The 42,319-nt window shown below is 71.4% G+C and carries 32 protein-coding genes (1 of these 32 running past the window's edge); 13 read left to right on the top strand and 19 right to left on the bottom strand.

Annotated elements, in window-relative coordinates:
* Positions 1-253 precede the first annotated feature (253 nt).
* A complete protein-coding gene (locus BXA11_RS15870; protein WP_076435182.1) occupies positions 254-2,989 on the bottom strand; it encodes a M14 family metallopeptidase in 2,736 nt (911 codons plus the stop codon).
* A 229-nt stretch (positions 2,990-3,218) separates the two neighbouring features.
* Complete coding sequence (locus BXA11_RS15865) at positions 3,219-3,878, bottom strand: NAD(P)H-binding protein (protein ID WP_076435180.1); 660 nt, start codon at positions 3,876-3,878, stop codon at positions 3,219-3,221.
* Positions 3,879-4,026: 148 nt separating this feature from the next.
* Here BXA11_RS15865 and BXA11_RS15860 point away from each other — a divergent pair, with 148 nt between their 5' ends.
* Complete coding sequence (locus tag BXA11_RS15860; protein WP_076435178.1) at positions 4,027-4,794, top strand: bestrophin-like domain; 768 nt, start codon at positions 4,027-4,029, stop codon at positions 4,792-4,794.
* Between the two features lies 1 nt (position 4,795).
* A complete protein-coding gene (locus BXA11_RS45355; RefSeq protein ID WP_076435176.1) occupies positions 4,796-5,419 on the top strand; it encodes a hypothetical protein in 624 nt (207 codons plus the stop codon).
* Between the two features lie 87 nt (positions 5,420-5,506).
* On the opposite strand, the gene BXA11_RS15850 is transcribed toward BXA11_RS45355, so the two are convergent.
* Positions 5,507-6,553 carry an aldo/keto reductase gene (locus tag BXA11_RS15850; protein ID WP_076435174.1) on the bottom strand — a complete coding sequence of 349 codons (1,047 nt, stop codon included), beginning with the start codon at positions 6,551-6,553 and terminating at the stop codon, positions 5,507-5,509.
* 122 nt (positions 6,554-6,675) lie between these two features.
* Here BXA11_RS15850 and BXA11_RS15845 point away from each other — a divergent pair, with 122 nt between their 5' ends.
* The gene (locus BXA11_RS15845; protein WP_083744277.1) at positions 6,676-7,347 is read left to right on the top strand and encodes a TetR/AcrR family transcriptional regulator; all 672 of its coding nucleotides are present in this window, start codon (positions 6,676-6,678) and stop codon (positions 7,345-7,347) included.
* A 49-nt stretch (positions 7,348-7,396) separates the two neighbouring features.
* On the opposite strand, the gene BXA11_RS15840 is transcribed toward BXA11_RS15845, so the two are convergent.
* The 5 genes from BXA11_RS15840 to BXA11_RS15820 form a co-directional block, all read right to left on the bottom strand.
* Positions 7,397-10,993 (bottom strand): ATP-binding protein, encoded by a 3,597-nt coding sequence (locus BXA11_RS15840; protein ID WP_239105331.1) that lies wholly within the window; start codon positions 10,991-10,993, stop codon positions 7,397-7,399.
* Entirely contained in the window at positions 10,990-11,721 is a 732-nt protein-coding gene (locus tag BXA11_RS15835) for a hypothetical protein (protein ID WP_076435170.1), read from the bottom strand. The genes BXA11_RS15840 and BXA11_RS15835 overlap by 4 nt, the downstream gene beginning before the upstream one ends.
* A complete protein-coding gene (locus BXA11_RS15830) occupies positions 11,714-12,838 on the bottom strand; it encodes a DUF559 domain-containing protein (protein ID WP_143734293.1) in 1,125 nt (374 codons plus the stop codon). Before BXA11_RS15830 ends, BXA11_RS15835 begins: the two co-directional genes overlap by 8 nt.
* Positions 12,839-13,012: 174 nt before the next feature.
* Positions 13,013-13,756 carry a hypothetical protein gene (locus BXA11_RS15825; protein WP_076435168.1) on the bottom strand — a complete coding sequence of 248 codons (744 nt, stop codon included), beginning with the start codon at positions 13,754-13,756 and terminating at the stop codon, positions 13,013-13,015.
* Between the two features lie 155 nt (positions 13,757-13,911).
* Positions 13,912-15,681, bottom strand: coding sequence for a 5'-nucleotidase C-terminal domain-containing protein (locus tag BXA11_RS15820; RefSeq protein ID WP_076435166.1), 1,770 nt, complete (start codon positions 15,679-15,681; stop codon positions 13,912-13,914).
* 121 nt (positions 15,682-15,802) lie between these two features.
* Here BXA11_RS15820 and BXA11_RS15815 point away from each other — a divergent pair, with 121 nt between their 5' ends.
* Positions 15,803-16,819: a DNA polymerase ligase N-terminal domain-containing protein gene (locus tag BXA11_RS15815; RefSeq protein ID WP_076435164.1), complete on the top strand. Its 1,017-nt coding sequence runs from the start codon at positions 15,803-15,805 to the stop codon at positions 16,817-16,819.
* A gap of 24 nt (positions 16,820-16,843) precedes the next feature.
* Entirely contained in the window at positions 16,844-17,212 is a 369-nt protein-coding gene (locus BXA11_RS15810) for a hypothetical protein (protein ID WP_076435162.1), read from the top strand.
* A 25-nt stretch (positions 17,213-17,237) separates the two neighbouring features.
* On the opposite strand, the gene BXA11_RS15805 is transcribed toward BXA11_RS15810, so the two are convergent.
* On the bottom strand, positions 17,238-17,873 hold the full coding sequence (locus BXA11_RS15805; RefSeq protein ID WP_036408878.1) for a sigma-70 family RNA polymerase sigma factor: 636 nt from the start codon (positions 17,871-17,873) through the stop codon (positions 17,238-17,240).
* 206 nt (positions 17,874-18,079) lie between these two features.
* Here BXA11_RS15805 and BXA11_RS43135 point away from each other — a divergent pair, with 206 nt between their 5' ends.
* Positions 18,080-18,250 (top strand): hypothetical protein, encoded by a 171-nt coding sequence (locus BXA11_RS43135; RefSeq protein WP_156081211.1) that lies wholly within the window; start codon positions 18,080-18,082, stop codon positions 18,248-18,250.
* An 18-nt stretch (positions 18,251-18,268) separates the two neighbouring features.
* On the opposite strand, the gene BXA11_RS15800 is transcribed toward BXA11_RS43135, so the two are convergent.
* On the bottom strand, positions 18,269-19,561 hold the full coding sequence (locus tag BXA11_RS15800; RefSeq protein WP_076435160.1) for a site-2 protease family protein: 1,293 nt from the start codon (positions 19,559-19,561) through the stop codon (positions 18,269-18,271).
* Positions 19,562-19,812: 251 nt separating this feature from the next.
* On the opposite strand from BXA11_RS15800, the gene BXA11_RS15795 reads away from it, so the two are divergent.
* Positions 19,813-20,256 carry an ester cyclase gene (locus BXA11_RS15795; RefSeq protein WP_076435158.1) on the top strand — a complete coding sequence of 148 codons (444 nt, stop codon included), beginning with the start codon at positions 19,813-19,815 and terminating at the stop codon, positions 20,254-20,256.
* Positions 20,257-20,374: 118 nt separating this feature from the next.
* On the opposite strand, the gene BXA11_RS15790 is transcribed toward BXA11_RS15795, so the two are convergent.
* Positions 20,375-22,693 carry a rhamnogalacturonan lyase family protein gene (locus tag BXA11_RS15790; RefSeq protein WP_076435231.1) on the bottom strand — a complete coding sequence of 773 codons (2,319 nt, stop codon included), beginning with the start codon at positions 22,691-22,693 and terminating at the stop codon, positions 20,375-20,377.
* 479 nt (positions 22,694-23,172) lie between these two features.
* Here BXA11_RS15790 and BXA11_RS15785 point away from each other — a divergent pair, with 479 nt between their 5' ends.
* Positions 23,173-24,474, top strand: coding sequence for an FAD-dependent oxidoreductase (locus BXA11_RS15785; RefSeq protein ID WP_076435156.1), 1,302 nt, complete (start codon positions 23,173-23,175; stop codon positions 24,472-24,474).
* Positions 24,475-24,485: 11 nt separating this feature from the next.
* Here BXA11_RS15785 and BXA11_RS15780 read toward each other — a convergent pair whose 3' ends face one another.
* Together BXA11_RS15780 and BXA11_RS15775 are read right to left on the bottom strand one after the other, a co-directional pair.
* The gene (locus tag BXA11_RS15780; RefSeq protein WP_244303585.1) at positions 24,486-28,856 is read right to left on the bottom strand and encodes a HAMP domain-containing protein; all 4,371 of its coding nucleotides are present in this window, start codon (positions 28,854-28,856) and stop codon (positions 24,486-24,488) included.
* A 190-nt stretch (positions 28,857-29,046) separates the two neighbouring features.
* Positions 29,047-29,469, bottom strand: coding sequence for a DUF6098 family protein (locus BXA11_RS15775; protein WP_076435154.1), 423 nt, complete (start codon positions 29,467-29,469; stop codon positions 29,047-29,049).
* Between the two features lie 230 nt (positions 29,470-29,699).
* Between BXA11_RS15775 and BXA11_RS45350 the strand changes: the two genes are divergently transcribed.
* Positions 29,700-29,831 (top strand): hypothetical protein, encoded by a 132-nt coding sequence (locus tag BXA11_RS45350; protein ID WP_275409758.1) that lies wholly within the window; start codon positions 29,700-29,702, stop codon positions 29,829-29,831.
* 9 nt (positions 29,832-29,840) lie between these two features.
* Here the strand turns inward: BXA11_RS45350 and BXA11_RS15770 are convergent, their stop codons facing one another.
* The 4 genes from BXA11_RS15770 to BXA11_RS15755 form a co-directional block, all read right to left on the bottom strand.
* The gene (locus BXA11_RS15770; RefSeq protein ID WP_076435152.1) at positions 29,841-31,229 is read right to left on the bottom strand and encodes a M1 family metallopeptidase; all 1,389 of its coding nucleotides are present in this window, start codon (positions 31,227-31,229) and stop codon (positions 29,841-29,843) included.
* A 90-nt stretch (positions 31,230-31,319) separates the two neighbouring features.
* Positions 31,320-32,048: a BPL-N domain-containing protein gene (locus BXA11_RS15765; RefSeq protein WP_143734291.1), complete on the bottom strand. Its 729-nt coding sequence runs from the start codon at positions 32,046-32,048 to the stop codon at positions 31,320-31,322.
* A gap of 19 nt (positions 32,049-32,067) precedes the next feature.
* Complete coding sequence (locus BXA11_RS15760; protein ID WP_083744275.1) at positions 32,068-36,120, bottom strand: Pls/PosA family non-ribosomal peptide synthetase; 4,053 nt, start codon at positions 36,118-36,120, stop codon at positions 32,068-32,070.
* Between the two features lie 235 nt (positions 36,121-36,355).
* The gene (locus tag BXA11_RS15755) at positions 36,356-36,997 is read right to left on the bottom strand and encodes a helix-turn-helix domain-containing protein (protein WP_076435150.1); all 642 of its coding nucleotides are present in this window, start codon (positions 36,995-36,997) and stop codon (positions 36,356-36,358) included.
* 98 nt (positions 36,998-37,095) lie between these two features.
* Between BXA11_RS15755 and BXA11_RS15750 the strand changes: the two genes are divergently transcribed.
* The 4 genes from BXA11_RS15750 to BXA11_RS15735 all read left to right on the top strand — a co-directional run bounded on the left by BXA11_RS15750 (position 37,096) and on the right by BXA11_RS15735 (position 41,258).
* On the top strand, positions 37,096-38,334 hold the full coding sequence (locus BXA11_RS15750; RefSeq protein ID WP_076435149.1) for an acyl-CoA dehydrogenase family protein: 1,239 nt from the start codon (positions 37,096-37,098) through the stop codon (positions 38,332-38,334).
* Complete coding sequence (locus BXA11_RS15745) at positions 38,331-39,074, top strand: SDR family NAD(P)-dependent oxidoreductase (protein ID WP_076435147.1); 744 nt, start codon at positions 38,331-38,333, stop codon at positions 39,072-39,074. Before BXA11_RS15750 ends, BXA11_RS15745 begins: the two co-directional genes overlap by 4 nt.
* Positions 39,075-39,156: 82 nt before the next feature.
* The gene (locus BXA11_RS15740) at positions 39,157-40,317 is read left to right on the top strand and encodes a lactate 2-monooxygenase (protein ID WP_076435146.1); all 1,161 of its coding nucleotides are present in this window, start codon (positions 39,157-39,159) and stop codon (positions 40,315-40,317) included.
* A 179-nt stretch (positions 40,318-40,496) separates the two neighbouring features.
* Entirely contained in the window at positions 40,497-41,258 is a 762-nt protein-coding gene (locus BXA11_RS15735) for a GAF and ANTAR domain-containing protein (protein WP_204053968.1), read from the top strand.
* Positions 41,259-41,273: 15 nt separating this feature from the next.
* On the opposite strand, the gene BXA11_RS15730 is transcribed toward BXA11_RS15735, so the two are convergent.
* Both BXA11_RS15730 and BXA11_RS15725 read right to left on the bottom strand, forming a co-directional pair.
* A complete protein-coding gene (locus BXA11_RS15730; RefSeq protein ID WP_076435143.1) occupies positions 41,274-41,591 on the bottom strand; it encodes an STAS domain-containing protein in 318 nt (105 codons plus the stop codon).
* 247 nt (positions 41,592-41,838) lie between these two features.
* On the bottom strand, positions 41,839-42,319 hold the end of the coding sequence (locus BXA11_RS15725) for an MFS transporter (protein WP_076435141.1). It continues 797 nt past the right edge of the window; only the last 481 of its 1,278 coding nucleotides appear in the window; the start codon falls outside the window, past its right edge — the gene reads right to left on this strand; the stop codon is at positions 41,839-41,841.

Here is a 42,319-nt window from a genome sequence, read left to right as displayed (position 1 = left end):
TGTCGGCCACGGTCATCGACAGCTGGCCGGGGGTGGTGGTGGGCTGGATGTTCACCGACACATCCACGCCGCCGGTGGCGGGGTCGTCGTCGGCCATGGCGGGGGTGGCCGCGCCGGCGAGGGCCAGGCCGAGCACCGACGCGGCGAGTATCCGGGTGGTCATTCTCATGGGAATCGCTCCATCTATGGGGGGCGGGGCCGGCCTGCTGGTCGGCCGGCCGGCCCCGGGTTGTGCTACGGCGGTGTATGCGGCTCAGCCGCAGCTGGACGCGCCGTGGGCGGCGTCGTAGGACGAGGTGACCTGCTTGCCGCCGATCGTGGCGGTCGCCTTCACGGTGACCGTGCCGGCGTCGACCTGCCCGGCCCGGGTGTTGAAGGACTGGTAGGCCTGCTTGCCCGGAGCGACGTCGGCCACGGTCTTCTTGCCGAACGCGGTGTTCAGCTCCACGGTCGCCGGCACGTCACCGGCGTTGACGGCCGTCACGGCGACGTACGCCAAGGTGCCCGTGCAGCGGGACGAGGCGGTCACGGTCAGCGGCACCACGGGAGCCTTGTCGACCGTGACGGTCTCGTTGTTGTAGTTCTTGCCGTTGCCGTCCGGCTTGTAGTTCTTCTCGATGTTGCCCGCGAGGTCCATGGCGAACCAGTGCACCTCGGTGGTCTTGTCGACCGTGATCTTCGCGGCGCCCTCACGCATGCCCGACGAGGTCAGCTTGGGCGAGCTCAGCGTCGGCCGGCTGCCGTCGAGGGTGTAGTAGACGTTCGCCGGCTCGTCCACGCTGAAGGTGAACGTGGCCGAGGTGTCGGTCCTGTCGGTCACCACGAGCTTCGACTCGGGCCTCTGCTTGTCCTTCTGGTACATCTGGGCGACTTCGAGGATGCCGATCTGGCCGTTGGAGAACTCCATCGCCTCCTCGTGGCCCTCATCGAACGGGGGCTGGAAGCCGACCGCGTTGTACCTGTTGGTCGCCGGGTCGTAGACGTCGGCCCCGACCTCGAAGTCCCAGCCGATGATGCCCTTGTTGTACCAGAACTCGTCGGCGCTGTTGCCGGCCGCCGAGTAGAGCACGTCGATCACCGGGCCGGTGCGCCCCGGCCAGATGGCCGTGCCGCGCCAGCCCTGCACGGCCGACAGGATGTGGGTGGAGGCGTTCCAGAAGTACTCCTCCGTGCCCAGGTCCGGCCGCGGCAGCGTCTCCCGCCCGGCGGTCTTGTACGCCCCCGGAGGCCACATGAAGTAGCCGCCGTAGGAGTGGGTGTTCATCGCGAACTTGATGTTCGGGAACTTCTCCGTGAGCCACACCTCGTTGCGCGTCTCCGGCTCCGACAGCTCCGACGGCCCGGCGTAGGTGTCGCCGGTGCAGGTGGTCGAGCCGCCGTTGTATCCGTCGTAGACGCTGCCCACCGAGAAGTTGCGGTTGAGGTCGACGCCCCAGGAGTTGCGCCGCCCGGGGTCCGACCCGTCGGCGGCGCAGTAGTTGACCATGTTCCTGCGCTGCATGTTGTAGTCGTACATCGAGTAGTGGGCGCCGTCGGGGTTCATCGTCGGCACGATGAAGATGTCGAGGTTGTTCACCAGCTTCTTGGTGTCCGCGTCGAGCGCGTAGTTGCGCAGCAGCCGCTCGGCGGTCTCCACACAGGTCAGCGGGGTCACCCACTCGCGGGCGTGCTCCTGGCAGTAGAGGAACACCCCGGTCTTCGAGCCGTCCCGGCTCTTGCCGATGCGCAGTGCCTTCATCTGGAACGGCTGACGCGAGACGGTCGCCGGCGCCTTGAGGTTGTCGGTCAGCTTCGTCGCCGGGGCCGCCGCCACCACACCGGCGCCCGTGCTGGTCCGGTAGAGGGCGGCGGTCAGCAGCGCCGAAGCGGCGGAGTCGCCGTTGAGCGCGGCGACCACCTGGGCGGCCGTGCTGGTGACCGCGCCGGAGGCGTCAGTGGCCAGGTTCACCACGACGTCCTTGCCGTTGACGGCGACGGAGAGCGGGGCCGAGGCGGTCCCGGGGTTCGCCAGCGCCACGCTGACGTCGTTGCCGCCCTCGCTGCCGTACGCCTTCGACGTCACGTAGAACGTGCTCGCCAGCGCGCTTCCCGAGCCCGTGCCGAACTGCGCCTGCGCCTGGCGGCGGTAGCCGTTCGTCTTGTTCGGGAGGTCGACGATCTCCGAGATGTTCGGGAACTGCTTGGCCAGCGCGACGATCCGGCCGGTGACCTCGGTGGGGTCCATGTAGTGGTCGACGAAGTCCTGCACGTAGTGCTTGCTCGGCGCCTTGCGCGGCTCGCCCAGCCACTTGGTGACCGGCACGGTGACCGAGCCGCCCCGGCTGCTGGTGATCGTGACCTGGGTGGGGGTCTCCGTGATCGGCAGCGGCGAGTTGAACCGGTGGTACATGTACTGCCCCGCGTCGGTGAAGCGGGACATCGTCGTCGAGCCGCCGGAGTCGGGGGCCGTGCCGGGGCCGCTGTCCCAGGTGGCGGTGAGCACGGTCTGGGCGTCGGTCGCGCTCGTCTTCACCTCCACCGACAGGAAACGCTGGTTGTCGAGGCTGGTGAACCACTCGGCGCGCAGCGGGGTCAGCGTGTCGGTCTCCGCCGCGTCGGCCGACGCGGCGGCGAGGGCCTGCCGCCGTTCCGCCAGGTTCGCGGTGTAGTCGCTCTGGTCGGAGATGGCGTCGCGGACGTCGAAGCCCTGGTCGCGCAGACTCCGCGCCTCCTCGGGGCTGAGCACGGCGTGCACCTCGATGCCGCCGTCGACGGGCTTGCTGTATTCGGCCAGGTCGACGCCCAGGGCGAGCAGCCTGTCCACGCCCGACTGGTCGGCGACGACGACGCGCATCAGCGCGACGCCGTTCTGTGCGGTGCTGGACGCCCGATCGGGCGGGACCGGATCCGTAGAGGGATCGGCGAGCGCCGGGAGGGCGTTCAGAGTGATCGCCAGGGGGAGTGCGAGCGCGGCGGCATAGCGACGCGCTCTCCGGGGAGAGCTACTCATCGAGTTTCCTCCATATGGCGTGCCTTTCCGGGGAGGGGGGTCAGCCCGGAGTGGATCACGCGAAGTCGAGGGAAGTCTTCGTCACCCCGAAAAGCACGTCAAGGCACATGAACCCCACAAATTCGGGATTTTTCCGTAACGAGACGATCTAGTGCCCGATTGGGTATTTAGTGCCTCTTGCTATCCGGGTCGGTATGGGTAACGGTCCCGGAACACCTCGGTACGGTGATCACATCAGCACGAGGCGTACGGCCTCGGTGACGGGCACGCCCCCGCCGATGAGTTCGAGGACGCGATGCCGCGTCTCCGGAGCGTCGATCAGCGCGGCGATCACGGCGGCCACGTCGTCGCGCGGCACGGCTCCGGAGGGAAGCGGCGGGTCGGCGAGCGTCACCAGACCAGTCCCCGGCCCGTCGGTGAGCCGCCCCGGCCGCAGGACCGTCCAGTCGAGCGGGCGGGCCCGCAGATCCTCTTCCGCCGCCGTCTTCGCGGTGATGTAGGCCGCCCAGACCTCGTCGCTCCCCGGCGCGGGCGGCGATCCCGCGCCCATCGAGGAGATCTGGATGAAGCGGGACACGCCTGCCCGTTCGGCCGCGTCGGCGAGCAGCACCGAGGCACCCTGGTCCACGGTGAACTTGCGCGCGACGCCGCTGCCGGGTCCCGCCCCGGCGGCGAAGACGACGGCTCCCGCCCCCAGCAGGATCTCGGCCACCTTCTCCGGCGTGGTCCGCTCCAGGTCGCACACCGCCGCCTCGGCGCCGGCCGCCTCCACGTCCGCGACCTGATCCGGGTTGCGGATCAGTCCCACGGGCGCGTCGCCCCGCCCGCTCAGCAGGCGTGCCAGCCGAAGGGCGATTTTCCCGTGTCCGCCCGCGATCACCACGCGCATGCGCTCACCTCCGCGCCGATCCTGCCATGACCTCTCCCGGCGGGTGGCGCAGGCCGCGCCGTCACTTGCCCGTCTTCGCTGGTCAATGGTTACTTCTTGTGATACTCATGTCACTGCAAGTAATCGGCAAAGTGTCTGTGGAGATGTCATGCTCTTGGGCGTACTCGCGGTCGCGGCGGCCGTCGGGCTGGTGGCCGTGGCGGCCCTTCTCTTCCGCGCGCTGGGCCGGGGCACCGACGACCGCGATCCCGGCGGCGCGTCCGCCGGTCACGCCGGGTCGATGCTCTCCTCGCTGTTCCTGCTCGTGTTCGCCATCGCGATCGTCGTGCCGTGGACCACGGCCGACTCCGCACGGCAGAACACCTACTCCGAGACCCAGGCGCTCGTGGAGGCCTACTGGGCCGCCGCGCCGCTCCCGGCCCCCGACGCCGCCCAGGTGCGCGAGGGACTCCGCGAGTACGCGAGATACGTCGTCGAGGACGAGTGGCCGCAGATGACGACCGGACACCTCGGCACCGAGGGGACGTCGCGGCTGGAGGCGCTGCGTGCCCACGTGACCGAACTGCCGGCCACAACCGAGGCGGCGCACGACGCCAGGGACGCCGTGCTGGAGCGGATGGCGGACCTGTTCGCCGCCCGGCGGCAGCGCGCCGCCGACGCGGGCACCGAGCCGCCCCCCGGCGTCATGCTGCTGACGGTGCTCACGGGCGTCCTCGTCGTGGTCTTCCCGTTCCTGGCCGGGGCACGGCCCCGGGGGCTCACGCTCGTGCCGGTGCTGGCGATGGCGGTCCTGCTCGGCGTCGGCGTCTATCTCGCCTGGAACATCTCCCGCCCCTTCAGCGGCGGCCTGGCGGTGAAGCCCGAGGCGTTCGTGAGCGCCCTGCACGAGTTCCAGCGGATCCCCGAGGGCCGCTGACATGGGCAGGACGGCGGGCCCGCGCGTGGCCGTCGCGGTCGCGGCCGTTTCCGCCTGTGCCGCGCTGACCTGCGCCACGCTGACCGCCGCGGCACCCGCCCCGGTCCGGGCCGAGCGGCAGGACGCGGGCACGGCCGGCAGTACGGCGGGGAGCACGGTGACCGGGGGGGTGGTGCGGGCAGCCGCCGGTGCGTCCCTCGCGGCAGACGATCCGAACGGACCGGGCCTGCGGGTCGGCGTCTGCCTCGACGTCGACGTGATCGTCGACCTGCACGCCGAGGTCGGCATCGGAAGGCCGGGCTGCACGCCGCCGACACCCGTGCCACCGCCGACCCCTGAGCCGCCGCCCGCGCCGAAGCCTCTGGTGCCGGCGCCCGAGAAGCCCGCACCGGCACCCCGGCACTCCCCGCATCGGGTGGCGGCCGCGCCCCGGCCCGCGGCGGCGCCGTCCCCGAGCCCTCGTCCGACGCCGCGGCCCACTCCGTCGCCGTCACCGGTCTACCGGGTGCCGGCCATGCGCGCGATCGCACCCGTACGGCACCGCAACCCCCTGGGGACGCTCACCGTTGTCATCGTCCTGTCGGTGGCGATCGCCGCCGCCGGTGCCGCCGCCTTCCGCCGGTAGGGAAACCGGTAGGAGGGTGCGGTCGCGGTCGCGCCGGGGGAGCAGGCAGTTCCTCGACGGAGCGGGCAGCAGGAGCTGAGGCGGCCCTCATCGCCGGAATGTGCCGGAAGGGGGGTCGGTGAGCGCGGCGCCGAACACCCACGGCGAGGTCTGGGCGATGAAGTCGCCGGGAAATCCGAGGGTGAACTCGGTGGCCTGTTCCAGGCGCGTGCGCACTTCAGGGGGGAGGGCGAGGCCGGCGGCGGCGAGATTGTCACGTAGCTGGTCGGCGGAACGTGCCCCGACGATCGGATGGACGGCGGGAGAGCGGCTCATCGTCCACGCGATCGCGACCTGCGCCGGGGTCGCGCCGAGGTCGTCGGCGGCCTCCTGCACGGCCCGGGCGACGGCGTGGTCGCGGGCCGAGAGCGACTCGGCCTTCAGCCGTCCCGTGGGCACGGCCCCGTCCTGGGGGGTGTGTACGCGGGGCAGTGTGTACTTGCCGGACAGCACCCCGCCGCCGAGCGGGCTCCATGCCGTGACGGCGAGTCCGAGGGACTCGGCCATGGGGAGCAGTTCCCGTTCGACGTCACGTTGCAGCAGGCTGTACGGCACCTGCAGGCCGATGAAGGGACTCCAGCCGCGCCACTCGGCGAGGGTGTTGGCGCGGGCCACCACCCAGGCGGGGGCGTCGGAGATCCCCACGTAGAGCACCTTGCCGGCCTGGACGGCGTCGTCCAGTGCGCGCATGGTCTCCTCGATGGGCGTGTCACGGTCCCACATGTGCACCCAGTAGAGGTCGAGATAGTCCGTACGCAGCCGGCGCAGGCTGGTCTCCAGGGAAGCCCGGAGGTTCTTCCTGTGGTTCCCCGCGGCGTTCGGGTCGGAGCGGTCGCGAGAGACGGTGTACTTCGTGCCGAGGACGAACGACTCGCGCCTGCCCTCGAGCAGCTCGCCGAGGATCTCCTCGCTGGCTCCGTCGCGGTAGTTGACGGCCGTGTCGATCATGTTGCCGCCGGCCTCGGCGTACAGGTCGAGCATCCGCCGGCACTCGGCCGGCGGCGCGCCCACCCCGCCCTGCTCTCCGAAGGTCATCGCGCCAAGGATCAGTTCGGACACCCGAAGACCGCTCGTGCCCAAGGTGCGGTACCTCATGCCGATGGCTGAATGTGTCATGGGAGAACCATACACGGTGTATGGACGATATGTCTGTACATGACGTCTGTACATGGCGTTCATACATGGCGTCCGTACAGCACGTCGGTATCCTGAGGGGCATGTCTTCGAAGCCCGGTGCGCGGCCGGCCCGTAGATCGGCCGCGGAGCCGGCGTCCACCGGGTTGCGGGAGCGGATCCTGTCCGCGACCCGCGAGCTGCTGCGGGAGCGCCGCTTCGACACCCTCAGCGTCGCCGACATCCTCACCGCCGCGGAGGTCTCCCGGGCGAGCTTCTACTTCTACTTCCCGAGCAAGCAGGCCGTGCTCGGCGAACTGGTGCGCGACGCCGTCGCGCAGGGACAGCAGGCCGCCGACCCCTGGATCGGCGGGTCGCAGGACCCCGTCGCCGCGCTGCGTGCGGGGGTGCGGGACGGCGCCCGGCTGTGGCGCGACAACGCGGGCATCCTCATGGCGATCGTGGAGAGCCAGGGCTCGGACGAGGGGCTGCGAGCTCTCTGGCTGGAACAGATGGACCTGTTCACCGACGCCGCCGCGGCCCGTATCGAGTCCGACCCGCAGGTCCGCGGGCGGCTCGGGGACATGGACGTGCGCGCGGTCGCCGCGTCGCTGACCTGGATGGGTGAACGGCTCTACTATCTGGCCGCGGCCGGTGTCCCCCCGTTCGACGACGAGAGGGTCCTCGTCGACGTCCTCACCAACGCCTGGGCATCGATCCTCTACGGCCGGCCGGTCGCCCCGCCCAACCCGACTCCCAGGGCGGAGCAGGTGTAGCGGAGCCGGCGTCGCCTCCGAGGACGGCGCCGGCTCCGCGCGCTCTCATTCAGGACCGGTTCGCCCGGGCCACGACCTCCTCGCTCGTCAGCGGGCTGCTCGGGTGGTGGCTCAGGCACAGCGGCGTACGGACCTTCGTGAACGACCCGCCCTCGAAGGCCGCGTAGAACTGGCCGGACCGCAGCCGTGCCACGTCGGGGACGTCGCCGCCCTTGGCCCTGGCCAGCTCCCGCGCCGCCGTGATCTGGGCCGGCGCGTTGAGCAGGCCGAAGAACTGGGTGGCGGCGTTGCCCGTGATCCGGTTGTGCAGGCCCTTCGGCGCCTGGGTGGCGAACACCAGCCCGAGTCCGTACTTGCGGGCCTGCGCGGCGAGGGCGAGCGTGCTCTGGGTGCACACGGTCGCCGTCCCGGACGGCGCGAACGTCTGGGCCTCGTCCATCACGAACAGCCCGCCGAGCGGCCGGTCTCCGGCGGGATGCCGCTTGATCCAGGAGAACAGCGCCATCTGCAGCTGGTTGACGAAGCCCTGCCGCTGAGCGTCGGAGGCCAAGCCGGTGAGGCTGATCACCGACACGCGGGCCCGCTTGCCTTCCGGCGGCGTCAGCAGGACGCCCGGATCGACGGGCGTCCCGGTCCCCGCGAACAGCGGATCGCTGATCGTCTCCGCCCTCAGGTGCTGGGCCATCTCGGTCGCGAGCCTGGCCGCGCCTTCGAGAGTGCTCACGCCGTCCGGCAGGTCGTCGAGCAGGGCGATCAGGCCGGCGAGGCTCGTGCCGCCGCGCCGTCCGTAGTGGGCGACGGCCTCGCGGAGCACCGCCTGGCCGAGATGCGCCTTGGCCGTCTTGGCCTCCAGCTTCGCCCGGGGCACGAGCGCGGCGAGGGCGGCGTCCACCGCCTCGCCGAACTCGTCCGGGTCGTCGGCGACGCTGCCGAAGTCGGGCAGCGGCTGGAAGCTCAGCGGCCGTCCCGACTCCTTGCGCGGCGTCCAGATCACCACGTCGGTGTTCGCCAGGTAGTCGTCGGCCCTGGCCGCGTCGCCCTCGCCCCACTCCGCGGGTGGCTCCGGCCACCGGTCGCCGAGCCGCGCGAGGTCGTTGTTCGCGTCGAGGACGATCGCCGAGACTCCCTGAAGGGCGCACTCCTCAACGAGGCGGCGGATCAGCACCGTCTTGCCGGAGCCCGAGCCGGCGAAGATCGCCATGTGCTTGCGCAGGGTCTCCAGCTGGACGCGCACCGGCCGGCCGTCCGATGTCGCCGCCCCGATCGTCAGGTTGGGAGCCTCAGGGCCCTCGTCCGACGACAGCGGCCGTCGCGGGCGGGGAACGGCCGCCACCTCCGCCGCCGGTATCTCGACGGCCGGTGTCTCGACGGCCGGCGTCTCCGCGACCGGTGTCTCCACGGCCGCCACCTCGACGGCCGGTAGCTCCGTGTCCGGTGCATTGGCCGGTGCTTCGGCCGGTGACGCCACAGCGAGGTCCGAGGCGGCGGGCAGCGGCGGCCAGACCTGCAGATCGGGAACGGCCGGACCGAGGGTGACGCCGGAAACCGCGGCGCTCGCACCGACAGGTTCCGGCACACCGCCGGAGGCCGGGGACGCCGCGATGTCGAAGGCCGGGGACTGCGCGGTACCGGAAGCCGCGGCAGATGTGTCGGCGGCAGGCGTGTCACCGGAGGGCAGCGGCGGCGCGTCGGCCACCGGCAGCGTCGTGAGTCCTGGCACCCTCTCCAGACGGAGCAGACGCCGTTCGGGATTGGCGGTGCGCCGGGGGCGGTCCTGCGACCGGCTCGGCCGGGCGGACAGTCCGGTGCCGGACACGCGGGGAACGGCCGCGTCGCTCAGCGCCTCGGCGAACAGCTTCACTTCGCTCGTCGGCTTACGCGAGACGAGCCACGCCCGGAGGTCCGGCGAGTTTTCCGTCAGCAGGGTGCGAAGCGCGGAGAAGATCCTCAAGTCATCCTCTTCGACCTGGAGCACTCGGCCGCCCGCCTGCTCGAAGGCGGCCAGGGCCTGCTGGGTGGCCGGTCCCTTGGCCCAGCTCTGGTTCCTGAGCACGAACAGCTTGCGCGCGGGGATCCGCTCGTCGAGCCCGGCCGCCGTTGACGCGGTCTTCAGCCGGTTGAGCGCGGCGGTGTGATGGGATGCCGAGATGGCGCGGAAGCACCAGTGGGCCTCGTTCTCCGTCTCCTCGTCCAGCGTCCGTCGCAGGCGGGCGTGCAGGGGCGGCTTCGTGCTCGGGGGCGGGTCCTGGGTGAACAGGCGCCCGTCCTCGCCCTGCTCGGCGATCCAGGCGGACAGCCCGGCCGACAGCAGGCCCGGCATCACGACGTCCTCGGTGATCGGGTCCAGTGCCTCCACCACGTCCGCCCGCTGCCGCAGCTCCGCGAACCGCCTGTCGAGCGCGCCGAAGTCGGGTTCCGGCTTCGGGCGCGGCTGGATAGGAACGACCTTGTCCGGTAGGGAGCCGGTCAGCCGTTCCAACTCCGTGACCTGCCCGCTCGCCAGGCATGACCGGACGTGCTGGTCGATCCGGATGAGCAACTGGCGGGGCGTGTACTGGTTCGCCTCCTCGAACGCCTCCGGCTTCACCGGCCACGTCGGATACGGCGGCGTGAACCCCACCGCGCCGTACTGCGCGCTGAACCGCTTCGCGACCAGCGCACGGCCCGTTTCCGCGTCCGGGATCGTCCCCAGCGGCAGGGTCATCCGGAAGCGGTCCTGGACGGTGTCCGTGGCATGTTCTTCGATCAACGTCCACGTGAGGGGGAGGCAGGACAGGACCGTCAGCGTGCGGCGGGTCATCTCGCGAAGGGTCATCAGGCCGCCCGCGACGCGTTCGACCGTCCGGCGGTGCTCGGGGTCCTCTGCCGATCCGCCCCCGGTGCGGGTCGCGGACTGGGCGATCAGCGTGTCGACCTGGTCTACGGCGATGACGGAGGGACCGGTCAGCGCGAGAAGCATGGACAGGTCGTGGACGATCTCCTGCGGTGTCTTCCCGACTGTCCGGAACCCCCACTCCGCGCGCTCGCCGGGCTCACTCTGCGGCGCCGAGATGAGGTAGGCGTCACCGATGTCCTGCGCGGCCAGGTCGTGCGAGGCCCGCAGGGTGAGGGCCCGTGCGGTGTCCTGCACATCGCGGCCGACGTGCGGGTCGTATCGACGCAGGGCGTTGATGAAGGCGTCCAGGTCGGCACGGGACAGGGGGACGTCGCCGATGATCGGGCCGCGTGCCGCCTGTGGCACCTCGGCGAGCACGCAGAGACGCCACAGGAGTTCCCTCAGTTGACTGCCGTCCCCGGCCATCGGCCGGGAGAGGCTGTCGAGCATGGAGAGCAGCACGCTCTCCCAGAAGTCCTTCGCGTCGAGCAGGCTGACGAGGAAGAAGTAGGCGTCCTCTTCGTGCACTTTCTGGCGGACCCAGCCAAGGAGATGTGTTTTGCCCGTTCCCCGCTGGCCCTGTATCGCGACGCCGATCGGGCTGGCGGCGACGCTCTCCTCCGCCTCCAGCAGGCCGTCCAGGATGACCTGCGCGGCGTTCCGGTGTATCCCCTCGACATGGAACGGCAACGGGCGCCACACGTCGTCGGCGACCCGCGTGTAGTTGAATCGCAGGGTCCGAAGGGCGTCGAGTTCGTCGCTCGTCATCATGCTCCGATCAGGATGAGGTGCTTGGCCTGGTCCCCGATCACGACAGCCGCGCCCCTGTCCTCGTCGGTGAGCATCTTCTGGTTGGACTCGGGCACGAGACGTACGTCCGGAAGGCCGATCATGTGACGGAGGGCGGCGTCGACCACGTTCCTGGGGGCGTCGCCCAGGAGGGGACGTAGCCGGGTCAGGCTGACCCAGGCGTTCGGCCTGTCGGCGAGCTGCGCGTACGCCTTCCGGATCAAGGTCTCGACGTCCTCGGACGCGGGCACCCTCTCGATCGGCGGCGGCGCGATCGATTGCTGCGCGATCGGTTCTGCCGTCGTCTCCTCCGTCGTCTCTGGCATCGACGACTCGTGCACCCCGGAAACGGGGCCCTCCACCCGGCCGAAGATCTCGGCGAGGCTGGTCTCGCTCCGGTCGATGTGCCGCTGGAGGTTGCCGACGAGGGCCTTGACCGCAGCCGCGGCGAAGCCGGTGCCCGGCGCGCTGATGCCGTCCCGGACGAGCTCCGACGCGTGGTGCCAGCCCTTGTCGGTCAGCACGTGGCTGAAAGAGCGCCCCGTTCTCCGGCTGGTGACGAATCCGCCGTCGTTGAGGGCGGTCCGCTCCTTGCCCGTGACGGTGACGCCGTACTTCTCCTTGAGCTCGGGATTGGACACCTCCCGGTCCTCTGCCATCAGGATCAGTAGGGCGCAGGTCGCGGAGAAGGACAGGGGTTTGTCAGGCATGGGGTGACCCTTCGAACGTTCCATTGCGGCACTGGTGGAGGAAGCGTTCCAACTCGGCGAGCACGGTGCTGACACGTTTCAGCACCTGCTCGTTGGTGAATCGGCGGACGGCGTAGCCGTCCCGGCGCAGGCGCTGGTCGCGCAGTCCGTCGGCGGCGCGGCGGAGCGGACCGAGATGCTCGGGACCGTCGATTTCGACCACGCATCGTTCGGTACGCCAGAGCAGGTCGACGCGGATCGGGTTGCTGAGCGGCCCTGAGGCGTGGAGCTGGTTCCACTCGCGGCCCGCCGCCCAGTCGCACGGCGACAGTGCCGCCTCCAACCGCCGTTCGGCGGCGCTGCCCGGGTGCGGCAGCCCGGCGAGAGGCGGATAGGTGAGCGCCGGCAGCGGAGACTCCTCGGCGCCGCCCGGCTCGATCTCGCGGACGAGCGTCGCCACATCCTCGGGGATCGGGGCGGCCACGGACTCGATCCGGTCGACGGAGCGCGGCGGCGGCCCGGTGAGCCAGACGCCGAACCCGCCGTGGTGGGCGAGCCATTCGCAGGCCGCGACCAGCACCTCCTCGGCGGCGGGCGGGAGCCCGGAGGGAACCCGCACGAGGATCGCGGCCTCCGGCCGCCGGTAGCCCGAGCGGAGCACCCGGGCCAGCCCCGCGGCGCGGATCTCGGGCGGGAACGTCCCGGCCCGGCCCGCCGTACGGCCTTCGGCCACGGCCCCGCGCGTGACCCCGCCCAGGGCGGCCCGCTCGTGCAGGGCCCGTGCGGCGAGGTGGGCGAGGAAGGGCGCGAAGTGCCTTGTGCCGGAGCCCGTGCGCAGGGCGAGGGCACGGACGGCGGCGACGGCCGCGCCGCCGGTTCCGGTGATGCCGCCGGCCTCGGGCAGCCAGGCGGGGAACATCGCGAGCGCGGCGGACTCCAGCTCGCGCAGCACGTCGGCGACCACGTCCGCAGGGGTCGGGGCCGGGCGGGGGACGTAGGTGACCAGCGCGGGCGCGTCGTCGGGCAGGGGGTCGACCGCCAGCGTGACGGCGTCCGGGTCGCCGTGCAGGTGCACGTCTTGTCCCGCGTGCAGATACACGACCCGGCCCGTGGGTAGCTCCCTCCACGAGCGCGCCACGCCGTCCCCGCCCTGTTGTTGAAGATCCGACAATCTTGACCCGGCAGAGGGTATCGGGCACTGAGGGGACCGTCCACAAAATCGGGAATTTCCGGTTTTGCGCTGCTGGGAGCCGGGGCCGCCGCCGCGGCGGACACGGCCGCCGCACCCGCGAGCAGCGGGGAGGCGCGCGGACTACGCCGTCTCGGATCTGATCAGGCGGAGGAACGCCTTGATGCCCGACAGGACCTCCTGGTTGTCGGTGAGACGGCTGAGGGAGTCCTCGAACGTCCTGCCCATGGCGTCGAGCCGGCGGTCGAGGTCGTCCGCGCGCACCGTGGCCGCGCGGAACCCGGCGCGGGTCTCCGAGGTGAGGGCGTCGAGGCGCTCGGCCAGTTCGGCGGCGCGGGCCTCGGACTCCTCGGCCCGTCTCTCCAGCGCCTCGACCCGCCCGGCGAGCGTGACGACGTCCTCACGCGGAAATCGGACCTCCTCCAGCATGGTGGCCATCCGGCTGCGCAGGTGCGAGAACCAGGCTCCGGCGGGCCTGAAGAAGGTGGCGACCAGGTAGAAGACGGCGAAGTAGTAGCCGACGGTCTCACCGGAGAAGTAGGTGACGACCGCGAGCAGGGCGGCCGACAGCAGGTGGGCGGCGACGGCCGCCCGGCGCATGCGCACGGCGATGCGGAGGGCCTCCGTCTCGCGCTCCGGCGAGACCTCCACTCCACGCTCGCGGCTGACCCGTATCTCGTGGATCAGGGAACGGGCCTGGAAGTACAGGTTCCACGGCACGGTCAGGAGCACTGTCAGCCAGAGCAGGCACAGCGCTCCGAACCCGAGCGAGACGACCACCGGCAGCGGCACGTCCACCACGTAGACCAGGACGATTCCGGCGATCGTGGAGACGATCGCGAGAAGGACGATCCCGCTTCTGCTCACGGCCACTCTTTCTCTCGGCGTTCCGACACGTCAGCGTCGCCGCCGGACCGGCGCGCGGGCATGAGCGCAATCACCCGGATCGACCTGAGTACGACCGCTCAACGGAGAAGGGGGTGGCCCGGAACGGGCCACCCCCAGTCGTCACTCCGTGCAGGTCACTCCGAGAAGACCGGGACTCCGTCGCGGACGAGCTTCCAGTTCGGCTCGGCGAACGAGGCCGGGTCGATGGTGCCGGTCGCGGCGGCGTACTCGATCAGCGCCTGGCGGATCTCCACCTGGGCGTTGTAGACCACCGGGGCGGTCGAGACGTGCGGGAAGCCGCCGCCGCCCGACTGGCGGTAGTTGTTGATGGCCACGACGAACTGCTGGTCGGCGGTGACGGGCTTGCCCTGGTAGGACAGGCCGACGACGCGCTGGCCGACCGGCTTGGAGATGTCGATGTCGTACGTCACGCCGGAGAGCTGGTCGTAGTTGTAGTCGGGCGTGCCGCCGGCGTTGGTGAGCGTGGCGAGGTCGATCGGCGCGCCCGGGGCGACCTGGGCGAAGTACTTCGCCGAATACTCCAGGAAGTCCTTGATCTGTGTGCCGTTGAGCTTGATGCCGAGCAGGGTGTTGTCGTAGACGTACAGCCCGGCCATGTCGCGGACGCTGACCGGCCCGGCCGGGAACACGGCGGTGCGGCTGAACGGCGCGGCGATCGACAGCACGGGCAGCGAGGCGTCGGCGGTGCCGGCGAGGGCCTTGCTGACGAGGTCGGTCTGGACCTTCTGGATGTAGTCGAGGATCGGCGTGTCCTTGTACGGCGACTCGGCCGCCGACAGCTCCTGGGTGGACTGGGCGATGACCTTGTTGACGTAGCCGACGGTCTTGTCGTGCGCGTCCTTCATCAGCGCGACAATCTTCGGGTCCTCGGCCACCGTGTTGGTGTTGAGCGTGGTGGACGACTTGCCGGTCACCGTCCACTTCCCGCGCTCCTTGGCGAGCGTGAAGTCGACGACGCTGAGGCGCTGGCCCCACTTGCTGGGCTCGGTCAGCAGCACCTGCTGCCCGGTGACCTTGTTGGTGACGAAGCGCTGGGGCACCTCGTTGTGCGCGTGGCCGAACAGCACGGCGTCGATGCCCGGCACCTGCTCGGCGACCATGGCGGCGGCGTTCTCCACCGGCAGGTCGGAGCCGTAGGACGACAGGCCGTCGTCGCCCGCGTGGGCGGTGACCAGCACCACGTCGGCGCCGCGGTCGCGGATGACCGGCACCCACTTCTTGGCGGTCGCGACGAGGTCGAGGAACTTCAGTTTGCCGTCGACGTTCGCCTTGTCCCAGATCGCGACGCCGGGGTTGGTGAGGCCGAGCACGCCCACCTTGATCGGCTTCTCGCCCTTGACCTTCATGGTCTTGATGACGTACGGCTCGTAGGCCGGCTGGCCGGTCGTGGCCGAGACGGCGTTGGCGCCGAGGACCGGCGCCTTCATCTGCTTGACCCATGCGCCGAGCAGCGGCAGGCCGTAGTTGAACTCGTGGTTGCCCAGCGTCACGGCGTCGTACCCGATGGCGTTCATGGCCTTGGCCATGGGGTGGATCGCGCCGGTCGAGGTGATCGGCTCGATCTTCGCGTAGTAGTAGTCCAGCGGCGTGCCCTGGAGGGTGTCACCGGAGTCGAACAGCATGGTGTGGTCGGCGCCGCGGTCGGCCCTGATCTTCGACACCATCGTCGAGATCTTCGCCAGGCCCACGTCGTTGTGCGCGCTGTCGTCGTACTCCGCGTTCTTGTAGTAGTCCCAGTTGAGCGCGTTTCCGTGGATGTCGGAGCTGGCCATGACGGTGATCTTGACCGTGTGGCTCGGGGCCGCTGTGGCGGGGGTGCCGGGCAGGAGGAGACCGAGGGCCACGACGCCGGCGCCCGCGGTCAGCCTGATCGCTGAACTCATGCTGCGTGACGATAGTGACTCGCCATTACCAAGTGGTCACGAAGTCCTTAACCGGACATGTCGCTACAAGGTGACACGCTTGTCACCCAGGGCGAGTCACGCCGTGGGTAGGACGAGTGGGATGGCGGACAAACTCGAGACCTACCGGGCCAAGCGCGACGCGACGCGTACCCGCGAGCCGATCCCCACCGAAGGACCGCTGCCGCGGGGCGAGGACGACACGTTCGTCATCCAGGAGCACCACGCCCGGTCGCTGCACTGGGACCTGCGCCTGGAGCGGGGCGGCGTGCTGGTCTCCTGGGCGATTCCCAAGGGCCTGCCGCCCGACCCCGCGACCAACCACCTCGCCGTCCACACCGAGGACCACCCCATGGAGTACGCCCGGTTCGAGGGCGAGATCCCCAAGGGCGAGTACGGCGGCGGCACGATGACGATCTGGGACCGCGGCCACTACGCGACCGAGAAGTGGAGCGACCGCGAGGTCAAGATCGTGCTGAGCGGCTCCCGGGTCGCGGGCCGCTACGTGCTGTTCCAGACCCGGGGGCGCAACTGGATGATCCGCCGGATGGACCCGCCCAGCGGGCGGTGGGAGCCTCCGCCCGCCTCGCTCGCGCCGATGACGCCGGTGACCCGCGCCCGCGTGCCGCGCGACCCCGAGGCGTACGCCTGGGAGTTCTGGTGGGGCGGCACGCGAGCGCTCGCCTACGTGGAGGGCGGCCGGCTCGCGCTGCGCGACGCGGCCGGCGCGGACGTCACCGGCGAGCACCGCTGGCTGCGCCCGCTGGCCGAGTCGTTCGGCAGCAGGGCCGTCGTGCTGGACGGCGAGGTCGTCACGTTCGCGGGCACCCCCGTCTACGTCGCCTACGACCTGCTCTACGACGACGGCCGGTCGTTGCTCGGCGAGCCGTTCGAGCGCCGCCGCGCGGGGCTGGAGGACCTCGCGGTGAACGGGCCGCGCTGGCAGACGGCGCCGTCCTGGCCCGGGGAGGCCGACGCGGTGCGGCGGGCGGCGGCCGAGCAGGGCATGCCCGGTGTCGTGGGCAAGCGCCTCGACTCCGCGTACGCGCCGGGGGAGGAGTCCCCCGCCTGGGTGCGGCCGCCCGGGAAGGCCCAGGGTAAGGCCGGTGGTGCGGGGTAGGGAGGACGAGGGGGAGGTGGCGAGATGTCCGAGCAGCACCACCCGGTCACCGGCGAGCACAAGTACGAGCAGGAGATCTCCTCTTCCGAGGAGCACGAGGAGCGCCCCGGACGCAGCCTGATCACGACCGACCACGAGGTCATCAGGCGTTGGGCCGAGGAACGGGACGCCAGACCCGTCACCGTTACCGGCACAGAGCATGAGGGCCGTCCCGGCGTCCTCCGGTTCGACTTCCAGGGCTACGGCGGCGAAGACCTGAAGGAGATCTCCTGGGACGAGTGGTTCACGACGTTCGAGGAGCGCAACCTCAACTTCATCTACCAGGAGCACCGCAAGGACGGCAGCCCGAGCAACTTCTTCCGGCTGGAGAACCCCGAGCGCGAGGACGCCTGAGCCCCTTCCGCCCAGCCGTCCTGTGTTAGTGCGTGCCGCCGTCCCGGGTTCGCTCGCCGTCCTGTGCGGCGGGGCCGGCCGACCGGAGCAGGCCGAGCTCGGCGGCGTAGTCCTCCAGCTTGGTCCGCAGCTGCCGGCGTCCCCGGTGCAGCCGCGACATGACCGTGCCGATGGGGACGTCCGTGATCTGGGCGATCTCCTTGTAGGCGAAGCCCTCCACGTCGGCGAGGTAGACCGCCAGCCGGAAGTCCTCGGGCAGCTCCTGCAGCGCATGCTTCACCCGCGAGTCGGGCAGCCCGTCCAGGGCCTCCACCTCGGCGGACCTGAGTCCCGACGAGGTGTGCGAGGCCGCCTCGGCGAGCTGCCAGTCCTCGACGTCCTCGGCCGCAGACCGCTGCGGCTGCCGCTGCTGCCTGCGGTAGGTGTTGATGTAGGTGTTGGTCAGGATGCGGTACAGCCAGGCCCGCAGGTTCGTGCCCTCGCGGAACTGATGGAAGTTGCTGAAGGCCCGCATGTAGACGTCCTGCACCAGGTCTTCGGCGTCGGCGGGGTTTCGGGCGAGCCGTAGGGCGCCGGCGTAGATCTGGTCGATGTACGGCAGCGCGTCCCGCTCGAACCGCAGCCGCCGTCGTTCGACCGCCGTGTCGTCGACGATCGTCATGTCCCCACCTCCTTGAGAGCCTTCCTCTATCAGTTACGACCGCTTTGTCCGGTCCGGTCGCACGGTTCGCCTACCCCTGGTCTCCCTTTCAACACGGTTCGCCGGTCTGTTTTCGGCTATCGCGCCCGCTCCTCGCGGCCTGACCGAATGCCCGCGCCGCCCGAGGGTACGCGAAGACGGAGAGGCAGCAGCCCGAGGAGGAGGCCATGCCGAAGGACAACGCGGGGCCGGAGCACGTGATCCCGGAGCGGCTGCCGCCGCTGGCGCAGTCACCCGACGTGGAGCCCGGGACGGACCTGGACGGAGGCGCGTCCGGCGACTGGCACGCCCCCGGCGCCGACTCGCCCGACGACGTCGAGGAACCCGCCGACGAGTGACCCGTGTCGGACGAGCGTTCAGGCGGCGTCGCGGCGACCGGCCGGCGGGACCCTGCCACCGGGAGCAGGGCCTCCCGGAGCAGGGCCTCCCGGAGCAGGGCCGCCGGGCGTGGGGCCTCCGGGCTTACGGTCTCCGGGAGGCGGCGGGGCGAGGTCGGCGCCACGTGGCGTCCGGTACGGCTCGCGCGCCCGCAGGTCCACTGTCTGGATGGTCCGGCTGATGTCGGTGGGCGTGACCAGGCCGACGAGGTGACCGTCGTCGTCGAGCACCACGGCCCGGCCGTCCGCGCCGCCGCTCATCCGCTGGAGCAACTCGGTGAGCAGGTCGCCGGGGTGCGCGGTGGGCACCTCCGACGGCGGGCACGCGACGTCCCGCAGCCGGGTGGTCGGCCGGTCGCCGGGCGGCACCCGCCGGACGCGGCCCAGGGTCACCAGCCCCGCGAAGCGGCCGTCGTCGTCCAGCAGCGGATAGGTGGACAGGTGGCGGCGCAGCACGAGCCGGTCGACCAACCCGGCCACGGTCTCGTCAGGATGGGCGACGACCGGGTCGCGCGACATCACCTCGCCCACTGTGATCCCGTGCAGAGCGGCGTCGATCTGCGTCTGCTGCTCCTCCGCGGTGGCCGCGTTCACCAGGAACAGGCCGATCAGGGCCAGCCAGAATCCCTGGAGGCCGAGGCCGGAGACGAGGTTGAGGAAGCCGAGCGCGATCAGGATGTAGCCGAAGATTCGGCCCGCCCGCGCGGCGGCCACGGCGGCCCGCATGCGGTCGTGCCAGCGGGCCCACAGGAAGGCGCGCAGCACCCGGCCGCCGTCCAGCGGCGCGGCGGGCACCAGATTGAACACGGCGAGCAGCACGTTCACCGCGGCCAGATAGGCGAACATGCCGCTGACCAGCGGCGGCGCCGCGATGGCCGAGACTCCCCAGGACACGAGGGCGAAGAGGCCGCCGAGCACGACGCTGGTCAACGGCCCCACCCCGGCGATCTTGAGGTCGGCGCCGGGGGAGCGGGGCTCGCCGCGCAGTTCGGCCACCCCGCCGAGCAGCCAGAGCGTGATGCCGTTGACCTCCACTCCGTGCCGCCTGGCGACGATCGCGTGGGCCAGCTCGTGCGCGAGCAGTGAGGCCAGGAAGAGCAGGGCCGACACCACCGCGGCCAGCACGTACGCCGCCATGGGCAGACCGGGAAAGGCGATGGGGAAGCGCCCGAAGGCCAGCCCGATGACCAGGATCACGACGATCACGATGACACTGATGTTGAGCCCGACCGGGACCCCGCCCACTCGGCCGAGACTGATCGACGATCGCATCCTGCCACCCCCCTCCGCTGTGACTGGCCTACCCACAAAGGTGCAGGTCACGCGAGGGTCGGCGACCTGGCGACCCTTGACGAACGGTCAGCGGGGCCGCCGCCGGGATCGCCGTGCGGAAATTGCGCAACTCTGTAAGAAACGGGACCCTCTCGTGGCGTTCCGGCGGCGTAACCGTGGGCGACGTCTGACCGGACTCTGGCTAATGTTGTTGCACTGCGTTGCATACCGACCGTCGAAGGACTGTCGTCATGTCGGATCCATGGGCTGTGAAACGCCAGCTGGCCGACGCGCTGAACGAACACGACCTGGAGGCCCTGCTCGATACCTTCAGCCCGGACGCCGTCCTCGTCTCGCCTTTCGGAGTGGCGGAGGGACATGAGCAGATCGGGTGGATGTACGAGCAGATTTTCAAGAGCTTTCCCGACTTCCAGCTGATCGTGTGGTACGAGGCCGTCGGCTGTGAAGCGCCCCTGATGGTGGAGTGGACGGCCACGGGGACGCACCTCGGGCCGATCCTGCTGCCGGACGGGGGCGAGCTGGAGGGGACCGGTCGCCCGGTCACCTTCCGGGGCACCTGCGCGTCCTTCATTGAGGACGGCAAGATCAAAACGCATCGGGAGTACTTCGACCAGTTGGAGCTGTACACCCAGCTCGGTCTGTGCCTCACGCAAGCCACGGAAGCCTCCGGCTGAGCGCTTCGGGCGCATGGAGCGCGGGGCGCCGGCCGCCCCGGTAGCGCCCCGGTAGCGCCCCGGTAGCGCGGCGGCGGCCGCGGACCTCGCCAGGTAGTCCGCGACCGCCGCCGGCGGATCACCTCAGATAGATGTTCGGCCTGACCGGGGCGGACATGCCGTCGCCCAGGAAGAAGCCAGTGTGCGGCGGCTGGTTGTAGGCGGTGTTCTGCCAGGCGACCGCCAGGCGGTATGTGGGGTCGTGCATCAGCGTGTAGACCTGGCGGTTCGTCGCCGTGGTCGTGCTGTAGATCCGCAGGGCGGTGTTGTCGCTCGTCGGCCAGACGACCTCCTCGCGCCAGTCGCCGAACAGGTCGGCCGACAGCGACGGGGTGGACTTGGTGCCGTTGTTGGAGTGGACGCCGCTGGCGGTCAGCAGTCTCGTGTCGCCGCCGGTGCCGTACTTGTCGATGTGGGTGCCGTCGAGCAGTTCCCTGACCGGGTCGGCGTCCCACCAGGCGAGGAAGTTCGCCGAACCCGGCTTGCGCCCGAGGTTCTGCCCCCTGGTGTTGAAGATGCCGCTGACGCCGGACGACCACGACTCGGCGCCCGGGCTGCCGGACCAGACGTCGTCGGAGACGCCGCGGCCGTTGTCGCAGCCGCAGGAGGCGTTGCTCCAGATGATCGAGCCGGTGCGGGCGTCGGCCATCCACGCCGCGGCCTTGCTGGTGTCCTCGTCCACCTTGAACACCTCCAGCCCGGCGCGCGACGGGTCGAGGTCGCCGACGTGCAAGGCGTCGCCGTGGCCGTTGCGGGTGTTCCACAGCGCCGAGCCGTTGTCGTTGATCGCCATCGCGCCGAAGACGATCTCGTCCCTGCCGTCGGCGTCCACGTCGGCGACGGCCAGGTTGTGGTTGCCCTGGCCGGTGTACTGGCTGCCGGCGGAGTCGGAGTCGAACTTCCACCGCTCGACCAGGGAGCCGTTGCGGAAGTCCCAGGCCGCGATGACCGTACGGGTGTAGTAGCCGCGCGACATGACCAGCGACGGGCGGGCGCCGTCGAGGTAGGCGGTGGCCGCGAGGAACCGGTCCACCCGGTTGCCGTACGAGTCGCCCCACGAGGAGACCGTCCCGCGCGGCGGGTCGTAGTTCACCGTGGACATGGCCGCGCCGGTCTGGCCGTTGAACATGGTCAGATATTCGGGACCGGACAGGACGTAGCCGGAGGAGTTGCGGTAGTCGGCCGAGGAACTGCCGATGACCCTCCCGGCGCCGTCCCTGGTGCCGTCGGCGGTCTTCATCGCCACCTCGGCCTTGCCGTCGCCGTCGTAGTCGTACACCTGGAACTGCGTGTAGTGGGCGCCGGCGCGGATGTTGCGGCCGAGGTCGATGCGCCACATCCGGGTGCCGTTCAGCTTGTACGCGTCGACGAACACGTCGCCGGTGTAGCCGGACTGGGAGTTGTCCTTGGCGTTGGACGGGTCCCACTTCAGCACGAACTCGTACTGCCCGTCGCCGTCGAGGTCGCCGACGCTCGCGTCGTTGGCGCTGTAGGAGTAGCCGACTCCGTCGGGTGTGGTGCCGCCGGACGGCGGCTGGATGGGCACGTCGAGGTGGTCGCCGCCGGTGAAACGCAGCGACGTCTCAGACGCCGCCTGCTCCGCGCCGTTCACCACGGCCCGCACCGTGTACGCGGCGTCGGCGGCGGCCCCGGAGTCGAAGTAGTTCGTGGAGTTGGTGATCGGCGAGGAGTTCAGCTTCGTCGAGCCCCGGTAGACGTTGAACCCGGTGCCGATGCTCTCGGTGCCGAGCAGGCGCCAGGAGACCAGGTTGCCGCTGCCCGACCGCACGCTGATCAGGCCGCGGTCGAGGTCCTCCATCTGCCGCGCGCCCGCCGGGATGCTCGTGGGGCTGGGGGAGGGACTGGGCGTGGGGCTGGGCGTGGGGCTGGGCGTCGGGCTCGCCGAAGGGCTTGCGGAAGGGCTCGCGGAGGGCGACCGGGTCGGGCTCGCGCTGGGACTCGCGGAGGGGCTGCTCGTGACCCCGCCGGTGCAGGTGGTGCCGTTCAGCGCGAAGCTCGCGGGCACGGGGTTGGACGAGTCGTTCCATGAGCCGTTGAAGCCGAACGACGTCGTGCCGCCGGTGGGGATCGAGGCGTTGTAGCCGGCGTCCTTGGCGCTGACCTGCGCACCGCTCTGGGTGACCGTGGCGTTCCACGCCTGCGTGACGGCCTGGCCCGCCGTGAACGACCAGGTGAGCGTCCAGCCGTTGACGGCGTCGCCGAGATTGGTGATCGCGACGTTGGCTCCGAATCCGCCCTGCCACTGGTTGGTCACCTGGTAGTCCACCCGGCAGCCCGCCGCCGCCGAGGCGGGCAGGGCCTGCAGGACCCCGGTCCCGGCGAGCGCGGCGGCCGAGGCCACGGCGGCGACCAGAGCGGATCTTCGTCGTGTGGTCATCTGGAACTCCATGAGGGGGTGCCGACGGGGGCGCGGGGTTCGGCCGTGCGGGCGCCGGAGGCGTGGGAGTGATCGCGACTCTCCGATGCGGGACCTCCGTGGTCGGGCCGGGCCCCGGCGGGTACGGTCGCGGGTGCGGTGCGACGGGATAGCGCCGGGTGCGTCATCACAACGCGAAACCGGCGGGGTGGTCAATCAGCCCGGTTCACCGATGTGAACGCAATCATCCGAGGCATCCAGGAATCGGCGATCTGCGGCTGGTAGGAGCCGCTGCGGGCGTGTCACCTGCACATCGACGCCGGGCGCCGATCATTGTAACTTTCAGCGACGCCGGCTTTCCGGGACTGTGAACGATCACAGATCTGACCTCTCGCCCACCGCTTCGAGGCTCGTACGGAGCCGCTGCATCCGCCCCGCCGTTCCGGTTCGAAATCCCAGAAGGGAGCCGTCGCGTGTCCGGCCGGGGAGGAGATCCGCTCATGCCACAGCCCGCCACGGTGATCGTCGTCGGCGCGGGGCTCGCGGGCCTCGCCTGCGCCTGGCACCTGCGTCAGGAGGGGGTGCCGGTGCGCGTCCTGGAGGCGTCCGACGGAGTGGGCGGCCGGATCCGCACCGACGTGGTGGACGGCTTCCGGCTCGCCTGGGGCTACCAGATCTTCAACACCAGCTACCCCGAGGCCCGCCGGGTCCTCGACATCGCCGCGCTGGACCTGCGGCGGTTCACCAACGGAGCGATGATCTTCAAGGACGGCCGGCGCGAGCGGGTCGCGCTGCCCTGGCGGCATCCCCGGCACGCGCTCAGCGGCCTGCTCGCCCCGGTGGGCACGCCGTTCGACAAGGCGGTGCTCGCCGCGGTGACCGCCCGCGACCTGCTGCTCCCCGACTTCCTCGTACGGCGGCGCGGCAGCGCCGGGCGCACCACCCTGGCCGAGCTGCGGCGCTGGGGCGCGTCCCCCGAGATCGTCGAGAACCTGTTCCGCCCCCTCCTCGCGGGAGTCGTGCTGGAACGGGAGCTGGAGACCTCCGGCCGGATCTTCCACCTCCTGTGGCGGTCGTTCTCCCGCGGCAGGATCGGCGTGCCGGCCCTCGGCATGGAGCGGATTCCCGCGCAGCTCGCCGCCCGCCTGCCGGAGGACGCGATCTCTCTGGAGACGCCGGTGAGCGCGCTGACGGCCGACGGCGTGGCCCTCGCGGGCGGGGGCGAGATCGCGGGCGCGGCCGTGGTGGTGGCGGTGGATCCGCCCACCGCGGCGCGGCTGGTGCCCGGTCTGCCGGTGCCCGCGATGCGGCCGGTCACGACCTTCTACCACGCCGCCCCCGCCTCGCCCCTCGGCGAGCCCACGCTGGTCGTGGACGTGGAGGGGATCGTCACCGACACGATCGTGATCACCGACGCCGCGCCCGGGTACTCCGCGGACGGCCGCGCGCTGATCGCCACCTCGGTCCTCGGCGTACACGGGGACCGGGACGAGCCGCGGGTGCGGACCCGGCTCACCGAGATCTACGGCGACACCTCGTCGTGGGAGCACGTCGCGACCTACGCGATCGAGGCGGCCCTGCCCGCAATGCCGCCCCCGATGCCGTTGCGCCGCCCGGTTCGTCTTGAGGCGGTGGGGCTGGGCGCCGGGCGCTACGTGTGCGGCGACCACCGGGACACCGGCTCCCACCAGGGCGCGCTGGTCTCCGGACGGCGGGCCGCCCGGGCGGTGCTTGAGGACCTGCGCCGGGCGGCGCGGGTGCGGCGCCGTCGCGCCGCCCCGGCCCCGGCCCGTCAGCCCTGAGCCCGCCGCGCCTACCCGTCGCCGTTGCCGGGCAGGTCGAGCCAGCGCTGCATGCGGACGATGAGCTCCTCGGCGTCCACCGGCTTGGTGACGTAGTCGCTCGCGCCCGACGACAGCGTCTTCTCCCGGTCGCCGTGCATGGCCTTGGCGGTGACCGCGATGATCGGCAGCCGGGCGAAGCGCGGCATGGAGCGGATGGCGGTGGTGGCGGCGTAGCCGTCCATCTCCGGCATCATGACGTCCATCAGCACCAGGTCCACGTCGTCGTTGCGCATCAGCATCTCGATGCCCTTGCGGCCGTTCTCCGCGTACAGCACCTGCATGCCGTGCAGTTCGAGGATCGTGGTGAGCGCGAAGACGTTGCGCACGTCGTCGTCCACGACCAGCACCTTGCGGCCCACGAGCGCGCTGTCGACCTCCCCGAGCTCCTGCGCCCCCTCCTCCGAGGCCGGCTGCACGAGCGGCAGGACGCTGCCGGGCTCCTCGGCGGACAGGTGCAGGGCGATCCGCTCGCGCAGCTCGTCGAGGCTGGGCAGGCGCTCCAGCGGCTGGTTGCGGGAGCGCACCTGCAGCAGGTCCTCCTGCGGGCGCGACAGCTTGCGCGAGTGGTGCGCGAGCACGGGCAGCGCGCGCAGCGCGGGATCGGCGTCGAGCCCCTTGAGGAAGTCGGCCGCGGCGTCGTGCGGCATGCCGAGGTCGAGCACGACGCAGTGCACGCTCTCCTGACGCAGCATCGACAGCGCGGACTGGGCGTGGCTCGCGGTCGACACCTGGACCGGCCCGTGGGTGTCGTGCAGGTCGGCCGCGACGCTCTGGGCGAGCATGGACAGCAGGCCGCCGGGCTTGGCCTCGACGACCAGCAGGCGGCGTCCCGCCCTGCCGTTCCTGCCGCCCGAGGTCTGCGCCGCCGCGGGCCCATCGTGCGCGGTGACGAAGTGCCCTGCGACAGAGTCCCCCGCGACAGGGTGCTCGGTGAAGGAGTACCCGGTGAGGGAGTGCTCGGTGACGGAGGGAGAGGCGATCAGCCGCGGCTCGTCCTCCCGCGTCTCGGGTTCGTCCCGCTGCCTGCCGTCGAAGTGGGCCAGCGGGAGGTAGAGCGTGAACGTGCTGCCCTCACCCAGCGTGCTGGCCGCGCGGATCTCGCCGCCGAGCAGGGTCGCGATCTCGCGGCTGATCGACAGGCCGAGGCCGGTGCCGCCGTACTTGCGGCTGGTGGTGCCGTCGGCCTGCTGGAAGGCGTCGAAGATCTGCGAGAGGTTCTCCGCGGCGATGCCGATGCCGGTGTCGATCACATGGCAGGCCAGGATCTCCTGGCCGGCGGCGCCCGGCAGGTCCACGTCGGCCGCTCGTTCGATGCGCAGCTCGACCGAGCCCGACTCGGTGAACTTGACCGCGTTCGACAGCAGGTTGCGCAGCACCTGCCGCAGCCGCTGCTCGTCGGTGAGCAGCTGGGCCGGCACGTCGGAGGCCACCGTCACCTCGAACCGCAGCCCCTTCTGGGTGGTCAGCGGGCGGAAGTTGGCGTCCACGTAGTCGAGCAGCTGACGCAGGCTGACCGGCTCCGGCGTGACGTCCATCTTGCCGGCCTCGATCTTGGACAGGTCGAGGATGTCGTTGATGAGCTGGAGCAGGTCGGTACCGGCCGAGTGGATGACGTTGGCGTATTCCACCTGCTTGGGGGTGAGATTGCGGGTGGGGTTCTGGGAGAGGAGCTGCGCCAGGATGAGCAGCGAGTTGAGCGGGGTGCGCAGCTCGTGGCTCATGTTGGCGAGGAACTCGCTCTTGTACTTGGACGCGAGCGCGAGCTGCTGGGCCCGGTCCTCCAGCTCCTGGCGCGCCTGCTCGATCTCGCTGTTCTTGGTCTCGATGTCGCGGTTCTGCTGGGCCAGCAGCTCCGCCTTCTCCTCCAGCTCGGCGTTCGAGCGCTGCAGCTCCTCCTGCCGCACCTGCAGCTCGGTGGCGAGCCGCTGCGACTCGGCCAGCAGCGCGTCGGTTCGGGCGTTGGCCACGATCGTGTTGACGTTGACGCCGATCGTCTCGACGAGCTGCTCGAGGAAGGCGCGGTGGATGCTGGCGAAGCGCCCCAGGCTGGCCAGCTCGATCACGCCGAGCACCTGGTCCTCGACCACGATCGGCAGCACGACGAGGGTGACCGGTGCGGCCTCGCCGAGACTGGACGACACGCTCAGGTAGCCCGGCGGGATGTCCTCCACCAGGATCGTCCGCCTGGACTGCGCGGCCTGGCCGACAAGCGACTCACCGAACGCGTAGCGGCGCGAGGTGTCGCGGTGGCCGTAGCAGCCGACCACCCGCAGCTCCGCGCCCGCCGGGGTCTCCTCGGCCAGCAGGAACGTGCCCTGCTGCGCGTTGACCAGCGGGGCCAGCTCGTTCATGACCAGCTCGGCGACCGCCGACAGGTCGCGGTGGCCCTGCATCAGCCCGGAGATGCGGGCGAGGTTGGTCTTGAGCCAGTCCTGCTCCTGGTTGGCCATGGTCGACTCGCGCAGGGACTCCACCATGGAGTTGACGTTGTCCTTGAGGTCGGCCAGCTCGCCCTCGGCGTCCACGGTGATCGACCGGGTCAGGTCGCCGGAGGTGACCGCGCTGGTTACCTCGGCGATCGCGCGCACCTGGCGGGTGAGGTTGCCGGCCAGCTCGTTGACGTTCTCGGTCAGGCGCTTCCAGGTGCCGGACACGCCCTCGACCTCGGCCTGGCCGCCCAGCCGGCCCTCGCTGCCCACCTCGCGGGCCACGCGGGTGACCTCGGCGGCGAACGAGGACAGCTGGTCGACCATCGTGTTGATGGTCGTCTTCAGCGCGAGGATCTCACCCCGGGCGACGACGTCGATCTTCTTGGTCAGGTCGCCCTGGGCGACGGCCGTGGTCACCAGGGCGATCGCGCGCACCTGGTTGGTGAGGTTGTCGGCCATCGAGTTGACGTTGTCGGTGAGGTCCTTCCAGGTGCCCGCCACGTTGGGCACCCGGGCCTGGCCGCCGAGCTGGCCCTCGGTGCCCACCTCGCGGGCGACGCGGGTGACCTCGTCGGCGAACGCGCTCAGCGTGTCGACCATGGTGTTGATGGTCTGGGCGAGCGCGGCGACCTCGCCCTTGGCCTCGACGGTGATCTTCTGCGACAGGTCGCCCTTGGCGACCGCCGTGGCGACCTGGGCGATCGAGCGCACCTGACTGGTGAGGTTGGACGCCATCACGTTGACGGAGTCGGTCAGGTCCTTCCAGGTGCCCGACACGCCGCGTACGGTGGCCTGGCCGCCCAGCCGGCCCTCCGTGCCCACCTCGCGGGCGACGCGGGTGACCTCGTCGGCGAAGGAGGACAGCTGGTCGACCATCGTGTTGATGGTCTCCTTCAACTCCAGGATCTCGCCGCGGGCGTCGACGCGGATCTTCTGCGACAGGTCGCCCTTGGCGACCGCGGTGGTCACCTCGGCGATGCTGCGGACCTGGTCGGTGAGGTTGTCGGCCATGACGTTCACCGACTCGGTCAGCGCCTTCCAGGTGCCGGAGACGCCCTTGACGTCGGCCTGGCCGCCCAGCCGTCCCTCGGTGCCGACCTCGCGGGCGACGCGGGTGACCTCGTCGGCGAACGACGAGAGCTGGTCGACCATGGTGTTGATGGTCTGGGCGAGCGCGGCGACCTCGCCCTTGGCCTCGACGGTGATCTTCTGCGACAGGTCGCCCTTGGCGACCGCGGTGGCGACCTGGGAGATGTTGCGGACCTGGCTGGTGAGGTTGCCGGCCATGAAGTTCACCGAGTCGGTGAGGTCGCGCCAGGTGCCGGAGACGCCCTTGACGTCGGCCTGGCCGCCGAGCTGTCCCTCGGTGCCGACCTCGCGGGCGACGCGGGTGACCTCGTCGGCGAACGACGAGAGCTGGTCGACCATGGTGTTGACGGTGTTCTTGAGTTCGAGGATCTCGCCGCGGGCGTCGACGGTGATCTTCTGGGAGAGGTCGCCCTTGGCGACGGCGGTGGTGACCTCGGCGATGGAGCGGACCTGGCTGGTGAGGTTGCCCGCCATCGCGTTCACCGAGTCGGTCAGGTCCTTCCAGGTGCCGGACACCGCCGGCACCTCGGCCTGGCCGCCGAGCTGTCCCTCGGTGCCGACCTCCCGCGCCACGCGCGTCACCTCGGAGGTGAACAGGGAGAGCTGGTCGACCATCCCGTTGAAGACGGTCGCGATCTCCGTCAGCAGGCCGTCTCCGTCCTCGGGAAGCCGGGTGCCGAAGTCGCCGTCCCGTACGGCGGTGAGGCCGGCCAGGAGCTGCCGCAGATCCAGTTCGGGGTCACCGCCGGCGGCGCGCGCTGATCGCGACCGCTTCGCGGTGCCTGCCCTCTCGACCATGTCCACCCTCGCGATCACCGTCATGAACAGGAAAAGAAAGCATATAAACCACTGCAGAACGCTTCGGCTCCCGTGACTGCGGGCGCGGACGCAGCAGGTACACCGGCCTGCAAGGCTACCGGGCGGACGATCTCCGGGGAGCGTCCCCGCAGGCGACGTGTCGGTGTCGATCGCGACTTCGGGATACATCCGCGGCGTGCACGTGCCGCGCCGCTCAGCCGGTGGAGTCGCGGCCGGCGTCGAACACCTTCTCGTAGTGGTCGCGCGCCTGCTCGACCACCGAGTCGTCGAGCCACGCGACCGGCTCGACCCGGTCGATGAGCGGCTCGTGGTCGGGACCGCGGCCCACCATGTGGCCGGTCAGCACCCATGCGTGCCGTTCCTCGTCCTTCTCGGCCAGGTGCGTGTACTTGCAGATCTGACGGGCCAGCCAGTCACGCAGGGGGAGGGTCCACCAGCGCTCGGCGTCGAGCACGGTCACCGACAGGCCGGGCAGCTCCAGGCGGCTCTCGTAGTCGACGCTCGGCTTGCCGGCGTCGGCGTCGGGCCCCTTGGAATACCGCAGGTACAGGCCGGGCCGGTGCTCCACGAGCTCGGTCAGCTCGTCGAGGTTCTTGATGGTGGGTATTCCGCTCACTTCACCCCTCCGCGGTCCCGCTCCGTCCGATCCACCTCAATACGGACCGCCACGAAGTCCGAAACGGGCCGTCCGCAACCATCCCCCGGCGGCGCTGTCCTCCCCTCCCCACCCGCCGGAAGGGCAAACCCGCACCATGGGAGCGCGCAGAGGGCCCGTGCAAGGTCAGGGAGGAGCTCCTCGCCGCGGGCGCCCGGCCGTCGCCCGCGCTCGACCGCCTGGTGCTCTGCGTGGTCGGCGCCTTCCTGGCGCTGCTGCGCGCCTGGGTGGACGGCGACATCTCCGCCACCCCCGCAGAACTCGACGCCACCTTCCGCACCGCCGTCATCCCCGGCGTGCGGCCCATGCTGGTCCAGCGATAGTCGCCGGGATCAGATGCCGGGCTTCTTGGCCTGGTAGAGCCAGGCGTCGAACAAGGGGCGGAGGTTCTGCCCACTGAGCTTCTCCGCGAGGCCGACGAAGTCGGCCGTGGTCGCGGTGCCGTGCCTGTTCTGCTGCACCCAGGTCTTCAGCAGCGGGAAGAACACCTTGTCCCCGATCTTCGTACGCAGGGCGTGGACGGTCATCGCGCCCCGGAGATACACCGCGTCCTCGTCGAACATGTGCGCCTGGCCGGGATCGCCGGTCTTCAGGTGCCAGAAGTGGCCGGTCTTCCGGTAGTGCCGGTCGAAGATCTCCTTGGCGGACGGCCCGCCGTGCTGCTCCTGGTAGAGCCATTCGGCGTACGTCGCGAAGCCCTCGTTGAGCCAGATGTCGCGCCAGCTGCGCACGCCGACGCTGTCGCCGAACCACTGGTGCGCCAGCTCGTGCACGATCTCCAGGTTGTCGCTCGGGCCGCCGCTGTAGACGGGCCGGCCCTGCGTCTCCAGCGCGGTCACCGAGCCGTCGCCGTCGGCGATGCCGCCCGTGGAGGAGAACGGGTAGGGGCCGAAGAGCCCGGTCTCCCAGGCCACCGCCTTCGCCGTGAAGTCGTGCAGGTTCTCCGACTCGTCCGCCAGCGACGGGTCGTAGGCGGTCACGTTGGGCATGCCGTCGACCGTGCCCTCGCTGACCACGAAGCGCCCGATGGCGACCGTGGCGAGGTAGGGCGCCATCGGCTGCCTCATCTCCCACCGCACGGTCCTGTAGCCGTCGTCGTCCGCGCCGTCGGTCCCCGTACGCTCGCCGTTGGCCAGCACGGTGAGGTCCTCGGGCGCGGACACCCGGAAGGAGAAGGTGGCCTTGTCAGCCGGGCTGTCGTTGGCCGGGAACCAGCTGCGCGCGCCGTCCGGCTGGGACGCCACGAACGCGCCGTCCCTGGTCCTGATCCATCCCTGCTGACCGGTCGCGTCCGAGACCGCCTTCGGGGCGCCGGCATAGGAGACCGCGACCGTGAACGTGCTTCCCGCCCTCAGCCCGTTCGGCGGGGTGACGACCAGTTCCTGGCCGTCGCGCCGGTATGCGGCCCGGGCGCCGTCCACCAGTACGCCGCTGATCGGCGGCCCGGAGAAGTCGAGGTTGAACTGCGACAGGTTCTGGGCGGCGGTCGCGGTGATCGTCGTGGTGGCGTCCAACTTATGGCCGTCGGGATCGAACCGCAGGCGCAGGTCGTAGTGCCCGACGTCGTAGCCGCCGTTGCCCTGGAGGGGATAGTAGGGGTCGCCCGTCCCCGCCGCCCCGGGGAGGAAGGTGACCGGCTCCGCGGCGGCCGGGGCGGCCGGAACGGCCGAGGACGCGATCAGGGTGAGCCCCGCGGCGAGGGCGGCTAATTTACGCACCATTCCCCCATAATGGGGATTTTTGCCGGAAAGCGGTAATTTAGTCACATTCGTCACTTTTATGGCGATTTTCGCACGAGTCACACGGGTCACTCACCCGGTCATCGCCGCGTCCACGAGGTCGAGGGCGAGATCCTGCGCGTGCCGCACCGGCAGACCGGCGTCGGTGAACCAGTCGTCGGTGGCCTCCGGATGCGGGCCGACCACGGCGACCCGGCCCGCGCCGTACGGCGTGACGAGGGCGGCGACGGCGCCGTTGGGGTAGGTGGCGAGGACGCTGGCCCTGTTGCCCGGTTCGAGCAGGAAGCAGGGGCCGTCCTGGAAGAACACGGTCCTGTCCTGGCTGCGCCACCGCACGTCGACGAGCGTGTCCTCCTCGTCCTCCACCGTCGCGCCCGGCGTGGCGATGTACTGGTCGGTGTCGCCCGGCAGCAGGGCGAAGCCCGGGGTGGCTCCTGCGAGGTAGCCGCCGAGGCAGAAGCCGAGATAGCGGCCGCCGCGGGCGACGAAGTCGCGGAGCGGGCCGCGATGCCGCTTGAGGTGCCGGTAGCCGCGTGCCAGGTCACCCCCGCCGGGCTGGGCGTACACGGCGGCCGCGGCCAGCGCCTCCGCCGAGAGCGGGATCTCCTCGTGCGGGCCCGTGTAGCGGACGTCGAAGCCCCAGCGACTCCCCTCCAGCAACCCGGCGACCGCCTCCGAGCAGCCGGGAAGCGAGGCCGGGCCCCGGTAGACGAGCGCGATCGGCCGTCCGGAGCTCGACGGCGGGGCCTTCTCCTGGCGGAAGAGGCGGCCCAGGACTCCGCGTACGCCGGTGGATCCCATGGTGTTCCTCGCACATCTCTCAGGCGGGGGCGGCCTGCGCCGGAATGCCTCGCCAGCTCGTGCCCGGCGTGAGCCGCTCGCCCTTCATCAGCAGCGACAGAGCGCCGAGCGACACGTCCTCGCCCACCACCGAGTCGTAGAGCACGACGGCGCGGGCGCCGATGCTCGCGCCGGACCGCACGGTCACGGCGGACATCTTCATGACCCGGTCCTCGAAGAGGTGGGTCTGCAGGGACACCCCCGATCCGATCGCGACGTCGTCGCCGATCTCCACCAGGTCGAACTCGGTCATATAGGTGGTCGCTATGCAGGTGCGCCTGCCGATGCGGGCCCCGAACCAGCGCAGCACGGGCGGGAGGAACGGGGTGCCGGCCAGCAGCGCGACCCCGGCCGGAACCGCGGCGGCCTCGTACAGCCCGGTGACGAACTCCGTGCGCCGGACGAACCTGCTCCACAACGGCTCCACCCTCGGCCGGTAGACGCCGATGAGACATCGCTTGAACCCGGCGCAGCAGCCGATCACCGCCAGCCCCGCCGCACAGGCGACGAGCGGCGCGGCGGCCACGACCGCGGGCAGGGCCAGGACGCGGGCGAGCGCGTGCACGCCCAGCAGGTAAAGGTAGAAGCCGGTGCCGAACAGCGTCGCCGGAAGGGTGGCGCGGAAGAACTCGACGCCCAGGCGGTGGAGCACCAGCCGGCGGGGCGGCCGGAACGTCTGCTCCTCGGAGAACGCGCCGCTGTCCTGCCGCACGGGAAGGTGAATCGGGGGAGAGCCGAGCCACGAGGTGCCCTCGGGGACGCCGTCGTGCGGCGGGATCGTGCTGACGCCCACCAGCGACCCCGGTCCCATGCGCGTGCCCGCCGGGATGACCGCGGCGTTGCCGACGAACGCCCGCCTGCCCACCTCGGTCGGCAGGAAGGCGACCCGGCCCCGGGCGAAGCCCGCGGCTCCCACGCTCGCCATGTCCGCGACGAAGCTCTCCTCCCTCAGCGTCAGGAGATCGGGGTCGAGCTGCGCGGCCGTGGACACCTCCGAGCGGCGGCCGACCCGCGCGCCGAGCAGCCGCAGCCACGGGGAGGTGTACAGCGTGCCGTAGAGCGAGTTGGTCGACCGCAGGCTGAACTCCAGGAGCTTGTCCACCGCCCACTTGCGTACGCCGAGCCAGGAACGCGCCGGGTGGACGCCGACCGGCGCCTTCCGCAGGACCAGGCGCTTGCCGGCGGCCACCGCCGCGCAGACGACGACCACGTACAGCGGGCCCGCCACCAGGACGGCGGCCGGGCCGGCCGCGAGACCCCAAGCGGCCACGGACGCCCAGACGAGCAGGACGCTCGGCACGATCGAGGCCACCGCGACCGCCTCGAGGCAGCAGAGGACCGCCACCGCCGCGGCCACGTGCCGCGCCTTCCACCCGGCCGGGGCGGGGGCGCCCAGCATCGTCTCCACCATGGGCCCGAGCGACTCCACGCGGCTCGGCGGCGATCCGGCCCACCGCGCTCCCTCCGGCACCGTCTCGCCCTGCGTCAGCGCCGACTGGTCGCCGAGCCCGGCGTGGGCGCCGACCCGCGTGCCCGGGCCGAGCACGGCGCCGTTCCCGACGAACGCGTGCGGACCGACCTCCACGGGCGCGACGACCACCCATCCGTCCACCACCAGCCACGCGTGCAGGGAGGAGCGATATCCGACCGAGGCGCCCGCGCCGATCCGCAGCAGCGCCGGGAGGTTGACGTCGGCCGTCGCGACGGCGGCGCCGGCCCCGACCCGCGCGCCGAGCAGCCGCAGGTACGCCCCCATCATCGGGGAGCCGCTCAGCAGCGGCAGCGGGGAGACCGACAGCAGCAGCTGCAGCGCCCACAACCGCACGTAGGTGACGCTCCACAGCGGATATCGGCCGGGCCGGACGCCGGCCGTCAGCGGCCGGGCGAGCAGCACCGGCAGCAGCCAGTGCACCATGACATACGCGGTCATCGCGGCCAGCGCCAGCGAGGAGAGCAGCTCGGCGCCCTGACCGGGCAGCAGCAGCCACCCCTCGTCCCTCCTGGGGACGCCGGGGACCGGGCGAGGGTTGGTCCATCCGTACAACGTGACGGACAGCGGCAGCGTGATCACGAGCAGCAGCACGTAGATGACCGCGCCCTGCGCGGCCCCGGCCGGCGCGATCCGGCGGCGGCCGTGCCGCAGGGGAGCCGGGCGGGGCGGGGCGGCCGGCTCCGGCACCCCCGTACGGGTGCCCGGGCGTGCGGCGATCAGGTGCGCGGCGAGGCCGCGCACGGTGGGGTTGGCGTAGAGGTCGCGGACGGCGAGGCTCGCGCCGATCTCACCGGCGCGCAGCAGGGACACCACGCTGGCCGCCAGCAGGGAGTGACCGCCGAGGTCGGTGAAGAAGTCCGCCTCGACCGACAACGCCTCGGGGGCGAGGCCGAACGTCTCGGCCCACACCGCGCGCAGGTGTGTCTCCAGCTCGCCCTCGGCGGGCGTCACCGGGCCGGCGCCCACGAGGCGGCGGCCGGTCGGCGGGGGCAGCCTCCGGCGGTCCACCTTGCCGCTGGGCATGGCCGGCAGCGCGGCCACGACGTCCAGGAACGAGGGCAGCATGTACGACGGAAGCCGGCGGCGCAGCCGGTCGTGGAGCCGCCCGGAGAGGGCCCGGTAGCCGTCGCCGTCCCCGTCGCCCGGCGCGGGCACGACGTAGGCGGCGAGTTCGCCGGTGGAGGCGGCGGCGCCGGGCACGGGCACGAGGGCGGCCACGGCCTCGGCGACGCCGGCGTCCTCCAGCAGCACGTTCTCGATCTCGCCGAGGTCCACCCGGTGTCCCCGGATCTTCACCTCGGAGTCGGCGCGGCCCAGATACTCGATGTCCCCGGTCGCGGTCACACGGCCCAGGTCTCCGGTGCAATAGAGCCTCCCGCCCGCAGAGGCGAGCGGATGCTCGATGAAGCGGTCGGCGGTCAGGTCCGGACGGCCGACGTAGCCGCGGGCGACGCCCGGCCCCCCGATGCAGATCTCGCCGACCTCGCCGTCCGGCACCGGGTCGCGTCGCTCGTCGAGCAGCACCACCGAATAGGTCGGCAACGGCCGGCCGATGGTGACCGGCCGCCCCGGCAGCAGCTCGGCGCAGGTCGCGGTGACGGTCGCCTCCGTCGGCCCGTACGTGTTGAGGATCCGGCGGCCCGGCCGGCTCCACCGCTCCACCAGGCGGGGCGGGCAGGGCTCGCCCCCGACGATCAACGTGCGCAGGCGTGGCAGCTCGCGCGGGATCGTCGCGAGCAGCGTCGGCACGCAGTAGAGCACCGTGATCTCGCTGCGGTCCAGGAAGTCCGCGAGCTCCGCGCCGAACTGCGGTAAGTCTGCCGGGCCAGCGACGAGGGCGGCCCCGGCCGACCACGTCGGCCAGATCTCCTCGATGGAGAAGTCGAAGGAGATCGTCATCCCCTGGTAGACCCGGTCGTGCGGCCGCACGCCGTACAGGCCGGGCACGACGTCGAGGAAGTTGCCGATGCTCGACTGCGCCACCTCGACGCCCTTCGGCCGGCCGCTCGACCCGGAGGTGTACATGACGTACGCGATCGGATCGTCGCCGGCCGCGCCGTCGAGCGGGCGGGTGGCCGGCGCGGCGGCGGCGAGACCGGCGGAGGCGTCGAGGTCGAGCACGCGGTGGCCCGGCGCGACGGCGGGCGACCCGTCCGCCGTGGTGAGCACGAGGTCGACCCCGGCGTCGTCGAGGATGTAGCCGACCCGGTCCGGCGGCGACTGCGGGTCGATCGGCACGAACGCCGCGCCCGCCTTGCCGACCGCGAGCAGCGCCACGTATGTGTGCACCGACCTCGGCAGCAGGATCGCGACGCGGGATCCGCAGCCGATCCGCAGGCCGCGCAGCAGGTGCGCCAGCCGGTTCGCCCGCGCGTCCAGCGCGGCGTAGGTCAGCCTCAGCCGCCCGCACTCCAGCGCCGTCGCCCCGGGCGTCAGGTCGCACCGCGCCTCGAAGACGTGGTGCAGCCGTCCGTGTGACCGCCTGGGCGAGATCCGCGAACCGTTCCCGGCCCGTGCTGTTCGCGATGCGTGACTCGGCATGATCACCCTTTGGCCGATCGCGTATGGCGTGGGCGGGTTCGTCGATGCGCACGAAGAGCGTCCGGCGCGACCCGCGGGACGGACGCGGAATCAGGTCCGCCGTGGGATCTCCTGATGCCCGATGAGACCGCCGCGCGGCGGTCGTCCTATGGACTGTGTGCCCCCGATGCCGTCACGCTCCGGCAGCGAATTCCCTAGACAGGGCAAAAGAACGGCGACGACCGCCGCACCGGTCTCAGTGGCGCCGCTCGCGCTCGGCGAGGAGGCGGGCGGTCTCGCCGGAGACCTCGCTGGCGAGGACCGCCGCGACCACGTCGATCAGATGGCTGGTGAACAGGCGGTCGTCCCTCGCCGGGGGGCCGCTCGCGCGGCGGGCCAGCTCGACGTACGTCATGCGGATAGCCATGAAGCGCTGGTGCAGGCGCACGGCGGCCGGGGGAAGCAGGGGGGCGACCAGCTCACGCCAGCGTCCGATGCTGCCGCCGCCGTCCTCGGGGAGGCTGGGCGGCATGCGGTGGACCAGCTGCTCCATCACGCGCAGGTAGTCGCGCCCGCCGCCGGGGTCGGCCAGTTTGGCGGCGGCCGGGCGGACGAGCGCGGCGGCGAGCGTGCGGAGCGCCTCGGCCGGCGGCAGCGGGCCGCGTGCCTCGTACTCGTCCAGGAGCTGGTGACGCCGCGCCTCGATCTCCGGCCGGTGCTTGGCGAGCACCGCCTTCAGCAGCCCGGAGCGGTCGCCGAAGTGGTACTGCAACGCGGTGGAGTTGCGCTGTCCGGCGGCGGCGTTGATCTCGCGCAGCGAGACGGCGTCGATGCCGCGCTCGGCGAACAGGCGCTCGGCGGCGTCCACGAGCCTCCGGACCGTCGTCTCCGCCGGCATCGCGCCTCCCTTGTCGCTCGTACGCCCGAAGGATACGGTATTTCAGGCGATCGCATTATTTGACGTGTCAGCCGCATTACCGTGCCCGAGGGAGGATCATGGCCATCGACTTCACGCTCGCCCCCGAGCACGAGGAGATACGCGCGCGGGTGCGGGCGTTCGTCCAGGAGACGGTGATCCCGGCGGTCAAGCCGTTCGAGGACTCCGAGGAGAAGGTCCTCACCCGTGAGGAGTACCTGCGCACGATCTTCGACCTGCGTCGCAGGGCCAGGCAGGAGGGGCTCTGGCTGCCGCACATGCCCAAGGAGTGGGGCGGCATGGGCCTCGGCCACGTCGAGCTGGCCATGGTGCAGGCCGAAGCGGCCAAGACGAGGCTCGGACCGTGGGTGCTCAACTGCGCGGCCCCCGACGAGGGCAACATGCACACGCTGCTGCACTGGGGCACCGACGAGCAGAAGGAGCGCTACCTGCGGCCGCTGCTCGACGGCGTGAAGATGTCGTGCTTCGCGATGACCGAGCCCGAGGTGGCCGGCTCCGATCCCACGCTCATCCGCACGAGCGCCGTGAAGGACGGCGACGAGTGGGTGATCAACGGGCACAAGTGGTTCATCTCCAACGCGCGCAGGGCGAGCTTCGCGATCCTGATCGCCAAGACCGAGTTCGACCTGCCGGAGGGCGCGCGGGGCGCCAACACGGCCTTCCTGGTGGACCTGCCGGCCGACGGCTGGAACGACGTACGCGAGATCGAGACCATGCACGGCTCGACCGGCCACAGCGAGATCGTCATCACCGACCTGCGCCTGCCGGACTCCGCCGTGCTCGGCGGGCGGGGCAACGGCCACCGCCTGGGGCAGTACCGCCTCGGCCCGGCCAGGCTGGCGCACTGCATGCGGTGGATCTCGCAGGCGGAGACGGCCCTTGACATGATGGTGGGCAGGGCCCTGGACAGGTTCAGCCACGGGTCGCTGCTCGCCGACAAGCAGGGCGTGCAGTGGATGATCGCCGACTCGGCCATGGAGCTCTACCAGTGCAAGCTCATGGTCCTGCACGCCGCCTCGAAGATCGACAAGGGTGAGGACTTCCGCACGGAGGTCTCGATGGCCAAGCACTTCGTGGCGAACAGCCTCAACCGGATCGTCGACCGGGCCATCCAGGTCCACGGGGCGCTCGGCTACTCGACCGACACCCCGCTGGCGCACATGTTCCAGCACGCGCGATGGGCGCGGTTCGCGGACGGCGCCGACGAGATCCACCAGATGCGCATCGCCGAACGCACTATCGAGGCCTATCGGGCCACCGGCTCGACCAGGTCCGCGACGGGAGGGCTGCCGCTGTGAACATCGACGACATCTCCGGCAAGGTCGCGCTCGTCACCGGGGGCGCGGGCGGCATCGGCGCGGGTGTGGCCCGCCGCCTGGCGGCGTACGGCGCGCACGTGGTGCTGGCGGACGTCGACGCCGAGGCCGGCGCGCGCACCGCCGAGGAGATCGGCGCCGCGTTCGTCCGGACCGACGTGTCGCGGCTGGAGGACAACCAGGCCGCGGTCGCGCTCGCGGTCGAGCGGCACGGCGGGCTCGACCTCGCCTTCCTCAACGCGGGCGTCGCCTCGGGCTGCGGGCTCGGCGAGGACTTCGACCTCGCCCGCTACCGGCGCGTGATGGGGATCAACCTCGACGGCGTCGTCTTCGGTGTGCACGCCGCGCTGCCGGCGATGCGGGCCGGGGGCGTGATCGTGGCGACCGCCAGCATGGCGGGGATCGTGGGCATTCCGCAGGATCCCGTCTACGCGGCCAACAAGCACGCGGTCGTCGGGCTCGTCCGCTCGCTCGGCCCGCAGCTGGAGCCCCTCGGCATCCGGGTGCAGGGGCTGTGCCCGTCGTTCGCGGACACCGGGATCCTGGACGGCGACATCAAAGCGCTGCTGGACGAGATGAAGTTCCCGATCCTCGACGTCGAGACGGTCGTCGAAGCGTTCTTCTCGCTGCTGGCGAGCGAGAGCACCGGCGAGTGCTGGTTCGTCGTGCCGGGCCGGGAGAGCCAGCCCTTCCTCTTCCGCCGCGCCCCCGGACCCCGGTGAGCCGGTATGACCAACTTGTCGGTTTTTGGGCGGTGATTCGGTAGCGTGCCGCTGTCGATTCGGCGGCGGAACGAGGGCGACGATGGCCACCTGGGCGGACTTCCAGTACGAGATCTACCTCAACGGCATGACCGGTGCCGTGCCCCGGCTGCCGACCGATCTGACCCGGCTGGAGGAGATGGCCGAGCGGCGGCTCGGGCCCGGCCCCTTCGGCTACGTCGCCGGCAGTGCGGGCAGCGGGCGCACCGAGCGCGCCAACCGCGAGGCGCTCGACCGCTGGCGGATCGTGCCGCGGATGCTCCGCGACGTGCGTGAACGCGACCTGTCGGTGACCGTGCTGGGCAGGAGGCTGCCCGCGCCGCTGGCGCTCGCGCCGATCGGCGTGCTGTCGATCATGCATCCGGAGGCCGAGCGGGCCGCTGCCCGCGCGGCCGCCGCGACGGGCGTGCCCTTCATCCTGTCGTCGGCCTCCAGCACGCCGATGGAGGACGTCGCGGCGGCCATGGGCGACGGCGAGCGGTGGTTCCAGCTCTACTGGGGCAAGGATCGCGAGGTCAGCCTCAGCTTCCTCGCCCGGGCCAAGGCGGCGGGGTTCACCGTGCTGGTCGTCACCCTCGACACGCCGCTGCTGGCCTGGCGGCCCCGCGATCTCGACCAGGCCTACCTGCCGTTCCTGCGCGGCGTCGGCACCGCCAACTACTTCACCGACCCGGCGTTCCAGGCCGGGCTCGCCCGGCCGGTGCACGAGGACCCGAACGCCGCCGTCCTGCACTTCGTGGGGATGTTCGGCGACCCGGGCAAGACGTGGCCGGACCTCGCGCTGCTGCGCGAGCGCTGGGACGGCCCGATCGTGCTGAAGGGCGTCCTGCACCCGGACGACGCCCGTCTGGCGGCCGACGCGGGCATGGACGGCGTCGTCGTCTCCAACCACGGGGGACGCCAGGTCAACGGCTCGATCGGGGCGGCCGACGCCCTGCCGGCCGTCGCCGACGCCGTGGCCGACCGGCTCACCGTGCTGTTCGACGGCGGCATCCGCACCGGGGACGACGTGGTCAAGGCGCTCGCGCTCGGCGCGAGGACCGTGCTGCTCGGCCGCCCGTACGCGTACGGGCTGGGCCTGGACGGGCAGGCGGGGGTGGAGCACGTGATCCGCTGCGTGCTGGCGGAGACCGACCTCACGCTGGCCCTCTCCGGCTGCCGGGGATCCGCCGCGCTCACTCCCGATCTGCTCACGCGGATCTGACCCGGCCCCCGCGTCCCCGGTCCCCGGAGTGCTCGGAAATCGCGCTGCCCCGGCGGCGGCCGTTCGGCGTGACGGCGGCATGAGGGGGGCATGGCGGGGGCATGGCGGGGGCATGGCGGGGGCACGGGCCGGACGAGCGGCACCCGGGAGCCGTTCGCAGCCGAGAGGCGGTGTGGCGTGTGGCCGGCAGGGATGAGCGCGGGGGCAACGGGCAGGGCCGGCCGTCGGCGGCGTACACCGGACACGCCGCCGACGACGAGCTCGCGGTCAGGCTGAGCGATCTCGCGCGGACCCTGCAGGGCGAGGACACCGCGCAGGAGACGCTGGACGCCATCGTCGCCGCGGCCGTCGACACGGTCCCCGGTGCCCAGCACGCGGGGCTGACGGTCGTCATCCGCCGCCGCGAGGTCGAGACCCAGGCCGCGACCGGCGACATCGTGGGGGAGGTGGACAGGGCGCAGTACGAGACGGGCGAGGGACCGTGCCTCGACGCCACTTATCGGCACAGGACGGTGCGGCTGTCGGACATGACCCAGGAGAAGCGGTGGCCGGAGTTCACCCGCCGCGCCGTCGATCTCGGCGTGAAGAGCATGCTCTCCTTCCAGCTGTACGTCCAGAAGGACAACCTGGGCGCCCTGAACCTGTACTCCTCGGAGAAGAACGCCTTCGACGACGAGTCCGAACATGTCGGCCTGCTGTTCGCGGCCCACGCGGCGGTGGCGATGTCGGGAGCGCGGCAGCAGGAGCAACTGCGGAACGCGCTCGCGGTCCGCGACCTCATCGGCCAGGCGAAGGGCGTCCTCATGGAACGCCACAAGCTGACCGCGGATCAGGCGTTCGCGCTGCTCGTACGCGCCAGCCAGGAGACCAACACCAAGCTGGCCGACATCGCCGAGTATCTGGTGGACACCGGGGTGCTGCGCGCCCGTGGAGATCGTTGACCGGGCGGGGCGGGATCAGCGGCGCGGCTGCCGGAAATCCGCCGGGGGCAGCGGGAGCGCGGCCGGATACAAGGTCGGGAGCAGGCCGACGATGTCCAGGAGCCTGTGGGCGATCCGGCTCGGATTGACCACCGTGAGGCGGCATCCCCCCTCGGCCGCGGCGGTCCGGCTCATGAGCAACGCACGTACGCCGGACGCGTCGAGAAAGGTGACTCCCGCGAGGTCGACCTCGATGCGGGTCGGCCGCTGCCGCCGCAGGACCTGGAGCACGCCCCTGTACAGCCGGCCGGACGTGCTGATGTCGATCTCACCGCACGCGATGATCCGCGTCATCCCCGCCCACGGGGCCCCGGCGGAAGGTTCGGACGCCGAAGGAGGAGCGGAGGGGACTTCGGGACCCATCGGGCACTCCCGTCGTTGCGGCCGAGCGCATCCCCTCACCTCTGAAGGTCGCGACCAGCCCATACATGTCTAACCACAAACGGGCAGGTCAAACCATTCCCGCACTACCGGCAAAGCCTCGGGCAAGCCGTACGGGCGGCGCCGGAGGGCCGCCGCGCCCGGCCCCCCGGCGTCTCGATCAGGTGGCCGAGCCGAGGTCCTCGGCCAGGGCCTCCTCCTCCAGTTCCTCCCGCCGCGCGGCGGCCGGCTCGGTGGCGGCCATCTCGGCCGCCTGGGCGCGCTCGGCCTCGCCGAGCTGCCGGTGCGCGGTGGTGAGGACGAGCGCACCGAGGAGCACGGCAGCGGCCCCCAAGTAGAACGGCGCGTGCTGGCTGTCGAGGCGCTCGGCGAGTTTGCCCGCGACGAAGGGCGCGAGGCCGCCGCCGATGAAGCGGATGAACCCGTACGATGCGGAGGCGATGGGCCGCTCCACGGGCGAGATGGTCATGACCGCCTGGGTGGTGACCGTGTTGTTGACGCCGATGAAGACGCCGGCGACGATCACGCCGCAGATCACGACGATCCGGTTGTCGGTGAACAGCGCGATCACCAGGATGTCGAGGCTGAACAGCACGAGGTTGGCGTACAGCGTGCGGGCGATGCCGAAGCGGGCCTGCAGC

This window comes from Microbispora rosea (genome assembly GCF_900156315.1).
GTDB classification, from domain to species: Bacteria; Actinomycetota; Actinomycetes; order Streptosporangiales; family Streptosporangiaceae; genus Microbispora; species Microbispora rosea.
The sequence above is the reverse complement of the archived record's forward strand: the minus strand, read 5'-3'. Positions and strand labels throughout refer to the sequence as shown.

Bases quoted from the DNA above. Each gene is read 5' to 3' on its own strand.
- BXA11_RS15870 (WP_076435182.1), bottom strand. From the start codon at position 2,989: ATGAGTAGCTCTCCCCGGAGAGCGCGTCGCTATGCCGCCGCGCTCGCA.
- BXA11_RS15815 (WP_076435164.1), top strand. From the start codon at position 15,803: ATGGCGGACAAACTCGAGACCTACCGGGCCAAGCGCGACGCGACGCGT.
- BXA11_RS15860 (WP_076435178.1), top strand. From the start codon at position 4,027: ATGCTCTTGGGCGTACTCGCGGTCGCGGCGGCCGTCGGGCTGGTGGCC.
- BXA11_RS15835 (WP_076435170.1), bottom strand. From the start codon at position 11,721: ATGCCTGACAAACCCCTGTCCTTCTCCGCGACCTGCGCCCTACTGATC.
- BXA11_RS15765 (WP_143734291.1), bottom strand. From the start codon at position 32,048: ATGGGATCCACCGGCGTACGCGGAGTCCTGGGCCGCCTCTTCCGCCAG.
- BXA11_RS15840 (WP_239105331.1), bottom strand. From the start codon at position 10,993: ATGATGACGAGCGACGAACTCGACGCCCTTCGGACCCTGCGATTCAAC.
- BXA11_RS15740 (WP_076435146.1), top strand. From the start codon at position 39,157: ATGGCCACCTGGGCGGACTTCCAGTACGAGATCTACCTCAACGGCATG.
- BXA11_RS43135 (WP_156081211.1), top strand. From the start codon at position 18,080: ATGCCGAAGGACAACGCGGGGCCGGAGCACGTGATCCCGGAGCGGCTG.
- BXA11_RS15850 (WP_076435174.1), bottom strand. From the start codon at position 6,553: ATGAGGTACCGCACCTTGGGCACGAGCGGTCTTCGGGTGTCCGAACTG.
- BXA11_RS15730 (WP_076435143.1), bottom strand. From the start codon at position 41,591: ATGACGCGGATCATCGCGTGCGGTGAGATCGACATCAGCACGTCCGGC.
- BXA11_RS45355 (WP_076435176.1), top strand. From the start codon at position 4,796: ATGGGCAGGACGGCGGGCCCGCGCGTGGCCGTCGCGGTCGCGGCCGTT.
- BXA11_RS15805 (WP_036408878.1), bottom strand. From the start codon at position 17,873: ATGACGATCGTCGACGACACGGCGGTCGAACGACGGCGGCTGCGGTTC.
- BXA11_RS15770 (WP_076435152.1), bottom strand. From the start codon at position 31,229: ATGGTGCGTAAATTAGCCGCCCTCGCCGCGGGGCTCACCCTGATCGCG.
- BXA11_RS15760 (WP_083744275.1), bottom strand. From the start codon at position 36,120: ATGCCGAGTCACGCATCGCGAACAGCACGGGCCGGGAACGGTTCGCGG.
- BXA11_RS15820 (WP_076435166.1), bottom strand. From the start codon at position 15,681: ATGAGTTCAGCGATCAGGCTGACCGCGGGCGCCGGCGTCGTGGCCCTC.
- BXA11_RS15750 (WP_076435149.1), top strand. From the start codon at position 37,096: ATGGCCATCGACTTCACGCTCGCCCCCGAGCACGAGGAGATACGCGCG.
- BXA11_RS15845 (WP_083744277.1), top strand. From the start codon at position 6,676: ATGTCTTCGAAGCCCGGTGCGCGGCCGGCCCGTAGATCGGCCGCGGAG.
- BXA11_RS15795 (WP_076435158.1), top strand. From the start codon at position 19,813: ATGTCGGATCCATGGGCTGTGAAACGCCAGCTGGCCGACGCGCTGAAC.
- BXA11_RS15865 (WP_076435180.1), bottom strand. From the start codon at position 3,878: ATGCGCGTGGTGATCGCGGGCGGACACGGGAAAATCGCCCTTCGGCTG.
- BXA11_RS15785 (WP_076435156.1), top strand. From the start codon at position 23,173: ATGCCACAGCCCGCCACGGTGATCGTCGTCGGCGCGGGGCTCGCGGGC.
- BXA11_RS15780 (WP_244303585.1), bottom strand. From the start codon at position 28,856: ATGACGGTGATCGCGAGGGTGGACATGGTCGAGAGGGCAGGCACCGCG.
- BXA11_RS15790 (WP_076435231.1), bottom strand. From the start codon at position 22,693: ATGACCACACGACGAAGATCCGCTCTGGTCGCCGCCGTGGCCTCGGCC.
- BXA11_RS15755 (WP_076435150.1), bottom strand. From the start codon at position 36,997: ATGCCGGCGGAGACGACGGTCCGGAGGCTCGTGGACGCCGCCGAGCGC.
- BXA11_RS15800 (WP_076435160.1), bottom strand. From the start codon at position 19,561: ATGCGATCGTCGATCAGTCTCGGCCGAGTGGGCGGGGTCCCGGTCGGG.
- BXA11_RS15810 (WP_076435162.1), top strand. From the start codon at position 16,844: ATGTCCGAGCAGCACCACCCGGTCACCGGCGAGCACAAGTACGAGCAG.